This is a genomic window from Acidimicrobiia bacterium, from assembly GCA_041676705.1.
Lineage (GTDB): Bacteria > Actinomycetota > Acidimicrobiia > Acidimicrobiales > SKKL01 > Actinomarinicola.
In genome coordinates, this window is record JBAYRL010000002.1 from 288,358 (window position 1) to 345,641 (window position 57,284).

General features: G+C 55.3%; 62 protein-coding genes and 2 tRNA genes (2 of these 64 only partly in view). 11 read left to right on the top strand and 53 right to left on the bottom strand.

What is annotated here, in order from left to right:
* Window positions 1-235, top strand: partial view of an acyl-CoA dehydrogenase family protein gene (locus tag WC184_04795; protein ID MFA7477196.1) — the 3' portion only. It extends 1,052 nt beyond the left edge of the window; 235 of the gene's 1,287 nt are visible here — the last part of the coding sequence; the start codon falls outside the window, past its left edge; it ends in the stop codon at window positions 233-235.
* A 102-nt stretch (window positions 236-337) separates the two neighbouring features.
* Here WC184_04795 and rlmB read toward each other — a convergent pair whose 3' ends face one another.
* Window positions 338-1,399 (bottom strand): 23S rRNA (guanosine(2251)-2'-O)-methyltransferase RlmB, encoded by a 1,062-nt coding sequence (gene rlmB, locus WC184_04800; protein ID MFA7477197.1) that lies wholly within the window; start codon window positions 1,397-1,399, stop codon window positions 338-340.
* Window positions 1,399-1,887, bottom strand: coding sequence for a 2-C-methyl-D-erythritol 2,4-cyclodiphosphate synthase (gene ispF, locus WC184_04805; GenBank protein ID MFA7477198.1), 489 nt, complete (start codon window positions 1,885-1,887; stop codon window positions 1,399-1,401). Before ispF ends, rlmB begins: the two co-directional genes overlap by 1 nt.
* 68 nt (window positions 1,888-1,955) lie before the next feature.
* Here ispF and WC184_04810 point away from each other — a divergent pair, with 68 nt between their 5' ends.
* On the top strand, window positions 1,956-2,615 hold the full coding sequence (locus WC184_04810; GenBank protein MFA7477199.1) for a Crp/Fnr family transcriptional regulator: 660 nt from the start codon (window positions 1,956-1,958) through the stop codon (window positions 2,613-2,615).
* A gap of 40 nt (window positions 2,616-2,655) precedes the next feature.
* Here WC184_04810 and disA read toward each other — a convergent pair whose 3' ends face one another.
* From disA to WC184_04835, 5 genes are all read right to left on the bottom strand, one after another.
* Entirely contained in the window at window positions 2,656-3,729 is a 1,074-nt protein-coding gene (gene disA / locus WC184_04815; protein MFA7477200.1) for a DNA integrity scanning diadenylate cyclase DisA, read from the bottom strand.
* A 30-nt stretch (window positions 3,730-3,759) separates the two neighbouring features.
* Complete coding sequence (gene radA / locus WC184_04820; protein ID MFA7477201.1) at window positions 3,760-5,109, bottom strand: DNA repair protein RadA; 1,350 nt, start codon at window positions 5,107-5,109, stop codon at window positions 3,760-3,762.
* A gap of 69 nt (window positions 5,110-5,178) precedes the next feature.
* Complete coding sequence (locus WC184_04825) at window positions 5,179-5,451, bottom strand: hypothetical protein (protein MFA7477202.1); 273 nt, start codon at window positions 5,449-5,451, stop codon at window positions 5,179-5,181.
* Window positions 5,452-5,517: 66 nt separating this feature from the next.
* Complete coding sequence (locus WC184_04830; protein MFA7477203.1) at window positions 5,518-6,867, bottom strand: hypothetical protein; 1,350 nt, start codon at window positions 6,865-6,867, stop codon at window positions 5,518-5,520.
* A 38-nt stretch (window positions 6,868-6,905) separates the two neighbouring features.
* Window positions 6,906-9,434 carry an ATP-dependent Clp protease ATP-binding subunit gene (locus WC184_04835; GenBank protein MFA7477204.1) on the bottom strand — a complete coding sequence of 843 codons (2,529 nt, stop codon included), beginning with the start codon at window positions 9,432-9,434 and terminating at the stop codon, window positions 6,906-6,908.
* Window positions 9,435-9,590: 156 nt separating this feature from the next.
* On the opposite strand from WC184_04835, the gene WC184_04840 reads away from it, so the two are divergent.
* Window positions 9,591-10,586, top strand: a complete 996-nt coding sequence (locus WC184_04840; GenBank protein MFA7477205.1) for a polyprenyl synthetase family protein — start codon at window positions 9,591-9,593, stop codon at window positions 10,584-10,586.
* A 151-nt stretch (window positions 10,587-10,737) separates the two neighbouring features.
* Here the strand turns inward: WC184_04840 and lysS are convergent, their stop codons facing one another.
* From lysS to WC184_04945, 21 genes are all read right to left on the bottom strand, one after another.
* On the bottom strand, window positions 10,738-12,195 hold the full coding sequence (gene lysS, locus WC184_04845; GenBank protein ID MFA7477206.1) for a lysine--tRNA ligase: 1,458 nt from the start codon (window positions 12,193-12,195) through the stop codon (window positions 10,738-10,740).
* Entirely contained in the window at window positions 12,196-12,996 is an 801-nt protein-coding gene (locus tag WC184_04850) for a type III pantothenate kinase (GenBank protein MFA7477207.1), read from the bottom strand.
* On the bottom strand, window positions 12,996-13,865 hold the full coding sequence (gene nadC / locus WC184_04855) for a carboxylating nicotinate-nucleotide diphosphorylase (GenBank protein MFA7477208.1): 870 nt from the start codon (window positions 13,863-13,865) through the stop codon (window positions 12,996-12,998). Before nadC ends, WC184_04850 begins: the two co-directional genes overlap by 1 nt.
* Window positions 13,862-15,706: an L-aspartate oxidase gene (gene nadB / locus WC184_04860; protein MFA7477209.1), complete on the bottom strand. Its 1,845-nt coding sequence runs from the start codon at window positions 15,704-15,706 to the stop codon at window positions 13,862-13,864. Before nadB ends, nadC begins: the two co-directional genes overlap by 4 nt.
* Window positions 15,707-16,648 (bottom strand): pantoate--beta-alanine ligase, encoded by a 942-nt coding sequence (gene panC / locus WC184_04865; GenBank protein ID MFA7477210.1) that lies wholly within the window; start codon window positions 16,646-16,648, stop codon window positions 15,707-15,709. It lies immediately after the preceding gene.
* A gap of 2 nt (window positions 16,649-16,650) precedes the next feature.
* Window positions 16,651-17,394, bottom strand: a complete 744-nt coding sequence (locus WC184_04870) for a DUF2520 domain-containing protein (GenBank protein ID MFA7477211.1) — start codon at window positions 17,392-17,394, stop codon at window positions 16,651-16,653.
* 106 nt (window positions 17,395-17,500) lie between these two features.
* Window positions 17,501-18,544, bottom strand: a complete 1,044-nt coding sequence (locus tag WC184_04875; protein MFA7477212.1) for a DNA-3-methyladenine glycosylase — start codon at window positions 18,542-18,544, stop codon at window positions 17,501-17,503.
* Window positions 18,447-18,950 carry a 2-amino-4-hydroxy-6-hydroxymethyldihydropteridine diphosphokinase gene (gene folK, locus WC184_04880; GenBank protein ID MFA7477213.1) on the bottom strand — a complete coding sequence of 168 codons (504 nt, stop codon included), beginning with the start codon at window positions 18,948-18,950 and terminating at the stop codon, window positions 18,447-18,449. The genes WC184_04875 and folK overlap by 98 nt, the downstream gene beginning before the upstream one ends.
* Before the next feature lie 83 nt (window positions 18,951-19,033).
* Complete coding sequence (folB, locus tag WC184_04885) at window positions 19,034-19,402, bottom strand: dihydroneopterin aldolase (GenBank protein ID MFA7477214.1); 369 nt, start codon at window positions 19,400-19,402, stop codon at window positions 19,034-19,036.
* A gap of 15 nt (window positions 19,403-19,417) precedes the next feature.
* Complete coding sequence (locus WC184_04890; GenBank protein ID MFA7477215.1) at window positions 19,418-19,942, bottom strand: hypothetical protein; 525 nt, start codon at window positions 19,940-19,942, stop codon at window positions 19,418-19,420.
* A 42-nt stretch (window positions 19,943-19,984) separates the two neighbouring features.
* Window positions 19,985-20,956, bottom strand: coding sequence for a dihydropteroate synthase (gene folP, locus WC184_04895; GenBank protein MFA7477216.1), 972 nt, complete (start codon window positions 20,954-20,956; stop codon window positions 19,985-19,987).
* Window positions 20,953-21,618 (bottom strand): HAD hydrolase-like protein, encoded by a 666-nt coding sequence (locus WC184_04900; GenBank protein ID MFA7477217.1) that lies wholly within the window; start codon window positions 21,616-21,618, stop codon window positions 20,953-20,955. The genes folP and WC184_04900 overlap by 4 nt, the downstream gene beginning before the upstream one ends.
* Window positions 21,619-21,650: 32 nt before the next feature.
* Window positions 21,651-22,220, bottom strand: coding sequence for a hypoxanthine phosphoribosyltransferase (gene hpt, locus WC184_04905; protein MFA7477218.1), 570 nt, complete (start codon window positions 22,218-22,220; stop codon window positions 21,651-21,653).
* Between the two features lie 18 nt (window positions 22,221-22,238).
* A complete protein-coding gene (tilS, locus tag WC184_04910; GenBank protein ID MFA7477219.1) occupies window positions 22,239-23,159 on the bottom strand; it encodes a tRNA lysidine(34) synthetase TilS in 921 nt (306 codons plus the stop codon).
* Window positions 23,105-24,187, bottom strand: a complete 1,083-nt coding sequence (locus tag WC184_04915) for a zinc-dependent metalloprotease (GenBank protein ID MFA7477220.1) — start codon at window positions 24,185-24,187, stop codon at window positions 23,105-23,107. Before WC184_04915 ends, tilS begins: the two co-directional genes overlap by 55 nt.
* A 4-nt stretch (window positions 24,188-24,191) precedes the next feature.
* Complete coding sequence (locus tag WC184_04920) at window positions 24,192-24,317, bottom strand: hypothetical protein (GenBank protein MFA7477221.1); 126 nt, start codon at window positions 24,315-24,317, stop codon at window positions 24,192-24,194.
* 57 nt (window positions 24,318-24,374) lie between these two features.
* Window positions 24,375-24,620 carry a mycothiol system anti-sigma-R factor gene (rsrA, locus tag WC184_04925; protein MFA7477222.1) on the bottom strand — a complete coding sequence of 82 codons (246 nt, stop codon included), beginning with the start codon at window positions 24,618-24,620 and terminating at the stop codon, window positions 24,375-24,377.
* Window positions 24,617-25,252, bottom strand: a complete 636-nt coding sequence (locus WC184_04930) for a sigma-70 family RNA polymerase sigma factor (protein ID MFA7477223.1) — start codon at window positions 25,250-25,252, stop codon at window positions 24,617-24,619. The genes rsrA and WC184_04930 overlap by 4 nt, the downstream gene beginning before the upstream one ends.
* 159 nt (window positions 25,253-25,411) lie before the next feature.
* On the bottom strand, window positions 25,412-25,864 hold the full coding sequence (locus WC184_04935) for an ASCH domain protein (GenBank protein MFA7477224.1): 453 nt from the start codon (window positions 25,862-25,864) through the stop codon (window positions 25,412-25,414).
* Window positions 25,837-26,874: a GNAT family N-acetyltransferase gene (locus WC184_04940; protein MFA7477225.1), complete on the bottom strand. Its 1,038-nt coding sequence runs from the start codon at window positions 26,872-26,874 to the stop codon at window positions 25,837-25,839. The genes WC184_04935 and WC184_04940 overlap by 28 nt, the downstream gene beginning before the upstream one ends.
* A 391-nt stretch (window positions 26,875-27,265) precedes the next feature.
* Window positions 27,266-27,338: transfer RNA gene (locus tag WC184_04945), tRNA-Thr, on the bottom strand.
* A 115-nt stretch (window positions 27,339-27,453) separates the two neighbouring features.
* On the opposite strand from WC184_04945, the gene WC184_04950 reads away from it, so the two are divergent.
* Together WC184_04950 and WC184_04955 are read left to right on the top strand one after the other, a co-directional pair.
* Window positions 27,454-28,182: a YcnI family protein gene (locus WC184_04950; protein ID MFA7477226.1), complete on the top strand. Its 729-nt coding sequence runs from the start codon at window positions 27,454-27,456 to the stop codon at window positions 28,180-28,182.
* 33 nt (window positions 28,183-28,215) lie between these two features.
* Window positions 28,216-29,979: a copper resistance protein CopC gene (locus tag WC184_04955; protein ID MFA7477227.1), complete on the top strand. Its 1,764-nt coding sequence runs from the start codon at window positions 28,216-28,218 to the stop codon at window positions 29,977-29,979.
* Here the strand turns inward: WC184_04955 and WC184_04960 are convergent.
* Genes WC184_04960 through WC184_04975 form a run of 4 tightly spaced genes read right to left on the bottom strand, consistent with a single transcriptional unit; the run spans window position 29,953 to window position 34,913 of the window.
* A complete protein-coding gene (locus WC184_04960) occupies window positions 29,953-31,110 on the bottom strand; it encodes a hypothetical protein (protein MFA7477228.1) in 1,158 nt (385 codons plus the stop codon). The genes WC184_04955 and WC184_04960 overlap by 27 nt on opposite strands.
* Window positions 31,110-31,718 (bottom strand): dTMP kinase, encoded by a 609-nt coding sequence (tmk, locus tag WC184_04965; GenBank protein MFA7477229.1) that lies wholly within the window; start codon window positions 31,716-31,718, stop codon window positions 31,110-31,112. The genes WC184_04960 and tmk overlap by 1 nt, the downstream gene beginning before the upstream one ends.
* A gap of 12 nt (window positions 31,719-31,730) precedes the next feature.
* Window positions 31,731-34,421, bottom strand: coding sequence for a type I DNA topoisomerase (topA, locus tag WC184_04970; protein MFA7477230.1), 2,691 nt, complete (start codon window positions 34,419-34,421; stop codon window positions 31,731-31,733).
* A 45-nt stretch (window positions 34,422-34,466) separates the two neighbouring features.
* A complete protein-coding gene (locus WC184_04975; protein MFA7477231.1) occupies window positions 34,467-34,913 on the bottom strand; it encodes an ATP-binding protein in 447 nt (148 codons plus the stop codon).
* Window positions 34,914-35,036: 123 nt separating this feature from the next.
* Between WC184_04975 and WC184_04980 the strand changes: the two genes are divergently transcribed.
* A complete protein-coding gene (locus tag WC184_04980; GenBank protein ID MFA7477232.1) occupies window positions 35,037-37,346 on the top strand; it encodes a DEAD/DEAH box helicase in 2,310 nt (769 codons plus the stop codon).
* On the opposite strand, the gene WC184_04985 is transcribed toward WC184_04980, so the two are convergent.
* The 9 genes from WC184_04985 to WC184_05025 form a co-directional block, all read right to left on the bottom strand.
* Window positions 37,302-37,715 (bottom strand): TadE/TadG family type IV pilus assembly protein, encoded by a 414-nt coding sequence (locus tag WC184_04985; GenBank protein MFA7477233.1) that lies wholly within the window; start codon window positions 37,713-37,715, stop codon window positions 37,302-37,304. The genes WC184_04980 and WC184_04985 overlap by 45 nt on opposite strands.
* Window positions 37,716-37,722: 7 nt before the next feature.
* Window positions 37,723-37,986, bottom strand: a complete 264-nt coding sequence (locus WC184_04990) for a DUF4244 domain-containing protein (GenBank protein ID MFA7477234.1) — start codon at window positions 37,984-37,986, stop codon at window positions 37,723-37,725.
* A 93-nt stretch (window positions 37,987-38,079) separates the two neighbouring features.
* Entirely contained in the window at window positions 38,080-38,916 is an 837-nt protein-coding gene (locus WC184_04995) for a type II secretion system F family protein (GenBank protein ID MFA7477235.1), read from the bottom strand.
* Window positions 38,886-39,764: a type II secretion system F family protein gene (locus WC184_05000; GenBank protein ID MFA7477236.1), complete on the bottom strand. Its 879-nt coding sequence runs from the start codon at window positions 39,762-39,764 to the stop codon at window positions 38,886-38,888. Before WC184_05000 ends, WC184_04995 begins: the two co-directional genes overlap by 31 nt.
* Window positions 39,761-40,906 (bottom strand): CpaF family protein, encoded by a 1,146-nt coding sequence (locus tag WC184_05005; protein MFA7477237.1) that lies wholly within the window; start codon window positions 40,904-40,906, stop codon window positions 39,761-39,763. Before WC184_05005 ends, WC184_05000 begins: the two co-directional genes overlap by 4 nt.
* A complete protein-coding gene (locus WC184_05010; GenBank protein ID MFA7477238.1) occupies window positions 40,903-41,556 on the bottom strand; it encodes a cellulose synthase operon protein YhjQ/BcsQ in 654 nt (217 codons plus the stop codon). The genes WC184_05005 and WC184_05010 overlap by 4 nt, the downstream gene beginning before the upstream one ends.
* Before the next feature lie 190 nt (window positions 41,557-41,746).
* Window positions 41,747-42,682 (bottom strand): sigma-70 family RNA polymerase sigma factor, encoded by a 936-nt coding sequence (locus WC184_05015; GenBank protein MFA7477239.1) that lies wholly within the window; start codon window positions 42,680-42,682, stop codon window positions 41,747-41,749.
* Between the two features lie 204 nt (window positions 42,683-42,886).
* Window positions 42,887-43,525 (bottom strand): hypothetical protein, encoded by a 639-nt coding sequence (locus tag WC184_05020; protein MFA7477240.1) that lies wholly within the window; start codon window positions 43,523-43,525, stop codon window positions 42,887-42,889.
* A gap of 52 nt (window positions 43,526-43,577) precedes the next feature.
* Entirely contained in the window at window positions 43,578-45,215 is a 1,638-nt protein-coding gene (locus WC184_05025; protein ID MFA7477241.1) for an NAD+ synthase, read from the bottom strand.
* Window positions 45,216-45,323: 108 nt separating this feature from the next.
* Here WC184_05025 and WC184_05030 point away from each other — a divergent pair, with 108 nt between their 5' ends.
* The gene (locus WC184_05030; GenBank protein ID MFA7477242.1) at window positions 45,324-46,808 is read left to right on the top strand and encodes a sensor domain-containing diguanylate cyclase; all 1,485 of its coding nucleotides are present in this window, start codon (window positions 45,324-45,326) and stop codon (window positions 46,806-46,808) included.
* A gap of 144 nt (window positions 46,809-46,952) precedes the next feature.
* On the opposite strand, the gene WC184_05035 is transcribed toward WC184_05030, so the two are convergent.
* The 5 genes from WC184_05035 to WC184_05055 form a co-directional block, all read right to left on the bottom strand.
* Window positions 46,953-47,153, bottom strand: a complete 201-nt coding sequence (locus tag WC184_05035) for a cold-shock protein (protein MFA7477243.1) — start codon at window positions 47,151-47,153, stop codon at window positions 46,953-46,955.
* Window positions 47,154-47,273: 120 nt separating this feature from the next.
* Window positions 47,274-47,450 (bottom strand): hypothetical protein, encoded by a 177-nt coding sequence (locus tag WC184_05040; GenBank protein MFA7477244.1) that lies wholly within the window; start codon window positions 47,448-47,450, stop codon window positions 47,274-47,276.
* A gap of 71 nt (window positions 47,451-47,521) precedes the next feature.
* A complete protein-coding gene (locus tag WC184_05045) occupies window positions 47,522-47,872 on the bottom strand; it encodes a RidA family protein (protein ID MFA7477245.1) in 351 nt (116 codons plus the stop codon).
* A gap of 69 nt (window positions 47,873-47,941) precedes the next feature.
* Window positions 47,942-48,262: an iron-sulfur cluster insertion protein ErpA gene (gene erpA / locus WC184_05050; GenBank protein ID MFA7477246.1), complete on the bottom strand. Its 321-nt coding sequence runs from the start codon at window positions 48,260-48,262 to the stop codon at window positions 47,942-47,944.
* 57 nt (window positions 48,263-48,319) lie between these two features.
* Window positions 48,320-49,054: a helix-turn-helix domain-containing protein gene (locus WC184_05055; GenBank protein MFA7477247.1), complete on the bottom strand. Its 735-nt coding sequence runs from the start codon at window positions 49,052-49,054 to the stop codon at window positions 48,320-48,322.
* A gap of 41 nt (window positions 49,055-49,095) precedes the next feature.
* Here WC184_05055 and WC184_05060 point away from each other — a divergent pair, with 41 nt between their 5' ends.
* The gene (locus WC184_05060) at window positions 49,096-50,325 is read left to right on the top strand and encodes an Mrp/NBP35 family ATP-binding protein (protein ID MFA7477248.1); all 1,230 of its coding nucleotides are present in this window, start codon (window positions 49,096-49,098) and stop codon (window positions 50,323-50,325) included.
* A gap of 41 nt (window positions 50,326-50,366) precedes the next feature.
* Here the strand turns inward: WC184_05060 and WC184_05065 are convergent, their stop codons facing one another.
* The 5 genes from WC184_05065 to WC184_05085 all read right to left on the bottom strand — a co-directional run bounded on the left by WC184_05065 (window position 50,367) and on the right by WC184_05085 (window position 54,021).
* Window positions 50,367-50,984, bottom strand: coding sequence for a hypothetical protein (locus tag WC184_05065; GenBank protein ID MFA7477249.1), 618 nt, complete (start codon window positions 50,982-50,984; stop codon window positions 50,367-50,369).
* On the bottom strand, window positions 50,981-51,835 hold the full coding sequence (locus WC184_05070) for an NUDIX hydrolase (protein MFA7477250.1): 855 nt from the start codon (window positions 51,833-51,835) through the stop codon (window positions 50,981-50,983). Before WC184_05070 ends, WC184_05065 begins: the two co-directional genes overlap by 4 nt.
* A 119-nt stretch (window positions 51,836-51,954) precedes the next feature.
* Window positions 51,955-52,215 carry a WhiB family transcriptional regulator gene (locus WC184_05075; protein MFA7477251.1) on the bottom strand — a complete coding sequence of 87 codons (261 nt, stop codon included), beginning with the start codon at window positions 52,213-52,215 and terminating at the stop codon, window positions 51,955-51,957.
* Between the two features lie 142 nt (window positions 52,216-52,357).
* Window positions 52,358-53,608, bottom strand: a complete 1,251-nt coding sequence (locus WC184_05080) for an NfeD family protein (GenBank protein ID MFA7477252.1) — start codon at window positions 53,606-53,608, stop codon at window positions 52,358-52,360.
* 59 nt (window positions 53,609-53,667) lie between these two features.
* Window positions 53,668-54,021 (bottom strand): STAS domain-containing protein, encoded by a 354-nt coding sequence (locus WC184_05085; GenBank protein MFA7477253.1) that lies wholly within the window; start codon window positions 54,019-54,021, stop codon window positions 53,668-53,670.
* A gap of 220 nt (window positions 54,022-54,241) precedes the next feature.
* Between WC184_05085 and WC184_05090 the strand changes: the two genes are divergently transcribed.
* The 3 genes from WC184_05090 to WC184_05100 all read left to right on the top strand — a co-directional run bounded on the left by WC184_05090 (window position 54,242) and on the right by WC184_05100 (window position 55,086).
* The gene (locus WC184_05090; GenBank protein ID MFA7477254.1) at window positions 54,242-54,643 is read left to right on the top strand and encodes a response regulator; all 402 of its coding nucleotides are present in this window, start codon (window positions 54,242-54,244) and stop codon (window positions 54,641-54,643) included.
* Window positions 54,644-54,739: 96 nt separating this feature from the next.
* Window positions 54,740-54,813: transfer RNA gene (locus tag WC184_05095), tRNA-Pro, on the top strand.
* A gap of 21 nt (window positions 54,814-54,834) precedes the next feature.
* Window positions 54,835-55,086 carry a MazG nucleotide pyrophosphohydrolase domain-containing protein gene (locus WC184_05100; protein ID MFA7477255.1) on the top strand — a complete coding sequence of 84 codons (252 nt, stop codon included), beginning with the start codon at window positions 54,835-54,837 and terminating at the stop codon, window positions 55,084-55,086.
* A gap of 13 nt (window positions 55,087-55,099) precedes the next feature.
* Here WC184_05100 and WC184_05105 read toward each other — a convergent pair whose 3' ends face one another.
* Window positions 55,100-56,119, bottom strand: coding sequence for an aspartate-semialdehyde dehydrogenase (locus WC184_05105; protein ID MFA7477256.1), 1,020 nt, complete (start codon window positions 56,117-56,119; stop codon window positions 55,100-55,102).
* 35 nt (window positions 56,120-56,154) lie between these two features.
* Window positions 56,155-57,284, bottom strand: the 3' portion of a protein-coding gene (locus WC184_05110; protein MFA7477257.1) for an aspartate kinase. It continues 88 nt past the right edge of the window; the window shows 1,130 of its 1,218 coding nt (coding positions 89-1,218); the start codon falls outside the window, past its right edge; its stop codon occupies window positions 56,155-56,157.

Consider the following 57,284-nt stretch of genomic DNA (forward strand, 5'->3'; position numbering starts at 1 on the left):
GAACAATGCTCCCCAGATGAGCGTGATGGACGGCGTTGACGAAGTCCATAAGGTCACGGTGGCCCGAAACGTGTTGAAAGAGTATCGACCTCACGACGGTTTGTGGCCCACCGAGTACATTCCAGCTAAGCGTGAACGTGCCCGCGAGAAGTATGCAGACTTGTTGGCAGCCGACCCCGAGCTTGCTGAAATACAGCAACGAATGGAACGCCGGGCCGCTTTCTTTAGCCGCTAGTTAAATACCGACCCATCTACCTGCCATTGTGCGGTGTTGATTGGGAGCAGTCTTCGGGGGTAAGCATTAACACCTGGTTGATGCTTACCCCCGATTGGTTTTTCATTCCACCTCAGGGGCGAGGGTTGCGCTGCCAGCCCTGCCTTGACGCTGGCGCGCCACCTCAAAACAGGCCACCGCTCCGGCGGCCGCCACGTTCAACGAGTTCAAGCGGCCACCCATAGGAATAGCTGCTACCGCGTCGCAACGTTCACGCACCAAGCGCCCTAAACCCGCTCCTTCATCACCAAGGATCAAACAAAGCGGCCCTGCCAAATCGAGATCGCTCAGCGAGGCATCCCCGGTTTCATCGAGACCGACCACCAAAACACCCTGGCGTTGCATGTCGGAAATTGCGCTGGCCAAACCGCCTACCAAAGCCATAGGCACAAACTCCACTGCTCCAGCGGCGGCCTTGGTCACCGTTGGGGTGACGTGCACGGAACGATGTCGGGGTAGAACAACTCCGGTGGCACCAGCACACTCAGCACTTCGTAAAACCGCCCCCAGGTTTCCAGGATCTGTTACACCATCAAGAGCCACCAAGAACGGTGTCGTGGCATCGTCAGGTTGAATCAAATCTTCAAGAGACGACTTCGGGAGTGGGTCAGCTTCAGCAAAAACACCTTGCGGTGACTGGGTGTGAGCCAATGCATCAAACTTGGTGCGGCTAACTTCACGGATTGGAACCTTAAGCTCATCAGCCAGGTCGATTATGTCGTCTAGAACATCGGCCTGTTCCATCCCGGCGCTCATCAGCACCTCATGAACTCGCCGCTTGCCGGAAAGCAACAGTTCACGAACTGCCTGTCGGCCTTCAACCCGTTCACCACCAAGGCTGTCGCGCTTGGCCGCTGAACGTTTCGAACCAGCCTGTTTTTGAGACGGACGTCGCGCCGCCATAGCAGAGCCTCGGGTGTAACTTCCCGCCGAAGACGACGGGACACCTTCACGAGTGCGCCCGGCTGAAGCTCGCCCACCACCAGCTCGACTCGCACCACCTCGGCTCGCGCCGGTGGCACCACCACCGCTACCGCGGCCAGGTCTGCCACCTGATAGATTTACGTTGCGTTTACCCCCACGGGCAGCGCCGCCACTTCGACGATTTGGTTTCGCTCCGGCCATTAGTTCTCACTATCCTTTCGGCAAATTAGCGCTACCGCTATTGCCGCGATTCCTTCACCCCGACCAATTGATCCTAAGCGCTCGGCGGTGCTGGCTTTGACCGAAACCGGCGCACCCACCACGGCGCTCATGCGCTGTTGCATTTCCTCACGATGGGGGGCTACCTTCGGCGCTTCTAAAATCAAGGTGGTATCAATGTTTCCTACCATCCAGCCTGCCGAATCTAACCGCGCCACAACCTCGTCAAGCAACTCCATGCTACTGGCACCAGCATAAGTGGAATCCGTGTCGGGAAATAGGTCGCCGATATCACCAAGACCCGCGGCACCAACCAGAGCATCCATACAGGCATGCACAACAACGTCAGCGTCACTGTGGCCCACTAAGCCCGGAGTATCGGGAAAAGGCACACCACCCAAAATCAGCTTACGGTTCGGGTCATTACTCACGGCGTGGATATCAAACCCTTGCCCAACTCGGATGTTCACACCACAAGCGTGGCATGTTTAAGCTCGTGAGTCCGACCTCCGGTGCGCGAATCTGTAGAATCAGAGCCATGACCGATGTCTCTTTTCTTGCCGCGGTGGAACTCTTTGAACGTTTTACTGATGATGAGCTCAACCAGGTTTGGGAACATGCCACAGTGCGACAGATGAGACGAGGTGACACTCTCTTTGGTGAAGGAGACGCTTCGAACGAGCTTTTCGTGGTCACGCAAGGCCGTATCGCCATGGCCATGCGCTCGATCGACGGTCGAGAATCGATGATGGCGCTCATGGAAGCTGGCGACCTTTTCGGTGAAATGCCGCTCTTCGACGGCAAGGGCCGTTCCACCGAGGCTCGGGCTCTTGAAGCCTCTGAAGTCATCATCATTCCCTACAGCGTGCTCCGCGAAATCTACGATGCTCGGCCGGAACTGTTGTGGAGTGTTACCCAGATGCTTGTGGGTAGGCTCCGCGGCGTTGATGGCGCTTTAGCCGATTCAGTGTTTCTCGACGTGACCGGTCGTACTGCCAAACGGCTGTTAGAACTAGCCGGCGGTGAAGACGAATTTTCGTTACCGATCACTCAAGAAGAACTGGCTGGCATGGTGGGCGCTTCACGAGAGCGGGTCAACAAGGCCATCGCCTCGTTTATTCGTCTCGGCTGGATAGAACAACGGGAACGCCGTTATCGAATTACTGATCGCGAGCAGCTAAGCCGTCGGGCCGTTTAGCTCTATTGGTTGGGGATTGGTTGGAGCCTCGGTTTTGGCCCTACAAGAACCGATCGACAATCGAGACTTCGCCCAGCCGAGTTAAGCCTTCTTTAATGGCCTTAGCCCGCGAGGTGCCCACGCCTTCAACTTGTTCCAAATCGGTAGCAGCGGAACGCATGATTTTCGGCAAGCTGCCGAAATGCTCCACGATATTTTCTACGACAAAACTGGGGATCCGCGGAATCTGGCTTAACAACCGATAACCGCGCGGCGTGATGCTGCGGTCAAAATCTAAGGAACCACCCGGTATCCGCAAGGTGTTGGCAATGGCCTTTAGGTCGAGAAGCTCTTCGTTACTGAACTCGGCCAACTCGTTCATAACATGGTCGATGGTCCATTGGGGCAGCTCGTGCAGATAATCTTGAACCACCCGGCGACCATCTTCATAGACGTGTCCTAGCAGCTCATCTAGTTGCAGTAGGACAAGGCGGCCGTCTTCACCAAGTTCAATGATGGTAATTTCGATTTCTTCAGCGATACGCCGCACCATCTCGGTTCGCTGTAGCACTGCGGCTACATCACGAAGAGTTACCAGATCTTCAACTTCTAATGCCGAGAGTGAGGAAGTAACGGCATCGAGGCGGGAACGATAGCGCTCAAGGGTTTGCAGGGCTTGGTTAGCGCGGTTTAGTAACCGTGCTGTGGGTTCTAAGGGGTGCTTTTCATCGCCTACATAAACCGCAATAACGGCCATGTCTTCAGACACCGAGATGACCGGTACGTTGATGGAACGTGCTACTCGTTCTGCGGTGCGATGTCGGGTTCCAGTTTCTGAGGTTGGCACATTGGGGTCGGGAACCAAATGCACGTTCGCCCGAGCAATTCGTGATGAGTCGGGGGCCACGATAATGGCACCATCCATCTTGGCAAGCTCGGATAAACGCTGGGGGCTAAAAGCAGCATCGAGTAGAAACCCGCCCGAACAAATGTCGAGAACATCGGGATCGTCGCCAACGACGATGAGAGCACCTTTACCGGCTTGGAGGATGCGATCTAGACCTTCTCGGAGGGGTCGCCCAGGGGCCACTGCACGTAGGGCGTCGAGGGTTGCGGGGCTTGGCCGAGCGATCACAATTCTACTTTAGCGGCACTAGCTGCTTGCTCACGCGAACGAGAGGGCTTTAAGCCCATCACACAGCGTTGCGACCCGAATTAGCCGCACTCCGGGCGGCCCGTCGGGGGTTGATTTAGGCACCAGCGCCCGGCTAAAGCCAAGCCGGGCCGCTTCTGCGAGGCGGCGCGAGGTTTGCGACACCTGGCGAATTTCACCGGCCAAGCCTACCTCGCCAATGGCCACCAAATTGGCTGGCAAGGGAGCATCGAGACGAGCGGAGGCCAAAGTAAGTGCTAAGGCCAAATCGGCTGCCGGTTCAGTTAGTTTCACACCACCAACCGCCAGCGCGTACACGTCTTGATCAGAAAAATCGAGTTTGATACGTTGCTGCAACACCGCCAACAAAAACGCCATGCGACCGTGATCAAGGCCTTGAGCGGAACGACGAGGAGACCCACCATGACCTGCGCTCACCAGGGCCTGTATTTCAACCAGTAGCGGGCGATGCCCTTCGATGGTTGGCATGACCACCGAGCCCGAAGCCGTTATGTCACGATCAGCTAGAAACAGGCGGCTTGGATCGGGGACACTGTGAAGACCGGTCTCACCCATTTCGAATAGCCCCAGTTCATCGGTAGAACCAAAGCGATGTTTCACCGCTCGCAGCAGCCGCAGCGCATGATGACGTTCACCTTCGAAAGCCACGACCGTATCAACCACGTGTTCCAACACCCTAGGTCCGGCAATAGAGCCTTCCTTGGTGACATGGCCCACTAGTACCACAGCGGTACCCGTTGTTTTGGCGTGTTGCACTAGCGCCGCGGCACATTCACGCACCTGGGTTAGAGAACCCGGTGAGGATGCCGACTCTTCCGTGGACATGGTTTGGATGGAGTCGATAACCACCACATCGGGATCAAGCGCCAGCATATGTTTTATTACGGTTGCTAGGTTGGTTTCGGCGACGAACCACAATTTGGGAAACAAGGCACCGAGGCGTTTGGCCCGCAAACGAACTTGTTCTGCCGATTCTTCGCCCGAGACATACAGCACAGTGCGATCTTGTTCGGCTAACGAAGCCAAGGCCTGGAGCAACAAGGTAGATTTTCCGATGCCTGGCTCGCCCGCAACCAAGCTCACCGAACCTGGAATTAGGCCTCCGCCCAACACCCGATCAAGCTCGGCAATGCCGGTGGCATAAGGCTGCCAATCCGCCAAATCGATCTCGCTAATTGGCACCGGCGGCATGCCCAAAGTTTCAGCGGCCACCAAACGCCGCTCGGCCAACACCTCTTCTACCAGGGTGTTCCATTCATCGCAGCTACCGCATCGTCCAGCCCACTGAGGCGCCTCAGCACCACAGTTCTGACACACGAATACGGTTCTACTTTTGGCCATAGCTAAACCATAAGGTCAAGCAGTGACACTTTAGGAAACGGGATGCAGATTGCAAGCAGAATCGGTGCGTTATGCCACCTTGGATGGGGTGATCTCCACCGTTTCAAACGGGTCAGCAGCGTCAATAGCCACCACCCATGAATTCGCATTGCGGTACATCACGGTGGCACCCAACAAACTTTGGGCGGGCGCACTTGGTCCACTTAGCGCTATGGCCTCGCCGTCGGAGGTGGCCAAGCGAAGTGTGGAAGTGCCTCGGGCCTCGACGGTAGCGGCGCGGTATGGACGGCCGTGACGTTTTGAAGCCGGTTGACGGGGCGTGCGGAAGAAGGGCAAAGACATGTCGGTCTCCTTGCCACCCGCTCCGCCGAACACTATAGGCCAAGCTTGGAACGAAAGAAAGTAGCTCTAACCAGCAAGTAAACCGCCAAAGCCGCTAATCATGCTGTGTCGAGGCGACGACGGCACGGCACCAGCTGGGTCAAATAGGACGGTGGGGTATCCTTGCCCGAGAGCCAGGTCTAAGAGGCCTTCGTTGGCACTGATAAACAAACAGTCGGTCGGCGCCACCCGAATCTCTTCGGCCAACTGCTGCCACGTGACGTCGGAGTAGGTGCCAAGAGCGGCGTCTTCGGTTGGAATCCACACATCAACGCCAACGCCAGAAGCACTGCTCGCCAGAAGGCCAGCCGCCGGGCCGCTGAGCGCCTCACCAACATAGGCCACCCTAAAACCGGCATGTTGTACCCGCTCAATAAATTCGGTGGTCTCTGCCAACATTTCCGAATCAAAGATCAGGGCCTCTCCACCCAGGATCACCACCTGCAACCCGCTCTTGCGAACCGGTCGCTCAGATGAAGATACCTCAGCCTCGCCATCTGAAACCGAGGTTTTTTCGGTACGCCTAGCTCGAAGGGCTAGCACCACTTTGGCTACCACTAACACCACAAACAGCAAAGCGAACACTACCGCCGCCGCCGCTAGCAGCAACGGCTTGGCGTGCCACACCTGAGCTGTGGTTAGAACGCCTAGGGGTGTCTCAGCGGCCAGGTTTGTGCTCCAGCCAGGGGCATCAGTAGCACGAGCGCCGGGCAAATCAACATGCAGGTTAAGAGTGACGAACGAACCAACCGGAGCTCCAAGCGAGGCTTCAAGAGCTTCTAAATCGGTTCCATACGGAAGCCCACCCAAAGCTTCAGTGACATCACTCTCAGCTAGACCCAACACACCCATCGACCCGTCTAGCACGCCTTCCAAGCGATAACGGCTACGAGCGAAAGACTCGTGCTGGCTAAGCCCCAAACGGGCATAGGGACCGTCTGGCCCACTAACCTCGGCGAGGACATCACCCAGTTCTTTGGCCGAGGCAAACTCTTTTGAGGCATTAAGGGTGACTGAGGAAGATTCGTCTACATTCGGGCCACTCACCAGCCAGCCAGCGTCACTCAAGTCATCGAGACGCAAGTCTTGTTCCGCTTCGAGCGCCTCCCAGGCCTCAGCATCAAAACTGGCCACCACCTGCACTGTGCCGCCACCAGATTCTTCGACTTTGATCGAAACCGTGGTTTCAACACGACAAGCGCTTAACAAGACCGCCAACAGCACAACGAGCAAGAGGCGTTTTAGATGGTTCATACGGTGAGACCCAAAGGTGGTTAGGAGGAGCGGTGCGAGCACCAAATAATTAGCTGGGAAAGAACACGACCAATAATAGGTGGCCCAATATGAATGTGGCCCCACCTCGCGGTAGGGCCACATCGTTGTACTGCAATTTATAAAGCTAAAGCTGAATGTATTTAGTCGGCAGGACCAGCTTCGGCCAGTTCAACTGGCGGCGGAGTAAAGCCTTCAACCGAACGGAACACAATCGACTCTTGAGCGTCGGGGTCATCGGGGTTAGGTCCAACATCCACAATGATGGTTTCACCGGGATGGAACTCTTTCCACAACAACCGTTCTGACATTGGGTCTTCAATCAAGCGTTGGATTGCTCGACGCAACGGACGTGCACCAAGGGTTGGATCGTAACCGACTTGCGCCAAGTGGAACTTGGCGGCCTGGGTAAGTTCGATACCGATACCTTGAGCTTCGAGCTGCACCTGCAAGCGCTTGATCATCAGATCAACGATGTTGGTGACTTCTTCACGAGAGAGTTCGTGGAACACGATCGTCTCGTCGATTCGGTTCAAGAACTCGGGACGGAAATGGCTCTTCAGAGCCTCGTGCACCTGTTCCTTCATCCGCTCGTAGGTAACCGCTTCGGTGTCTCTCGAGAAACCAAGGGTTCCCTTGCGGAGATCTTGAGTACCCAGGTTCGAAGTCATGATCAGCACCGTGTTGCGGAAGTCGACCGCCCTACCTTGTGAATCGGTGAGGCGACCTTCTTCAAGAATCTGCAACAAGATGTTGAAGACATCGGGGTGGGCTTTTTCGATCTCGTCGAAGAGCACCACAGAGAACGGCTTACGCCGAACCGCTTCGGTTAGCTGGCCACCCTCGTCGTAGCCCACATACCCCGGAGGTGAACCTACCAGGCGGCTGACGGTGTGCTTCTCCATGTATTCCGACATGTCGAGGCTGATGAGGGCTTGTTCATCACCAAAGAGATATTCGGTGAGCGTTTTAGCCAACTCGGTTTTACCAACACCCGAAGGACCCAAGAAGATGAACGAACCCGAAGGCCGTTTAGGATCTTTCAAGCCAGCACGGGTTCGGCGAATAGCCTGTGACACTGCTTTAATCGCGTCATCTTGGCCGATGACTCGTTTGTGCAGCTCGTCTTCCATCCGCAGAAGCTTGGCGGTTTCTTCTTCGGTGAGCTTGTAAACAGGAATACCGGTCCAAAGCGAAAGCACTTCGGCTACGGCTTCTTCGTCTACCTCGTCGAACATGTCTACGCCAGAAGCTTTGATCTCAGCTTCTTTGGTTTCTTTTTGGGCTAGCAAAGCCTTTTCTTCGTCGCGTAGACGACCAGCGGTTTCGAAATCTTGCGATTCGACCGCTTCTTTCTTCTTGCGAACGACGTCGGCCAAAGCGTTCTCAACGTCTTTAAAGTCGTCGGGGATGCCCATTCGGCGAATGCGCAAACGAGAACCGGCCTCATCGATCAAGTCGATGGCCTTGTCGGGCAGGTGACGATCGGAGATGTAACGATCGGCCAGGTTGGCGGCTGCCACCAGGGCTTCATCGGTGATGGTCACCTTATGGTGCTCTTCATAAGCGCCACGTAGGCCCTTAAGAATTTCGATGGTGTGAGCCACTTCTGGCTCGTCTACCTTCACCGGCTGGAAACGCCGTTCTAGCGCCGCGTCTTTCTCGACGTACTTACGGTATTCCTCGAGTGTGGTAGCACCGATGGTTTGCAGTTCACCACGAGCCAACATGGGCTTTAGGATGCTAGCGGCATCGATCGCGCCTTCAGCGGCACCCGCACCTACCAAGGTGTGGATTTCATCGATAAACAAGATGATGTCACCGCGGGTTTTGATTTCTTTCAAAACCTTCTTCAAACGCTCTTCAAAATCGCCTCGATACCGAGAACCCGCCACCAACGCACCCAGATCTAGGGTGTAAAGCTGCTTATTGTGGAGTGTTTCTGGAACATCGTCGCGGGCGATTGCTTGGGCTAGGCCTTCAACGATCGCAGTTTTACCAACACCAGGCTCACCGATTAGAACCGGATTGTTCTTGGTACGGCGCGACAGTACCTGCATAACCCGTTCGGTTTCGCGCGACCGGCCAATGACAGGGTCGAGCTTTTTGTCTCGTGCCATTTGGGTGAGGTTGCGACCGAATTGGTCGAGCACAAGAGAACCAGATGCCCCTGACTCTGAGGAGGCCCCAGTAGTTGCACCTGCTTTTTCGCCGCTCGGCTGACCACCTGGACCGCTATAACCGGAAAGCAGCTGGATGACTTGCTGGCGAACCCGTGACAAATCGGCACCCAACTTCACCAGAACCTGTGCCGCTACGCCCTCGCCCTCACGGATGAGGCCCAGCAAAATATGCTCAGTGCCAATGTAGTTGTGGCCAAGTTGCAGGGCTTCACGCAGCGAAAGCTCGAGCACCTTCTTGGCGCGGGGAGTAAACGGGATGTGGCCAGACGGTGAGGCACCGCCCTGACCGATAATTTCTTCAACTTGACTACGAACGGCTTCTAAACTGATACCTAAAGACTCGAGAGCCTTAGCTGCGGCCCCTTCACCTTCATGGATCAGCCCCAGAAGAATGTGTTCGGTCCCGATGTAATTATGGTTTAACAGGCGCGCTTCTTCTTGCGCCAGCACCACAACTCGACGAGCCCGATCGGTAAATCTTTCAAACAAAGGAACACTCCCTCCCACAAGTGGGGAATTAGTTCTCTTAGTGTATCGCTAGGCGCTGCGTTCGCACGCGTTTGGAGGTAGCTCTTAGCTCGGGTGCAATTATTGCTAGGCGAAGGCTAAGGTATCGCGCCCAATAAAGTGTTAGCCTCAGCCAGCGTGTCCGCCGTGCCGTTGCATGACCAAGAATTATTAGCCGCCGACCGTGTTCGGGTAGAGGAAGCTCTGCTGCGTGCTGTACGCACCGACGACGCTTTCTTGACCGAAATGGCCAGCCATCTCATTACCGCCGGGGGCAAACGTGTACGCCCTCTTTTTTCGGTAGCGTGTGCCGCTGTTACATCCGAGTTGGGCGATGCCACCCACGAAGCCGTAATGGGCGGTGTCTCGGTGGAGCTAGTTCATATCGGTTCGCTCTATCACGACGACGTGATGGATGAGGCTGTTATCCGCAGAACGGTACCCAGCGTTAATGCTAAATGGGGCAACCTAAAGGCCATTTTGGCTGGCGATTTTCTGTTGGCTAGGGCCTCTGAGATTGCCGCCTCGCTTGGGGTGGAAGTGGCCGGACTGCTAGCGGCCACCATTGCCCGGCTGTGCGAAGGTCAGGTGCGCGAGCTGCAGGCGATGTTCAGCCCCGATCGCACCGAAGCCGAGTACCGCGAATCAATTGCCGGGAAGACAGCCTCTTTGTTCTCAGCTGCCTGCCGTATTGGCGGCTTGGTAGCCAACCTAGAACGTGACCAAATCGAGGCGGTTACCGCGTTCGGGTTGCATTACGGAATGGCATTCCAAATTGTGGACGACATTTTGGATCTCACCGCCACCGAAGAAATTCTTGGTAAGCCCGCTGGCAACGACCTCGTAGAAGGCGTTTACACTTTGCCGGTCATCCATGCGCTGGCTAAGCCGAACCAAGAAAAACTGCGTGACATTTTAGGTGAACCGTTAAACGAAGCCGAGATCGACTCGGTGCGTCTATTGGTTCGTGAAGCTGGCGGCGTGGAATCAGCTTTTGCCGCCGCCCGAGCAGAAGTCGATGCCGCTGCCAAAGCTTTGGAGCCCTTTGCTGGTTCGGGTTCAGCCATTGCCCTAATTTCAGCGGCCGAACACTTATTAGAGTCGGTCAGCACGATCGCCAAGATTGATCGTTAGCAAGGCTCTGAAATACACCGCTACCTGGCGAACCACAGTTAAATACGGCTTGGCCCAGCGTATGAAAGGCGTATGAAACCAGCCTTGAGGTCTGGCTGTGCGCGCTGGTAACAACCGTTAGGTGGCTAGTCGGTTTACACCAGCTGAGTTTCTAGGTTTGTTCGGGCCTCAGAGTAGGAAACAGCACCACATCACGAATTGAGGGTGCGTTGGCCAACAGCATAACCAACCGGTCAATACCAATACCCAAACCACCCGTTGGAGGTAAGCCATATTCCAACGCTCTCAGATAGTCTTCATCGACCACCATGGCTTCCTCATCGCCAGCCTCTTTGGCCTCGGCCTGGGCCTCCATCCGCTGACGCTGATCGACTGGGTCAGTCAGTTCGGAAAACGCGTTTGCCAATTCGCGGCCGGCCACTACGGCTTCAAACCGTTCGGTATAACCCGGGCGATCTCGGTGCGTTCGAGCCAAGGGCGAGACCTCTTGGGGATAGTCAGTGACAAACACTGGATTCCAAACGTTGGGCTCTACGGTCTTTTCGTAGATTTCCTGGATTAGCTTCCCTGGACCATCGATTTTGTTCCATGGAATCTGGTATCGATCACAGACGCCTTGGAGTTCACTGAGCGGAGTTTGTATCGACACTTCAAGATCAGTGGCTTCGGCAATTAGTTCTTCCATAGTGGCTCGTCGCCAAGGCACCGACAGGTCGAGTTCACGCTCTCCATAGGAAATGGTGGTGCTGCCTCGAAGCTCGGTCGCCAAGTAAGCCACTAGCTCTTCGGTAAGAGCCATCATGTCGTTGTAATCGGCATAAGCCTGGTACAGCTCGAGCATGGTGAACTCGGGGTTGTGCCGGGTGGAGATACCTTCGTTACGAAAAACTCGACCAATCTCAAAAACCCGATCGAAACCGGCCACCACCAGGCGCTTCAAATACAGCTCGGGAGCAATGCGCAGATACAAATCTAGATCAAGCGCGTTGTGATGGGTGGTAAAGGGTGTGGCCGTAGCACCACCGGGAATGGGATGCAGCACCGGAGTTTCGACTTCTAAGAAACCACGATCTTCCAGAAACCGTCGGACTAACGAAACTGCTTTGGAACGCGTTAGGAACGTTTGGCGGGCTTCTTCAGTCACCCAAAGGTCTACGTAACGCTGGCGGTATCGGGTATCAACGTTTGTGATCCCGTGCCACTTATCGGGGAACGACCGATGCGCTTCCGCCAATCGCACCCATGAGGAAACTTTGACAGAAAGTTCCCCGCGGCGGGTGGTCATTACCTCACCGGTAATACCTAACCAATCACCTAAAGCCAGTCGGGTGAAAGCGTCAAAGTTTGGTGTGGCCGCCTGGGGGGCGAAGAGCTGGATCCGACCGGATTGATCGGCCAAGGTGCCAAAGGCCAACTTGCCTTGCACTCGTCGTAACATCAATCGACCCGCAATCGAGACCTGATGACCGGTTTCGCTTCCGGCTTCCAGGTTTGCGAAACGGCTAACCACCGCTTCAATCGAGGTCGATACTTCGAAGGTGTAAGGCTGTTGCAGTTCAGGAATATTCACATTTCGGTCCGCAGCAGGTTCAACGGTTTCTTCAGTCATTTAACGTGTGTTCTTGGCATGAACCAGGCGCAATCCGTGCAGCGTTATCCAAGGTTCGTTCAGTTCAATAGTGGCAGAGTATGGCGAGATCAGCGGACCTAAACCGCCGGTTGCGACGACCTTACATTTTCCAATTTCATCTTCGATGCGATTTACCAAGCCATCCACCATGCCCGCAAAGCCATATATGGCACCCGATTGCAGGGCTTCGGTAGTGGTTTTACCGATAACGCTTCGAGGCTCTACTAGCTCCACCGCCCGTAACGCCGCAGTGCGAGCAAAGAGAGCATCAAGTGAAATGTTAACGCCGGGGGCGATTACGCCACCTAGATATTCACCGTTAACCGAAATCACATCGCAGGTGGTGGCGGTTCCGAAATCGACAACGATTGTCGGCCCGCCGTACAGGTGCCAAGCGGCGATGGCATTGGCGATGCGGTCACCGCCCACTTCACGGGGATTGTCAGTAAGTACTGGTATTCCAGTTCGAACTCCGGGCTCCATCACCACCGGGGCAATAGTGAAATGACGTGCCGCCATCTCACGCAGTGAAGCGGTTACCCGAGGCACGCCCGAGGAAATGGCAATACCGCGAATCTCGTCGATCAAGTGGCGACGATGTAGTCCTAAAAACCCGCCAATCACCACCGCTAACTCATCAGAGGTGCGGTTCCGATCGGTAGTAATTCGCCAATTGTTCAACAAACCTTCACCAGCGGTGGTGGCATCTTCGGGCACCACCGAAGCGTCGTAAAGGCCAATCACGGTGTTCGAGTTGCCAACATCGACGGTCAGTAACATCAATCAACCTCGCTGTTGAGCGGCACAATATCTAATCCAATGTCGAGTACTGGCGCAGAGTGGGTTATGGCACCTACAGAAATGCAGTCTGCCCCTACTTCGCTGTAAGCACCAATGGTGTCTAGGTTCACCATGCCGCTAATTTCGATCAGACAATGGGGGTTAATTTGGCGGACAGCCTGCACTACTTGACGGGCTTCTTCCGCTTCGAAGTTGTCTAGCAACACAGCACTGGCACCAGCCGTGGTTGCTTCGATGGCTTGTTCCAGCCGATCGCACTCCACTTGCACAGTCTTGCCTGGCCACGCTGCTTTCGCCCGCCGAACGCCTTCAGTTATGCCAACGCCTACCAGGTGGTTGTCTTTAAGCATTACCCATTCTGAAAGATTGCCCCGATGGTTGACGCAACCACCGGCCCGCACAGCCGCTTTTTCAAGCGTTCGCAGACCAGGCGTTGTCTTGCGGGTATCCCAAACGGCTGTAGCCGGGTTGGCGGCTGCCCGGTAGCGGCCAGCCATCGTGGCTACGCCCGAAAGGTGTCCTAGAAAGTTGAGGGCGGTTCGTTCGGCGCTCAGCATTGATGACAGCGGTCCGCGAACTTCTCCCAGATTTGATCCTGGTTCAACCAAGCTCCCGTCGGGGGTATGCCAGACCAAGCTAAGGTTCGCGTCGACCTGACGGAAGGTCTCGGCCACGCATGACGCTCCGGCGATGTAGCCGTGTTGACGAGAAACAAAATACCCTGTGGCTTCAATCGTCGGGTCAAGCAGCATCGAAGTCACATCACCAATCGGGGTGAGATCTTCAGCTAAGGCTTGACGCACACGGTCACGCACTTCACCAATCGGAGGCTCAAACATAGGGTTCATTGGGTATCCAGCCTGCCTTGTGCAACCGGAGCGGGCCGAATTGAGCGCTGCAATATGCCAACATCACCAATAACTAAACGCTCTTGCCACTGTGTTGAGACGCTTGGAAAGTCGGTTCGTAGATGGCAGCCCCGAGATTCGCGACGAGCGGCTGCCGCTACGGCCAAAGCACTACCAGCCTCAAACAAGTTCAATAGCTCGATGTGGTGGGGAGTGAGTCTAGCTTCTCTAGGAAATTGTCCTGCTAGCTGGTTCACCCCAGAAATCACCTCAGCCAACGAAGCTGTATTGCGGGCCACCCCCGCTCCTTTGGTCATAAGGTTAGAGAATCGATGTCGAATCGAGGCCAACTCGTCTTGCTGCTCCGACGAGAGGTCGCCAACGCTCATGACATTGTTATGAACGACATCGACATCTTCTTGGCCGATGGGCGCCGCGGTGACCACAGGCTTCGCCAATGCGCTACGGGTGGCTACCACCCGAGTTGGGAATAGCTCTTCAGCTACGCCTAGCCATCGTGCCGCGACCCCAACGGTTGCGGTTGGGTCACCAAGTGGTGCCTTCGAACTGTCGTGTCGCACGGCTGCTGCCAATGAACGCATAGCGCCGGTGGCTTCAGGACCATCTTCACCACGGGCAATCGCTTCCACCGCCCGATGGCCAAAGACCATACCTTCCAACAGCGAATTGGAAGCCAAGCGGTTGGCGCCATGTACCCCGCTGGCAGCTGTTTCACCAGCCGCCCAAAGCCCACGAAGTGTGGTGGCACCATTTAGGTCAGTCACAATTCCACCGCAATGGTAATGAGCGGCCGGCGCGATAGGCAGTAGGTCTTTGGTGGGGTCAAGACCCACGTCGGCTAACGAGCGGTAGATGGATGGGAAGCGCGCCTCGAAGTTTTCTAGATGGCGGGCATCCAACAGGCAGTGGTCGACGCCTAAAGCCAACATTCGCTCGAGCATGGCGCGCGACACCTGGTCGCGCGGCAAAAGTTCATCTACAAAGCGCTCACCGTTGGTGTCTTTGATTAATGCGCCGTGCCCTCGCAAGGCTTCCGATAACAGCGGCCTTGGCATCGACGGATGATGCAGTGCGCTGGGGTGGAACTGCATAAATTCAACATCGGCCACCGCAACCCCTGCCCGCAACGCCATTGCGATGCCATCACCGGTGGCTTCAGCCGGGTTGGTGGTAACGGCAAAGAGCTGACCTGATCCGCCGGTAGCAATAAGTACATGACGTGCTCGTATCGCCATCACATCGGCGTTCGCTGGAGCGGTATGGCCGGGTTCCAGCGCGTTAGCACTAGCGGTAAGGGCACGCACGCCCACGCAGCGGTCGTCTTCAACAATCAGATCGACCACGAAGGTGTGCTCGTGAATCCGGGTGGCGGTGGCTCGCACGGCTTCCGCCAATGAGCGCTCAACTTCAGCACCGGTGGCGGCCCCGCCAGCATGGAAAATACGGGCCAGGGAATGGCCACCTTCACGTGCCAGCAAATATTCGCCATCTTCACCACGATCGAATATCGCACCGGCATTAATCAGCTCGGCGACGCGCCGTGGGCCATCTTCAACCAACACTCGTACCGCTTCCACGTCACACAATCCCGCTCCGGCGGCCAAAGTGTCGGCCAGGTGCAAATCGGTGGAATCAGCTTCGGTCGACATGACCGCAGCCACCCCGCCCTGAGCCCAACGGGTGTTGCTCTGGGTGATCTCGCCTTTGGTCAGCACCCCAACTGAAAGGTTGTGCACTTGTGCGGCGGCTAAGGCCGCGCTGAGACCCGCTACGCCACTACCAATGATCAACAAATCGAGCTCAGGTTTTGGTGAACTCACCTAGTTACCACCGCTGCTAAAACTGCTGGGTGGCGATCCATCGGTCTTTAGGGAATCAGCGGTGTAGAGATGAGGTTCTGATAGTGGAACCGCGGCCGAAATATTGTCTAGCAAACGAGGTTTACCCACCTGCGCGGCGATCAACAATCGAACGTTTTGGCCGCCATATGGGCTTAAGTCATGCACGGCTTCCAAGGTGTCGGGATCGGCCACCTGGGCATAGTCCAAGCTTGCTACGGGCTCCTTGGCCACCACGTCGGACATTAGCTGGCGGATAGCGTTGCCGTTGCGTTCACCAGACGCAATGGCTTTGGCACCCGTGTCGAGGGCCCGCTTAAGAACCGTTGCACTCTGTCGCTCAATCTCACTGAGATAGGCATTTCGACTGGAAAGTGCCAAACCGTCGGGTTCACGAATCGTTTCACAGCCGACAACTTCCACTGGAAACGAGAGGTCACTAACCATCCGCTTGACTACCGCTAGCTGCTGGAAATCCTTCTCGCCGAAATAAGCCCTAGTGGCACCAACAATGTTCAGAATCTTGGCGACCACCGTGGCCACGCCAGAAAAATGGGTCGGTCTGGTCGCGCCTTCCATTTCTTCTGACACCCCCGAAACGCTAACCGTGGTGACCACCGCTTGGGGATACATTTCGGTGACCTCAGGTACAAACAGGAAATCAACCCCGGCCCCAACTGCGAGCTGGCGGTCACGCTCAAGGTCTCTTGGATAACTGCTAAGATCTTCGCTGGGACCAAATTGCAGCGGGTTGACAAAAATGGTGGCCACCACCACATCACATTCCGAACGTGCTCGTGCCATTAACGAGATGTGTCCCTCATGCAAATAGCCCATGGTTGGCACCAAGCCAATGGTGGCACCACTGGCCCGCCTGGAATCGAGAACTTTGCGCAAGGCCGCAATCTGGGTGATTTCTTCCATCATCAGGCCTCAAGACCGGGTGTTGCGTGTCCAGCCAGCTTTTGGGCGGCTTCCGATAAAGCTAGATACAAGGGCCGTTCAGCTTCTGGCATGGCTGCTAGATGGCGGGCAATAGTTGCCATATCACCCCGGGCCGCGGGACCGGTTAAGGCAGCTTTCGGACCAATTTGTTCCACGTTGTCTACGCTCATTCGCACCAATTCAAGATAGGCCTCAAGGGGCACTCCAGCCTGTTCTCCCAGCCGTTCAACCTGGGCCAATAGCGCCACCAGGTGGTTTGAAGCAACCGCTGCGGCGGCGTGATACACCGCACGGTTTTCATCAGCCACCGGAATAGGTTGGCCATGCAACGTTTGCACCACCTCTTCTATCAGGCGAGTTGCTCCGGGGGTGTTGGCAGCTATTGAGTACCAAGCACCCAAAAGACGTTGGGCACCGACCTCGGCGTTGGGAATAGTGACTAGAGGATGCAAGACAGCTTTGTGGGCATGAGCACCTAAAACGTCAAGACCTAAAGATCCGGCCAGATGTGCCACTACCGTTCCCGGAGCAGGCAAAATAGCGTTAGCGACATTGGCGATAGCGTCATCGGGGGTAGCGATTACTAACAGGTCAGGGCCAATCGCCATATGGGTCAGCTCGTCGTCACGGCCCACAAAATCTTCAAGCTCCCAGCCTGCTGCCACCAGTGCAATTGCTAGCGCTCGACCCGCACGTCCCGGACCGATGATGCGCACGTTTGGCACGTTAACCTCCACTTTGGCCTTGGCAATGCCACATATGTTGAGGTTAATCGCGCCGTATCTCAACCGACCCAATAACGAGGAAGGATAGAGCTAAAACGGTAGTTAGTTAAGGCTGTGAATTGTGATGCCAAAGCAACATGGCCGCCAATGAACGCCACGGGCGCCAAGCTTCGGAACGCGCTTCGAGCTGGCGCGTGTTTGGCACATTCGACACGCCGTCATCCCCGGTAGTGGCCAAGGCCTTTCGTAAGCCGAGATCAGCAGCCGGGAAAGCATCGTGATGACCAAGGCGCATGGCAATGTAGTGCGCTGTCCACGGGCCCAAACCCTTGATGGCACAAATTGAGCTGATTAGCTCATCAAGCGGCACCGCTTTGTCGAGCACAACTTGGCCTTCCGCCACGGCGTTGGCAAAGCCTCGGATGGCGTTGACGCGTGCCTGGGGCATACCGATGGCATCTAAGTTCGCTTCGGCAACGGTGGCTGGCGTGGGAAACAGATATTGCGGACAGTCGGCCCCCAGCGTGTCGACGCAATCGCCGACTCTGTCCATCCGAGTACCAAGTCGTTCTACAAAACGCGCTGCAATGGTGCTGGCCCCCGCCACACTGACTTGTTGACCCATAATCGTGCGGACTCCGGTCTCGAAGGGATCCCAGGTTCCGGCCACCCTCAAACCTGAATGCACAGCTACGATCGGTGCCAAAAATTGATCGCTACCGAGCAGCTGATGGGCCTCTACTATCGGTTGGTCTAAGCCAAAGATGGCCCGAACCCGCGCCTCAATAGCTTCGCTCGGTTGGCTTTGGTTGAAACTACTGCTCCACTCCAGGCGACCATCAGACAACGCTTGAATCTCAATGATGCCCATTTGGCCATCAACTCGAACGCTGCGCCGGTAGGTACTGTTCTCCAAGTCGACCTGTTCAACTCCACCGATGGCGCGTCGGGAAAAATATTTGAACATGGTGACCATGTTCAAGGGTCCTTCATAGGGCAATGGCTGGGGCTGCCCTATGTGGGGTTCGCGACCAGAATTACCCTTGGCTTGGCTATTGCGAGTTACCGGGTTCTGGTTCTGGTTCTGGTTCTGGTGAGGCATGGTTGAACAAGTCTCCGTGTGGCACCACCTCGTCGTCAGGATCAACATCCCAAGCAAGATCTGCCAAGTCTGGGGCTAACTCTAAGAGCGGCACCTGAACAAACCTCCGCAGCAACATACGCGGATGCGGTACCACTAAATCGATCTCGTTTACCTCAACCCCATCAATCCAAAGCACATCCACGTCTAAGGTGCGAGGACCAAAGCGCTCCTTGCGCACCCGCTGCGCCGCTTCTTCTAGCAAGCCACACAGGCCAAGGAGTTCACGAGGCGACCAGTTCGTCTCTAACTGAACCACCAAATTGAGATAGGCCCCTTGGTTTTCAGGGCCACCAACCGGTTCTGTTTCATAAACCCTCGATACCGCCGTCAGCTCGTCGATGGATTGAACAGCCTGGCGTAGATAAGCCTGACGATCACCTAAGTTGGAACCTAGACCCAAAAATGCTCGCACCAATCCCCCAACATTTGTTGTTGTCTCAGCTAAAGAAGCTGCTTAACCAGCATTTTTCGAGGCTAGCTGGCGTGTGGGTATAACTAACTTCGTGTTCGTGTAATGCGCACCGATGAAGTCTCGAGAGCAAAGGGCACCGGGGGACGAAGCTTCTTCACCGTCACCGTGACCGTGCTAACCCTTTGGTCTTCAAGGACCCTCTCGGTAATTACTTCAGCCATTCGTTCAATCAGCACAAAACGGTGGCGGGTAATGATTCCCACTACGGCTTCACCCAAAGTGCCGTAGTCGATGGTGTCTTCCAAACGATCACTGGCACCGGCGGCCGGTAGATCGGCTTCGACCACCAAATCGACCTCGAATGGTTGAGGACGCTCTTGCTCTTCTGGCAAGGCCCCACAAAAACCCACAGCCCGAAGGCCACTAAGTATTATTTGGTCGGAAGCGCTCACGAATGGTTAGCGCAGCTACTGAGGCTGCGGTGCCGGGATTTCGAGGCCATCGGCGGAAGACACAATTTCTCGCCCATAGGGGCCAAGTTTGCGCGACACCAGTTGCTCGACTGCCGTGATGGTCGAAGGGCCATCGGGTAGCAGCCCGCACCACAGCAAATATCCGGCCACGATGCCACAAACCTTGTCACCCAGGTCTTCTGAGTGCACCAAAACTTTGCCAGCACCGGAAAGAAAATTGTGAAGCTGCGGGTACAGCGCCCTCATGATTTTGGCCGGATCATCGGTGTTGTGCATGGGGCAGTGCGCCCAGTGCAAGCCCAGCTCTTCGTAGTTGTGCAGGTTATGTGACCCAGGTATGAGCGACACTACCTTGGTGAAGCCCTGCTCACGTAGCCAAATAATTTCTTCCTGGCGACGTACCTTGCGGTGGTCAGTTCCGTAACCACCAGGGCGTTCCGCCACCGCCAACTTGTTTTTGATGATCCACGAAAAATGACGCGGGGCGATTCCTTGTGCCCACTTGCCTTTAGCAGCCATAACTCAAACCTACTCCGTCACTCTCAGGTTTTTCTCTTCGAGTTAGTGCTCGTTGATAGACCCTGCAACTACTGACACCGCCTCAACGCTAGCGCTTACATCGTGCACTCGTACCATTGAAGCTCCAGATGCCAGAGCCCAGGTTACGGTGGCGATCGAGCCTTCTAGCCTTTCAGCAACGTTCACCAAATCAACCGGTAAATCATCATTACCGACCGAAGAAACCCTATCGTCTAAATTGCCAGACACACCCGCAGTTTTGGTGCTTTCAGGGCGAGCGGCGCGGGCTCTGGCCGCACCGGCCGCGTCTGATTCCGCTAACAGCTGACCCAAGAAGCGTTTTCGGCTGGTACCAACCAGAACTGGCCAGCCAAGGCTGCATAAGGCATCAAGGTTGGCCAATAGCTTCACGTTTTGTAAACCGGTCTTGGCAAAACCGATACCTGGGTCCACCCAAATTTCCTCAACGCCTAAACGCTCAGCTTCTTCAGCTTTCAACCGCAAAAATTCACAGACTTCACCAACCACGTCTTCGTAATCGACCAGGCTCTGCATGGTGGCTGGTGTGCCACGGCTGTGCATGGCTACCCAGCCGACCCCCAGTCGGGCGGCTACGGGCGCCAGCGATGCTGAAACGTCGTTAATCAAGGTGGCGCCGGCGGCCACGGCCGCTTCGGCAACCGTTGGTTTAACGGTGTCAATAGAAACCCGGATATGAGGTGCCAACGCCGCCACCACCGGGATAGCTCGGGCCAGTTCGGTGGCCTCATCAATTGGAGAAGCCCCCGGACGGGTAGATTCAGCACCCACGTCGATAATTTGAGCACCTTCATCGATCAGATCGCGCCCATGCGCGATCGCCGCGTTCACATCTAGAAACTGGCCACCGTCCGAGAACGAATCGGGGGTCACATTCACAACGCCCATAACCAGTGGTGGCTGCGGGGCAGGCTTAAAGGCCACCGGGTTGGTTCGGCCATTAAAGCCGGGGTTAAGCGGGTTGGGGCTGCTCATGATTTGGGGTTCGTAACCCCAAAAATATCCAGAAGCTCTTCCGGTTTCGCCACAATGTGATGAGCACCGGCACCGCTTAGCTCGGCTTCGTCACCAAAACCCCATTCCACACCAACGCCAGTCAAACTATGGGCGTGGGCGGCCTTCATATCGTGGTAGCGGTCGCCAATCATGGCCGAGCCGTGGCGGCTAAACGGTTCTACCTGCTGCACCGCTCGCGCCAAGGTTTCAACCTTGCCTTCTTCATCGTCTTGCAACGGACCAAACACCGCTTCGAAAAACACGTTGTAACCCAGTGCTTCTAAAATGGGTGGCACTAAAGCTTGGGTTTTTGAGGTACAGATTACTAAGCGCTCCACCTCCGCTAAGGCCTCAAGCGTTTCGCGCATTCCCGGGTAAGAAATGGCTTGCTCCACTGAAATAACGCTGTAGAAAGACCGATACTGCTCGATCATCTCCTCGATGGTTTCTTGGTCACGTCCGTATTCACGCGCTAGAGCGGTAAAACTGACCCGAATCGGGGGCCCGATATACCGCGGCAGCTCAGCGTCGGTGACCTCGGGTAAACCAAGGGGCACAAAGGTGGCGTTCAGCGACTCGCGGATAGGCAGCGTTGAATCGACCAGACAACCGTCAAGATCGAAGAAAAGTATGCGTGTCATAGGTTTTTCCGCTTCGATCACCTAGTAAACACCTATGAGATTGCGCCGGTAGCTTCGCCCTGGTCAGGGCCCAAATAGGTTGCAATGTAGGGAAGGTTTCGGAAACGCTCGTCAACATCAAGGCCGTAGCCGATTACGAACTCATCAGAAACCTTAAAACCGACGAAACGTAGGTCGAGAGCTTGAATATCGGCGGTTTCTCGCACCAACAGCGAACAGACTTCCAAGCTGGCGGGGTTACGCGCCATTAGGTTCTTGCGAAGGTAGCCAAGTGTCAACCCGCTGTCGATAATGTCTTCCACCAAAATCACATGACGACCAGTGAGGTCTTGGTCGAGATCTTTAACGATGCGGACCACGCCACTGGAACGCGTGGAACTGCCGTAGGAAGACACCGCCATGAAGTCGAAGTCGACCGGTAGTTTAATGGCTCGGGCCAAGTCGCCCATGAACACAAAAGCGCCCTTTAGGACTCCAACTAGCAATGGTGCCTCGTTGGGGTAAGCAGCCGTAATTTCTGCCCCCAGTTCAGAGATTCGCGCGGCTAAACGTTCGGCGGAGACAAGAGTTTCGCCAATTTCTGGCCCAAAGTCAGCTGACACGGTAGCCCACCCTAGCCTTTAGCCTTGGGGCCCGACTAGGTGAAGACGTTGACGATGCCGAACCACTCGCCATCCCCCCACTATTTCGGTGCCCTTCACCTCGCCGTTCGCCACCGACAAAATGCGTTCGACCGTTGCCTGGGAAGGCGGGTGAGCCAAATGAGCGGTGGCAATGACCCAACGCCTAACAGCGATTCGAGCCAAAGCTTTCGGCGCTGCCGATAGGGCTTTAGCATCGGTTGGGTCAATCTCACTGGCGGCTTGGGCCAGATATTCACTCACCTCACGCAAAAGCGCGCTTTGGCGAGCCATGATCGGTACCACGTCACGTTCGGCGATGTCATTTAGCAACGGCAAAACCTCGTGTCGAACTCGATTCCGCCGAAATAGCCCGGTGGCGTTAGTAGGGTCATTTACCACCTCAATACCGAGAGTTTCACATAGCTGTTCGGTCTGGTAGCGGCGCAAAGCCAAGATTGGCCGACGCTCAGGCGCAATTCCGGCCAATCCATCAACGCCAGCACCACGCATCAGGTTCAACAGCATTGTTTCGGCTTGGTCATCAGCGGTATGGCCCGTCAGTACATCTTCGGGAAGCACCGCGTAGCGTGCCATGCGAGCCCGGGCTTCCAAGTTTGGGCCCTCAGGAACATCTACTCGTAACGCACTAAATTGCGCGCCGAAGCGTTCAGCCACCGTAGCCACCATCTGGGCTTCTAAGTGCGAACCCTTCCGCAAAGCGTGGTCAACATGGTAGGCGTGAGCACTACAGCCTGCCGCCACGGCCAGCACCAACAGTGTCATCGAGTCGGCACCGCCCGAGACCGCCAGGTTCACTTCCGTTCCGGTAGGCGGGAAGGTGCAGTTTGGTAATAGCTGCTGAACTAAACCGAGATGCTCTGGGGCAATAACCCGCTGGGGGAAACCCGGTCGATCCATAGATGGGGCTCGCGTATTTCGCCGATGGTGGGTAGGTTGGCTGAAGTTTGCCAAACCCGATTGAACAGATTGTGGCCGCCACTCGCTTCGACTGCTTCGATGAACGCTTCGCCTTGTTGATACTGATTCATCTTGGCTTCAAGGCCAATTAACCGCTGCATCCAAGCTCCGGCACCACCTCGTGATCGACGGGCGTGCAACACGGCGCCAAAGCGCCCGGCGCTTGGTATTAGCGAGGTGCCTGCTCGGTCCATTGTCACGTCGCCATGGCCTTCTAACAGGCTCATCAGCCCAGCAATTTCATCTAGAACATTACGTTGCTGCTTGCTAGCGATCAGGTGAGGTAGACCACCTTCTGCCAACGGGTTCTTCCGGTTCTGTAGGTCGTCGACCACGCGCTTTAGAGCTTCGATGAACCTTTTGGGATCAGGCTCTACCGAATCAATAACCTGGCGCACCAGCGAGAGGAAATGAGGCCGCATCCACTCCACCCCGGTGAACTGGGCCCGATGCGTCACCTCGTGTAATGCAATCCATAGACGAAACTCGCGAGGCGGAAAAGCGCATTTCTTTTCTAGCGCCAACACGTTGGGACCGACGTAGTAGACCATGTCTTGATCTTCGGGATCCTCGTCTTCCACCACCAATAGGTCGTACTGCCCTAAGACCCGCGTCGACATCCAGCCAAGTAGAAAACCTACTTCTAAAGCAGTGAAGCGTTTAGCTATCGGGGCCAGTGGACCACTTGCCAAACCAGGGTCAAGCTTGTCAGTTAGGGGCCGCAATAGCCGCTGGAACGAGCGAATGTTGGCATTCACCCAGTCGGGTCGATCTACCACTTGTGCCCGCGCTTCGCCGCTTAGCGCACGAAGGCCCGTAGTCTGCGCCACCAGCTCTTCCGCTTGAGCCGTGAACTCGCTGAAATCAGAGGGCAAGGACTGATAGTGGTACGAACGCGCGAAAGGGTCGTTGCCAGCTACCTTGTTGGCAACTTTGGCAGCCAGCGCCCAGTCGACCAGATTACTCACTGAATTATTTTGGGTAACGGGGGCGACTTACCTTGGTGAGGTAACCAGCAATGGTCGCGATGACCAAAAGGATTGCTGGAATAAAGATGGCCACACCGATCCAGTAATGCCACACGACTGCGAGACTCATAGTTCTAAGTGTATGGGCAAAGACGAGTCGAACTCATATTGCAGGGCCGAAAGAGCCTCACTGATTATCGACGGGCTCGATTCCAATAGAGCGCGCGATTCGGTCGCGAAGCGCTTCAGGGACCTCTTGATGACAGCATTTCGCCACCACTCGGCGCAGGTCAGCCTCAAAATCAAACCGGTCTAGGCATGGCCCACAGTCGTCGAGATGTTCGGTGATAGCAACTCGCTTTTCGGGCGTTAGTTCACCGTCTAGAAACGTATAAAGATGAGCAATCGAGTCGGTGCAGTTGGTCTCGGTCATCGTGGTACTCCTGAAGAACAGCTGGCATCGTCACCAGTTGTGGAAGCATCAGCCGCGGATTCTTCGGTCGGGGCTTCGGTAAGTCCTCGGGCCAATGCAAAATCGTACAACCGCTTCTGCAGCCCTTTTCTTCCCCGGTGCAGGCGACTCATCACCGTGCCAGTGGGAATATCAAGCATTTCAGCGATCTCTTTGTACGAAAAACCTTCGACATCGGCGAGCAGGACCGGGATACGAAAATTCTCGGGCAACGCCTCAAGTGCCTCACGAACTTCCGATTCCGTGACGAGGTCCATGAGCTCATCTTCGGCGCTTCGACCGTGCCGGGCGGCTTCAAGCCCGCCGATGAGCTGATACAGCATGTAGTCTTCACCTTCATCAAGGGTTTGTTCATCGGGCCGATTCGAACGAGCGCGATAAATATTGATGTAGGTGTTGGTAAGAATGCGGTAGAGCCAAGCACGTAGGTTGGTGCCCTCTTCGAAACCACCAAAACCCCGGTAGGCCTTCAGATAGGTTTCTTGCACCAAATCTTCGGCGTCAGAGGGGTTGCGAGTCATCCGCAAGGCAGCGCTATATAGCGCCCCCATGTACTCCATAGCTTGCGCCGCGAAGGTTGCTTGGTCTGCCACGTGGCCAGCCTAGCGAATTGGCTCTTCGGTGCCCGTTCTACAACCGACAATTAGAGCGTCGAGTTTGGCTGCGTAGTCTTGTTTTCAGCAGCTTCACCATATGTAAACGAGCCAGTGGTGACTCGAATAATAGGTCGGTGGGGTCCACGGTGTTGTTGATCAGGGCGAAACCGGTAGAAGTTCACTGTCATCGGAAGCGAAGACCCAACTGATTACATCTGCGTCGAGATATTGAAAACTCTGCGGGGCCCGCCGCACGCCAGGAATCTCGTCGAGTGAAATTGCTGGATCAAGTCGACGCACGTCACCCACCTTGATGGCGAATGCTGTTGCTGCCCCTGCAAAATAATCTTGAAACTCCTTACGGCTAATTCCCGTGACGGCTCCGTGGCTATCCCAGAGCTTTGTTTTACTGTTCGCCTCAATACCTTCGATTTGAAACCAGCCGACAACGGCCTTTATCGGAGTAGTGGCATAAATCAGAACGTGCGTCACGTCGCTTGCAAGAGTTCGCCGGCGGAGTTCGACGAGCTTCTTGCCCTTCAAGATCGCTTCGGCGTGACGAGGGTGGATTGAAAGTAAGGCTACACGTCCAGGCGCTCGGTTAGCCATTGCAGTCCTTCCGGGTTGATGCCGATAGTCGTCTGTGGGGCACTGTTAATCAGCTTAGCTGCGATCAGCTCGGCCAGAGGGATAGGCGGATCGACAAAACGGTCCTGTCTGAAGAGGAACACCAGGACCGGACCATGACGGACCATGGCATCTACTTCCTCGGACGAATAGACGGTGCGACTTCCAACAAACTTGATGTAACGTCGCTCACCTTCGTAGTCATCGTGATGCTGAAACCCAAACAACTCAAGTAGAGCTATCAGCTCTTCTTGCTTTGGAAAGACTGTGAGCCAAAGGACGTCAAACTTTCGAGCTGTTGACACAAATAGAATTTTTAGGAGTAACTCTCCGTACCGGCTTCCCTTAAATTCCTCGGCCACCTTAAACGTCGAGACCTTTGCCGGTCTTTGTCCTATCCCAATTTCGGCATCAAGCCCCTTAAAGATACAAAGCCCTGCGATCTTTTTGTCTGGACCATCTATGACGAAGGCTTCCCGTCCCTCGCGGGAGATATTCCTATACCAGGCCTCAAAGTCTCGGTAATCAGATTTCAGGGAATCAAAGAAGGGGTCGCCAAGGTCGAGTGCATGAAGCGGACGCTGATCGACACTCGGAACAAACCCCGCGGTTTCCGAATCGATTCGCTGCAGAGTTGCAACAGCATCCTCAATGAAGTGAACCCTGTCTTCGACACCCAGCCGACGAGCTTTTCGGTGAATAGCACTGTCCTGGGTCACTAGCCAATGTACAGCATCACCGACGACGCACGCGAGAAGCTCATGGTCAAACCAATCGTGGCTGCCCTCTGGCGGTGACCCCAGTGTTTCGATGATCAGGTCTTGTATCGGTGGGGGTCGGTCGAGCGTCGCGTAACGTTTACGGAGCATCTTGCGGAGCTCTCGCCGCTCATCATCCGAGTCATTAGCGATCTCATCCGATACTGAGGGGTGAACAAGTAACTGATGACGGCCTGAGGCTTGACGAGCCAGTGCAAGGCTTGACCTGGTCATAATTTCAACTTCGCGAGAACGGGTTGGCTCACTGCTGATCAGAACATTCGTATCAGTTAAGATACGTATATGTTCCCCCGCCCCTTTACATTAGATATGCGCCCCCATAGTACTCAAACATCACATATGGGCAATATTGAGTCACCACGTCAAAAGGTCAGAACGTGAGAATTAGGGCTACCGCCAGACATCCAATCGACGCGACCAACAGACTCACGTTCAGAGGTATAGTCAACGTGAATGTTAGAATGGCTCTAAAATGGTCGGCGGGACTTACGTCCACTGTCTACCCGGAGAGGGCCGCTCTAAGAGCCGTTCTCTCCTGTTGCGCCGAAGGCCCTCTAGCAGCACGAAACTGCGAAAGCTACGCAATCGACGACCGCATAGTTAGAGCCCGAGAGGAGAATCGAACTCCTGACCTTCTCATTACGAGTGAGATGCTCTGCCGACTGAGCTACCCGGGCACGGCCCAAGATTGTACTTCAAACCCTCCCGAACATACACTTTTCAAACAGATGGGAATCATTCCCATTTTTCAAATCCCTACCACCACTGACCCCCGGGAAGAGGTTCATGCTCATGCGCAGTTTTAAACCAATTTTGCGTGCTGCGGTAGCCAGCGGCGCCTTAGGAGCAGCGCTGTTGTTAGGTGTGGCACCAGCCAATGCCCACGTTACTGTTTCACCCGATTCCGCCGCTGCGGAAGGCTATACCGTGCTAACCCTCACCGTACCGCATGGTTGCGGGGGCGAAGCGACCAACGAGATCGAAGTCAAGCTGCCGGAAACCTTCCAATCAGTCACGCCTCAAGCGGTACCAGGCTGGGAAGTTACGCGGACCATGGCTGAGCTCGATGAGCCCTATGAACTGCACGGATCAACGGTCACCGAGTACACCGACACCCTTCGTTGGAGCACCACCTCATCACCTTTGGCCGCCGATGAGTATCTAACTTTTGGAATTAGTGCCAAAATGCCCGCCGAAACTGCGGATCGGGTGTTGATTCCCGTGGTACAACGCTGTGTGGATGGCTCCGAAGAAGCCTGGATTAACACCGACCCGGCTTCCGACCTGCCAGCGCCAGCCATTGCCATTACTGCCTCGGCGGGTGATGCTCACGGAGATAGCCAAGGCGACTCTGCTGCTAGCGATGATCAAGACACGGCGGCTGCGCCCAGTGCACAAGGAACCGCCAGCGCAACCGAAAGCAGCGACAGCAGCAATAACACTTTGGCCATTGTGGCACTAGTTGCTGGCCTGGCAGGCTTGGGGCTAGGCGGCTACTCGCTCGTTGCAAAGAAACGCTAGTTTCGAGGTTTGAAGCTACCTCGGATTAGGTGAATGGCACATACAAAACCGGTATTTCGGATGCTCAAACGCGCTGGAGCTTTATGCCTCTTGCTGTCTGTGGTCTTAGGGGCAGCAGCATCTCCGGCCTCGGCACATGCGGTGTTAATAGATACCGTCCCTGCCGGTGGAGCCCTCCTAAGTGCGGTGCCCAATGAGGTTTCAATCACCTTTAATGAAACTGTCTTGGCCGACGACACTGCCATTGTGGTGGTCGGCCAAGACGGCAAAGCGGTCAACGAACCAGCTGCTGCCAACGGTGCCACCGTTACGGCGCAACTAAAAGGCGACCTGTCGGGCTGGTACGCCGTTTCTTGGCACGTAGTTTCCGCCGATGGCCACCCTATTTCAGGTGCCTACACCTTCCGAGTGGGTGTTGGGCCAAACGCTGTGCCTCAAGGCCTGATCGACCAAGCAAAAGCTGGTTTAACACCCGATGCCAGCGCTCGCTATGGCTGGGCAGCCAGTCAGTTCCTCTCGTCGCTAAGCATCGTTGTACTTGCGGGCACCATATTTATGTTGGCGGTTATCGGCACCAATTCCCTCCGCAACCTCACCATATTGGCCTTGATAGTCGGGGTAATAGCCGCTTTCACTTCAATCTTGGCGGCCGGTTTTAACGGGCCCCAGGTCGCGCCCAACATCGACCTGTTCAATGGTCCAGCATCACCGGTCTATCTTTTCCGTGGCGCAGCAGCGGGTTTAGCCACCTTGCTAATAGCGCTAGGAGCAAGTCGTTCTTTCGAAAATGCCACGCCGAGCAAGGCCCCCACATTGCAGACCGCCACAACTTCGCCGTTGGCTAACGACACTCCAATACCCGGCGAAAGCGAGGGCGACCTCCACAACACCAACGACATCGAAGGAAGCCGCAATAGGCAAGAAGCGCCCGAGCCCATCAACCCCAAGAACGGGGTTCTAGGTTTAGTTGCATTGGCCGTGGCTCTAGTCGGAGTCGGGGTGTCTATTCGTTCGGGCCACGCCTTCTCTAAGGGCGGAATTGCCTATGTAGCAGTCACAATCCACTTAGTTTTTGCTGCCTGCTGGTTAGGTGCCATTCCGGCCTTAGCCCTAAGCATTCGACAAACCAATGAGTCGGCCCGAGTGGCTTTCGCCCGATTTTCACGCCAAGCAGCCGGTCTCGTCGCGGTGGTTTTCGTTTCAGGGGCAGTTGGAACTCTGGCACTTTCAGGTGGCATATCAAACATTGCTCGAACCTGGGGCCTGCTGATGGTGGCCAAGGTTGCACTCGTATTTGTGGCCGTGGTTATTGGTGCGTGGAACCGTTGGAATGTACTCCCGTTTTGGCAGTCGCTCCATAAGTCACAAATTTTGGCACCCACCATTTTGGAAAGCACGGTTCTGGTTTTGGTGGTGGCCCTTAGCATCTCAATCTTGCACAATGGACCACCCAGCCAGGTTGTAATAGACAGCGGACCAGTGACGATCGTAGAGACCATTGACGATCTAAACATTCAAATGGTTATCGACCCTGGCAAACCGGGCACCAACGACCTTCATCTTTATGTCACCGATCTAGAAGGCAAGGCGGTGCCGGTGGAAGACGCCACTATCACCTACTCCTCCCCCGACTTAGGCATCGGCAACATCACCCCAACACTCTCAAATCTAGGGTTCGGCCATTTCTCAGCCCGGGTGAGCGACTTGGGGGTAGCGGGTAAATGGGACGTTAACGTGCTCGTTCGGCCCGATACCTTCAGCCAGGTGGAACTAAACGAAACCGTGGAAATTCGGTAAGCGCCACAACAAGGCCTGTAACAGCAAAGCCTCATTGGGATTTCGAATCAGGGCTTCGCCAGCTTCACGTATTGCCACCAAAGCCTCAATGGCTCCTTGTGCTCGGGTTGGGTTCTCAAGTTGTAGGCGGTACTGCTGCGACAAGGTAGCCAGAAACAAACGGAGCTCGTCGCTGCGGAGACGACGTAACTCTCGGCGTTGACGAGCCTCTAAATCTTTCTTGCCAGTAGCGCTTCGTCCATAGGCCGACTCGGTTTCTGCTAGCTCTTTGGTCTCAGCCTCATGTGCTTCGACCAGCGGTGCGGTGGCGTCATCCAATTGAGCCCGAATCTCGGCGGCTATTTCAGCCGCCGTAGAGCCGGTACCATCCAAACGCTCTGGAATAGCTGACCAGGCTTCTAGGCGTACACCGATTCGAGGATCGCTGACCAACAAGCGTGCACGGCGAAGGTCACCCAGCGACGACTCGGCCGCGGTCTGGGCACGGCTGGCATCAACGCCTTCGACCTGTAATTGGTCAGCAATGATCTCGGCTGGTACCCGACGAAACGGTACCGTCACGCATCGAGAAGCAATTGTCACTAACTCGGGTGTCACTTCATCAGCCAGAACGATAAAAACCACATGTGGCGGTGGTTCTTCAATGGTTTTCAACAGAACTGGGGCCGCATCGCCCACCAGATGAAAGTCCATCAAGACATACACGCTGTAGGCGGCTTCCACGCTGGCCAGGGCCGCCCGTTGCGAAACCCAACGAGCCGAGCCTTCTTCTGGATGATCGGCGTTTCCAACCGGTATCGAGGCACCTTTGCGTTCCACCACCGTGAAATCGGGGTGAGCTTGGCGGCTGACCAACTGTACGTGACGGCGAGCTTTCTCTTCATCCAAAGCAGCTCCGGCGAAAAGAGTGGCGGCGAAAGCTTGTGCTGCTTGGAGACGCCCGCTACCGCTTGGACCCGTAAACAAATAGGCGTGCACCGGTTCCGCGGCGGCACCTCGCAACATCGCCACGGCCTCGCTCTGACCTATCACGTTGTGCCACAACTCATCGGCCAAGGTATGAAAACCTGCCGAGGCACTGGCTGGTGATCCAATCGTTTCGACGGCACTTGGTGGGCCTTGCGATACCACTAGAGGCTTAGCCTTTCGCTCACACCCTGCCAAACTCTAGCTGCCACGTCTTGTGGTGAACCTAAACCAGAAACCCGCAACCAGCGCTCGGGTTCAGCCGAAGCCAGCTGAGCAAAACCCTCTGCGACGCGTTCATGGAACTGAGTGCCAGCCGCCTCTAGACGGTCGGGTTGGCCCATACGAGCCCGTGAAACCTCGGGTGGAACTTCTATCAACACATTAAGGTCGGGCCAAATCTCATCTACTGCGAACGCTGAAAGAGCTCGTACTTGGGCTAGTTCCAAGCCACGTCCAAAGGCTTGGTAAGCAAATGATGAACCGGCAAATCGGTCGGTCACCACGTGACGGCCCAACGCCAAAGCCGGTTTAATTACCTCTGAAATTAACTGGGCCCGCGCCGCCGCAAAAAGCAATGCCTCAGCGCGATCAGACATTTGAACTTGGGCTGGGTCCAACAATATTGCGCGGATCGACTCCCCTAAGCCAGTACCGCCCGGCTCGCGAGTCAACACGGCCTCAAGTCGCGTGGCCAAGAGTGCGGCTTGCGTTGACTTTCCAGCCGCTTCACCGCCTTCAAAGGCAATAAAAACACCTTTGGCGTTTGACATTTTAAGTGAAGATCACTCTTTAGGGGCCTTCGATGACGTCTTCTTAGCGGCTGGTTTCTTAGCAGTCGCCTTCTTGGTAGTCGTCTTCTTGGCAGCAGGCTTCTTCTTTGCGGCCGGCTTCTTCTTAGCCGGTCCAGCTTCACGGCGAATTTGTAGCAGTTCGATCGCCCGCTCATCGGTCAAATCTTCTACCGTGTCGCCTTTGCGAAGAGAGGCGTTGGTTTCACCATCAGTCACATAAGGGCCAAAGCGTCCGTCTTTAACCACCATGGGTTTTCCACTCACCGGGTCGGTGCCAAGCTCACGCAGCGGTCCGGCGGCCGACTGACCGCGTCGACGTTTTGGTTCCGCCAAAATGGCCAAACATTCTTCCAGGGTGATGGTTAAGAGCTGACCTTCGCTTTCCAGGCTGCGGCTATCGCTACCCTTCTTCAGGTAAGGCCCGTAACGGCCATTTTGTACCGTGATCGCCACTCCATCGGCAGGGTCTTCGCCCACCACCCGGGGCAAGCTCAACAACGCAAGGGCGTCTTCCAAAGTGACCGTGTCAAGACGCATGTCTTTAAACAAAGACGCTGTTTTGGGTTTGGTCTTCTTACCCTCTTCAATTTCACCCAGCTGCACATAAGGCCCAAATCGACCTGCTTTGGCAACCACCATCAAACCGGTTTCTGGGTCGACACCGAGCTCACGATCACCTGAGGGCGCCGCCAACATCTCTTCAGCGCGCTCCATGGTTAATTCATCTGGCGCTACTTCATCGGGAATACCTGCGGTGTCTTCACCCCGTTGCAGGTAAGGACCATATCGGCCCACCCGAACGACCACAGTTTCACCGTTAGAGTCGGCGCCTAGGGGAATACTGTTGATTTCGCGAGCATCGATTTCAGCTAGACGATCAGACACCATCTCTCGTAGGCCCGCCGTACTGTTTTCTTCCACCCCGAAGTAGAAACGACCCAACCAGGGCGCAGCATCCATGGAGCCCGCCGCTATATCGTCGAGTTCGCTCTCCATCCGAGCCGTGAATGCGTAATCAACCAAGTTCGGGAAATGCTGTTCCAACAGGTTAACCACAGAAAACGCTGTGAAAGACGGTACCAGAGCTGAACCCTTCTTCCATACATAGCCACGGTCGGTGATGGTGCCCATGATGGTGGCGTAGGTGGAAGGCCGACCGACTCCAAGCTCTTCTAATCGTTTGATCAGCGACGCTTCGCTGTAACGAGCAGGTGGCTTGGTCTCGTGGCCATCGGCATGCAGTTCGGAATTACGAAGCGAATCGCCTTCCGCCAAAGCCGGTAAACGCTTTTCTTGGGCGTCGTCGCTTTCCTCGTCGGTATCTTCAATGTAAATCCGACGGAATCCTTCGTGGGTGATTACGGTACCGCTAGCCGAAAATTCGGTTTCTTGGCCGTCGTTGGTGGCCGCGCCCAGACGAACCACCACTGTTTGACCAACAGCGTCGGTCATCTGCGAAGCAATGGTCCGGTTCCAAATCATTTCATAGATTCGACCCTCGGCCGGGCCAACTAAGCGCGCCACTTCGTTCGGGTCGCGGAAAGAATCACCCGCGGGCCGAATAGCCTCGTGTGCTTCTTGAGCATTCTTTACTTTGCTGGCGTATACCCGTGGGGCGTCGGGTAGAAACTCCTTGCCATAGCGCTTAGTCACCTCGGCTCGCGCCGCCGAGACCGCCGTTTGAGACAGCGTGGTGCTATCGGTTCGCATGTAGGTGATGTAACCCTGTTCGTAGAGGGTTTGGGCGGCACGCATCGCTTGCGCTGAGGACATGCGAAGCTTACGACCGGCTTCTTGTTGCAAGGTTGAGGTCATAAAGGGCGCTGCCGGACGTCGACGATAGGGTCGACTTTCTACTCCCAGCACCGAAAATGCGGCTTCGTTCAGACCTTCAACGAGTCGGTTTGCTTCGTCCTCGCTTATCACCACTACTTCGGCCGTGGCTTCACCTAATGACGAGAAATCGCGGCCTGTGGCTACGCGGCGACCATTGAGGTTCACCAGGGTTGCTTCGAAGCTTAATTTGTCGTCGATGGCATCAGGAAGAGGACTGAACGTGCCTTTTAGGTTCCAATAGGAAGCCGCCACGAAGGCCATGCGCTCCCGTTCACGTTCCACCACGATTCTGGTGGCCACACTTTGCACCCGGCCCGCCGAGAGCGAGGGCATTACTTTCTTCCACAACACCGGCGACACTTCATAACCGTATAAACGGTCGAGCAGTCGACGACCTTCTTGAGCGTCCACCAGTTTGGTGTCGAGTTCTCGAGGGGCTTCAATGGCACGCTTAATGGCATCGGGGGTGATCTCGTTGAACACCATCCGCTTCACCGCGACTTTAGGGTTGAGCACCTCTAATAGGTGCCAAGCAATAGCTTCGCCTTCGCGGTCCTCATCTGTTGCTAAATAGAGTTCGGTGGCGTCTTTGAGCTTTGCTTTCAGCCGTTTGACAACGTCTTTCTTGCCGGGAGGAACAATATATAGCGGCTTAAAATCATTGTCGACGTCGATACCGAGGCGCGCCCAGCTTTCACCCTTGTGGGCGCTAGGCACCTCGTCGGCGTTCTTCGGAAGGTCACGAATATGGCCGACCGAAGAGTCGACGACATAATCGTCACCCAAATAGCCAGCAATGGTGCGTGCTTTAGCGGGAGATTCGACAATAACTAGAGGCTTGCTCACAACGCTAGGTAAGAACTAAATGGGCCCGCCTGTCAACATCGGGCGCTATTCGGGCCCAGAAACAGCGTTCACCGGTCGGCTAACCACAAGCCGTACTGTGGTCCCACTAGGCGACACCGTGAACTCGGTTTCATCAACCAGGACCCTCATAAGAGGAATGCCCAAACCTCGCTCATAACTAAGTCGATTCGGTGATGTAGCGTCGGGGGCCGGGTCGGTTTCTCCCAGGTCGAAGCCACTGCCTTGGTCGATTATCTCCACTTCGATGCGATCTTCACCCAAGTCACTTTTAATAACCACCCGTTCGTTCACACCCGAAATTCGGTGGGCTTCAATGGCGTTGGTGCACGCTTCCGAAACTGCGATTCGAAGATCTTCGATCCGCTCATCAGAAAAAGTGGGTTCAATTGTGGCCGCCCCGGTTATCACCAGCCGCGCTAAAGACAGAAATTCTGGTTTCGCTGGAATCTCGAGTTCGACACTTCTGCTCATAAAGGCGCTGTATCTGGAGTTGGCGGGCGTGTGGGCAGGTGGTTCGTATGGTACCTTACCGCGGCCCAGCTAGTTGATTGTGCCCGACTAAAGCCGAAGCTCGGCTCTAAGCTTAATAGTCGAATGAGTGTTTCAGTTGAGAGCTTTTTAGATTCATGGCTGCCGCGGCTGTCTAGCTCTGGAAACACTATTTACACTCATCTTGAAGCGGCCAGACCCAGCCGCCTAGCGACCCTGAAATCACCATTACCCAGCCAAATTGCTCACCTGGTGCCCGAAAGTGGCCTGTGGTCGCACCAAGTGGAAGCAATCGAAGCCATTGCGGGTGGAGCGAACGTGGCCATCGCCACCGGAACCGCCTCGGGAAAGTCGCTTTGTTATCAGCTGCCAATTGCTTGGGAAATTGCAGGGGATGGTCTACCGGCGACAGCTCTGGCCTTGTTTCCCACCAAAGCACTTAGCCACGATCAGCTGCGGGCACTGCGCACCTTAGAAGTACCGTCATTGGTAGCAGCTACCTACGATGGCGATTCAACCATGGTTGAACGGCGCTGGGTTCAACGCCACGCCAACGTCGTCTTAACCAACCCCGACATGTTAAATCGGGGTATTTTGCCGTACCACAAACGCTGGGCCACCTTCTTCAAACGCTTGCGGTTTGTGGTGATAGACGAGCTGCATGTGCTGCGGGGAACTTTCGGCACCCACACCGCACACTTATTGCGACGCTTGCGGCGAATCTGTGAACTCTATGGTGGCAACCCCACTTTTATTTTCACCTCGGCCACTCTGGCTGGGGTGAGTGAACACGCCGAAGCCCTGTGCGGATTACCGGTTCTCACCGTGGAGGATGACGGTTCACCCCGCGGTGAACGCACCACAGTATTGTTGGATACGTCGGGGGCGGAACCGAACGGAACCATCAGGAGCCCGGGGTTTTATAACACTGCTTCTTTGGTGGCCGAGTTGGTGTCGGCCGGACTCAAAACTGTTGCTTTTAGTCGTAGTCGGGTGGGCACCGAAGTACTGGCTCAACAAACGCGACGACTGCTAAACGCCGACCTGCAGGAACTGGTGGGCACCTATCGAGGCGGCTATTTGCCGAGCGAAAGACGTGAGATTGAGGCTCGGCTGGAAGAGGGGTCTTTACGTGGGGTAGTAGCAACCTCAGCCCTTGAGCTAGGTGTCGACATTGCCGGACTAGATGCCTGTGTGGTGGATGGATTTCCCGGCACCGTGGCTTCTCTTCGCCAACAAATCGGTCGGGCTGGACGCCACGCTCAAAGCTCGCTGGCGATAATTGTTGCTGGCAATGATCAACTTGATCGGTGGTTCACTAGTCATCCATCCGAGCTCTTCGAACGGCCAGCCGAGCGGGTTGTTATTAACCCTGGCAATCTCACCATTGCTAATTCCCACATCGGCGCCGCGGCTTTTGAACATCCGCTGCGCTGGGAAGACGAATATTTTTGGGGTGACACGCTTGAAGCCAGCGTGCACCAGTTAACCATGGCGGGAAACCTACGGGTTCAACGAACACCCACTGACGAACATGCTCTCGGTACGCCCCAGGCTCGCTGGAGTGGCCGCCATTTCCCGGCCCGAGATATTTCCATGCGTTCAACGTCTAACGCTGAGATACGCATCGTTTCCGAAGAAGGGACATTGGTAGGCACAGTCGAAGAATCGGCGGCCCCACGTTCGGTGCATGATGGTGCCATTTACATACACCAGGGCCAAACCTACCGGGTGATTGAACTTGATTTAGAGAATCGTCTAGCCACGGTAAGAGCGGACATTGGTGACACCTACACGCAACCTCGTTCGGTTAGTGATGTGGCCATAGTTAAAGTTGACCAGAGCCAATGTTTGGGCCAAGTAAAGCTTTCTTTAGGCGATGTGAGAGTTCGTTCACAGGTAGTTGGCTACACCCGCAAAGACACAGCCAGCCATTTGCAGCTGTCTCATGAGCCTCTTGAATTGCCCGAATCGGTGCTTGAGACCCGAGGGTTTTGGTATGAAATCCCAACGGCTCTGCTGAGCGAATGTGGCCTTGATGCTGGCGCAGTTCCGGGAACATTGCACGCGTTGGAACACGCCGCCATCTCTTTGCTGCCGCTATTCACCGTGTGTGATCGTTCTGATGTGGGAGGGCTGTCGACCCCGCTACATGGAGACACCATGGCCCCCACCATTGTTATTTATGATGGTTATGCCGGTGGCGCTGGAGTTTCAGAGTTGGGCTATGAGATTGCGCACCAACACTTGCCCGCCACTTTGGAGCTGTTGGAAAACTGTTCTTGCGTCGATGGTTGTCCTTCGTGTGTGCAATCGCCCAAGTGTGGCAATGGCAACGCCCCGCTGGAAAAAGGCGGGGCGATTGCACTGTTACGGGCGATTGTGCTCGATTTGCATGGTGGCCGAAGCACTTAACTCACGGTCTTTGACCAAAGCACCAATTATTGGTAAATCGGCAGCGAATTGGTAGCGCACCTTTACCACCACTCGATCACCTTGGATGACAGAGTCGACTTTGGTGCGCTCGACCTCAAGGGGTGTGCCACCCCACACCGCGACTTCCGCGGCACCCGAGCGAGCATCGACAGCTGCGGCACGAGCACCTTCACGCGCTGCATGCACAACCAAGAGCTGAGAGTGAACCACCAGCCCAACCTGGATAAGCGCCAGAAACATTAGGCACACAATTGGCAAGACTAAGGCCAGCTCAACCGCTGCCTGACCTCGATCGTTACAGGGGTTTTTACCCTTTGGTGTTTGACGCCACCAGCCTTGGCTCGGCATTAGACCCTCAGCTGAAGCGGGACAGAACTGAATCGAGCACCGTGTCGAGTAGCTTGCCGATCTTGTTGGTCTTTGATGTCCAGGCCACTAGCAATAAAGCAACACCGGCAGCACCCAGAATTACCAGCGCGTATTCGGCTGTACTTTGACCGCGGTCATTACGTTCTAGCCGACCAAGAGTGACCATGGCCGCGCTTTGCATTGCTACCAGTGCCCTTAAGCCAAGCCCGTATTTTGTGGTGGTGGATGAATTGACTGTCTGAAACGACATTTTGTTACCTCCAAGGAGGCCAGTTATGGGGGAAGCGCAAAGCTATGGGTGTGCGCGAAGCGTTCTGATGGCTTCAGATTCGGTACTAGGCGCTTAGAACGACAAGCCTTTCAACCCTGTAACTAAGAGCGGCACCACGCTAAGGAGGCCAAACGCAGGTAGCACACAAACCACCAGCGGAAACAACAACTTCACCGGCAGTTTGCGCGCCCGTTCTTCACCGTCACGGCGGCGCTCAAGACGAACTTGGCCACTGAGGCGCTCGAGACTTGCCATGACCGAGGTACCTTCTCGGAGTGCCCCGGCCAGCGTGGCCATTAGAGGGCGGACTTCCTCGCCCAGGTCGTCGGCCAACGCAACTAAGCGGTCCGGCAGAGAATCTCCCAATGTTACGCTTTGGGTCACTTTGCCCAGTGCCGTGGCAATGGCACCGTTGCCCCGCCGGGCCGCCACGTCGATAGCCATGGGCACATTCATACCCGCCGAAACCGCAAGTACTAAGAGGTCGACCACCTCGGGCAACTCGGAAACAAGCGCCTGCTTGGCGGCCTCCTTCTGCCTCAGCTTCCGACGAAAACCACGGATGAAGTACGCCGCTAATACAAGCGCTGCCAAGAGCGGTTCGATAAGCACCAGGACCAGAGACAGCACCGTGAGACTGCCCACGCGAAGGTCGGCGTCGACATCGGGCTGACGTTTCACCACAGAGCGCAATACGCCACCGAGACGCTGCAGCGGCGCCTTCACGAGCTGAGCTTGTATGTAGTTAGGTTTCAATGTGTCAGCGTCTAGTAAAGCCTGGAAGCGACTAGGTGGCCGGTAAGACGATGACGCGCCGACCAGCCATACCACGGCACCAGAAGCAAAGAGCGGTAATAGCGATACCAACACACGGGCCATCATGAGGTTTTCACTAACTGTGCCATCCACCAGGCACCAACCGAGTCAAGTGCTAACCCAGCCGCCATAACCGCCAGACCTAACGGGGTTCGAAATAGAAATTCGGCCACGCGGTTATCAGCCGAGATGGAAAACAAGGCGAAGCCGATTGGTGCCAACACCAGCACCGCTGCTGAATAGCGCGCCTGGCTGGCTAGAGCATGAGACTCGCGGGCTAGCGCAGCGTTATCTCTTAGGGTGGCAGCCACTCCTTCCATGGCACGCGCTGGGGCAGCACCGGTCTCGGCCCCTACCAATAAAGCCGCGGCCGCCATACGAAAAGGAGGCAGTGGATTGCTCTGCACCAGTTCATCTAAACCCGCCGCCAAACTCTGGCCTTGTTCAACCCGCTCCGCGACCGCGCTGAACAGCACTCCGGCGCGACAAGATGGATGTTGACCAAGGCTTGCCATGGCCGCCACGATGGACGAGCCAGCCCGGCACGAGCGCGCCATTAGCTCTAGCGCTTCTGGCACCTCGGCCGCCAGGTTTCGCCCTCGGCGATCGCTCGCCGCAGACAATCCTAAGAAACCAGCCCCAACCATGCCACCGGTTGCCATGGCGGCCAATGGCAACCCACCCAAGAAGAACGCCACTAGGCCCACTAGCGCCGCTACCGCCAACGACACCCGCCACCAAAGCACGGCCGGTGCCAGATCAGCGCTATGAGCTCGCTGTTCAAACCACGCCGGCACCCACTGTGTTGTGGCGGCGCGACTTGAAGATGAGCCTGCCAAACGTTGACGTACCACCTTGGTTGATGGCGACCAGATCGATTTCAAAATCGCCAAAACGGCTACCAAGATCAACACCCGATACCAGAACGTCGGTACCATCATTGGGCCCCTCCACCGAAGCGTGACAAACGTGATGGCGATTGAAAAACTTGAAGGCCGTTAGAAAGGTTGGAGCAGCGCAGTCCGTGCTCGGAGGAAACGGCCAGCTCGGGTTCTGCAATCGACACAATCCGTCGCCCTCCGTGAGCGCTTCGAGCTACTTGCACTACCAAGTCGATGGCCGCCACCAGCTGCTCTCGTAACGCCGATAGCGGCACATCGAGGCCCGCTAGCAATGCCAGCGTTTCTATGCGCCGCAGCGCATCTTCGGGGCTGTTGGCGTGGCAGGTCGATAACGAGCCGTCGTGGCCCGTGTTCATGGCTTGGAGCATGTCGAGAGCTTCACCGCCGCGCACTTCACCAACCACAATTCGATCAGGACGCATCCGCAAGGCGTTTCGTACTAAATCACGTATTCCTACCGTGCCAAGCCCGTCGGCGTTGGCTGGCCTCGACTCAAGCCGCACCACATGCTCACCCGGCAGGCGTAACTCGGCTGCATCTTCAATGGTGACAACCCGCTCGCTGGTTGGAATAGTGGCCCCTAGGGCGTTTAAGAGAGTTGTTTTTCCAGCGCCTGTTCCACCTGAAACCAAAACGTTACGGCGTTCAGCTACCGCCACCGCCAACAGTTCTGCGACCTCGGGAGAACAAAATGCCTCAAGCGGTACGGTTTTGGCACGAAACCTACGAATGGTGAGACAGGGACCATCAATAGCAATGGGTCGCACAACCGCGTTCACCCTCGAACCGTCGGCTAAGCGGGCATCGACCATGGGTGACGAACGGTCGATACGGAGACCTAAGGGGCTCACAATTCGGTCGATCAAACGCAAAACTGAATCTTCCTCAAGGACAACGGTGCTTCGCTCAAGAGCACCAAAGCGCTCTAGCCAAACCTCGCCACCCCCATTTACCATTACCTCGGTAATCGTCGGATCGTTCAAGAACTCATCTAGAGGACCCAACCCTTGAACACGAGCCACAATGGCCTCAACCAGCGTGGCCTCCTCCTTGGCACCCACCAAAGGTGCTTCCAATCGGACCAGCCGCTTAGCCTCCTTAGCTAGTTGGCCAGCCTCTATTGGTAGTTGGGGCCGGTCGAGAAGCTGCCGATGGATACGTTCGACCAATGGTGAATTCATCGGACCACCCGCCAGAGGTCTTTTAGCGGTCGGGGGAAGCGCGAAACCATGAGGCCAGCATCAATACATCTAGCCACGGCCAGGTCGTGGGGAACTGTGGCCGCAACTTCAACCCCAATCGCATGTTCAACATCGGCCGCTTGGAGCGCTCGTCCAGACTGCGAAATAAACACCACTCGTTGTGGGCGTAGAGGTGCCAATCGGGCTTTTTGAATTGCCAAATAGCAGGGGTTAACCACCATGATCGAACGCTGCGCCACCGCCGCCAGCCGTGAGGGCCACGACTGATGGTCAAGCACGCCGCAGTCAATTACTACTTCACGATCGTCAAGGTTAAAGAGGGCCGCCAAAAGATCTACCCGAGCCTTTTGCACCTCGGAACCGCTACCCAATGGCAACAAATCAAGGTGGCTAGAAACAGAGACGCCCAACCGACCCAAAGCATCGGCTGGCAAATCAGCGGTTGAACTTAACCAGTCGGTCACCCCAGGCCCGCTAGTTTCTACCAGTCCTAAGAGTGCGGGCAGATCACCGGCAGCATCAACCAGCAACACACCCTGTGAAGAATTCCTGGCTAAACCTATAGCGCAGGCGGCGGCCACCGTACTGGTGCCAACACCACCTTTTGGTCCCCAAAACGCAAAAACCATTTACTTCCCCATGCGGACACTAAGAAACCTAAGGGGAAGAAAATGGTTGTTGAGTTAATTTAGATGCTTTTCGCCCCAACAACAAGGGGCGTGAGGCGCTTAAACTTCTTTTAGCTTCTTAGAAGCGAAGATAGCCAAAGCAACGACAGCAGCAAGCAAGAGTAGTTTTTTCATCAAAAGAGCCTATCTGTTAAACCGCGAGCAGATCGCGCGCCCCGGTGTCGGAAGAAGGATGGCGAAGCTTCGACATCGCCCTGGCCTCAATTTGGCGGATACGTTCCCGAGTCAGATTGAAGTGCTCGCCAACTTCTTCCAAAGTGCGAGGCTCACCACGATCTAGACCAAAACGAAGCTTTAGGATTTCACGTTCCCGCTCATCGAGCGGTGCTAACAGACGTGAAATTTCCTCGGGCAGTAGTGACGTGGCCGCCATTTCAAAGGGCGATTCCGCTGAACGGTCTTCTACGACATCGCCAAGCTCGGCGTCACCGTCTTCACGCAGCGGTTCTGAAAGCGACAAGGGCTCAGCGGCGAAACGCAGGGCTTCGGTGACCTTGTCTTCGGGCATTTCTACTTCGGCTGAAAGTTCGGCCAAGGTTGCTGGGCGACCCATCTTCAATTCGAGCTGAGCTCGTGCCTTTTGCAGCCTGGCCAAAGTATCGCCAGCGTGGACAGGAAGACGGATAGTACGGCCAGTGTTGGCAATACCGCGAGTAATGGCCTGGCGAATCCACCAGGTGGCATAAGTTGAGAACTTGAACCCTTTACGCCAGTCGAACTTTTCGACAGCATGCATCAGACCCAAGTTGCCCTCTTGGATTAGATCTAGCAGGGGCAGCCCTGAGGCTTGATATTTCTTGGCGATTGAGACCACCAAGCGTAAGTTAGATTGAACGAAAGTTGATTCGGCTCGTTCTCCGTTGCGGATAGCCCGCTTTAGTTCCCGCCGACGAGTGGGGGTGAGACTGCCGCCTGCTTCGAGTTCTTCTCGTGCTGCGGTGCCCGCTTCAATAGCCTGGGCCAGCCTGACCTCATCGTCTTTGGTGAGCAAAGGGTATTGCCCGATATCGGTGAGATAGAGGCGGACCAAGTCCTCCTCATCACGCTCGATTCGCTCTTTTGCCACTTTGACACCTTCTCCTGGCTGAATGCTCGAACCGACTACCGATTACCCACTCACCTGGCATTGGCGGAGCAGGTGAACTTTGGGGTGGGTAGATAGGCGGCCCTTAAAACGTATAAGGGGTAACGATACCGGCCTAATTCAGGCACGCAACTGTTCTTGGGTACAAAGTCACAAAGTTGAAACGTGATTCTAGTTCAAAAATAGCTAAAAAGATAGCCCTTGGCTAGGCACCAGACCACCAGCGTCAAGAAGAATTGTCTCGACTTCGAGCTGCTTATCGGCCATTAGGGCCAGCTCATCACGGTTTACCACCAAGCGTTGTAAGGCGGCTTCACCTTCTTGCCAATCTTCAATCTTGTCTCGAAGAATCAACTTTAACGAGCGTTCGATAGCGGCTTCACTTACTGGTGAAACTGAGCGCAGATAGCTCTGATATGAAGTTATCTGGTAGGGCAGCAGGACCCGATACAGACCAACCAGCTTGAGAGCACTGGTCGATACGGACTCTAAGGTGTCGGCCAAGACTTCGACCAAGGTTTCGTGTGCCTGGCCGGGCGCCAAGGCCTGTTTCGTGGGGTTGTAGGCGGGGGTTTCAGGAATGTGATTGTGCCAAAGTTCGGCGTGCCACCCATAGTGAAGTGAATGGCGATTCAACATCAGCTTTAGGTCACCTTCGGCCACCTTAAGAACGGCTGAACCAAACAGCTCGAAGGCCCGCGACTCATACCACTTATAGATGCTGGCACGTAGCGCTACCTCGCTTAAAGGCAACGAACGCGACTCTCGGGCCCAGTTTGAGGCTTCTAAACCAAGTGGGTTGTGGCTCTTTGGTTCATCGGTCATGTGTTGTTCTTACCAACTCTTTGCAATCAGCGTCATTGCAGCTAGGAACTTGCTAGCCCTCATGATTATGAGTCATGGGCACGTTACGGCCAACCCCAAACGGGCGCCTGGACACTTTAAGACCAGGTGGACCTTGACGCCGTTTAAACTCGGCACGGTCAATCATGGCTGCCACCCGCCGAACCGTGCTCTCGTCATAGCCCTTGGCCACAATTTCGTCCACAGAGTGATCGTGCACCACTAACTCTTCAACCATTGGGTCAAGCAATTCATAGGGCGGTAATGATTGCTCGTCACTCTGGCCAGGTCGCAGCTCAGCTGATGGAGCTTTCCGCAGAATGCTTTCGGGGATGTTGGCCTGACCGTGAATCTCGTTGTGGTGCCTGGCTAGGGCGTAGACCCCCAGCTTAGGGACATCAGCCAGAATTGCTAAGCCTCCAACAGCGTCGCCGTACATGGTGCTGTAGCCCACTGCCAACTCAGTTTTGTTGCTCCCTGTTAGGGCCAGCCAACCAAACTTATTCGACAACGCCATTACCACAATTCCACGAATTCGAGCTTGCAAATTCTCTTCGGTGGCATCAAAAGCCAGACCTGAGAAATGTGGTTCCAACAACTCAAGGTACGCGGCGTGGACTGGCTCGATTTCGATGACACGATATTCAATACCTAGGTTCTCGGCCAGAGCCACAGCATCGGTAACCGAGTGTTCGCTGGAATAACGAGACGGCAACATAACTCCGTGTACAGCGTCGGCACCTAGGGCGTCGCGAGCAATGGCCGCTACAACCGCTGAATCAACTCCACCCGAAAGCGACACCAGCGCTTGGGTGAAGCCATTGCGGTTTAGATACTCTCGGGTGCCAAGCAACAAAGCTTCATAAATTGCTTCAGTCTGCGACAAAGGCGCTTCTAGCCGACCTGGCAGAAGTTTGGGTTCACCATCCTCGTAATTAATTTGCAGACTCACGACATCAGCCTGAAAGCTTCTGGCCCTCACTACGACCTCGCCTAGGTGGTCGGTAGCCAAGCTGCCCCCGCTAAATACCAGCTCATCATGAGCACCAATAGCGTTTAACCAGGCCAACGCCACCTGGTGAGTATTGCTAAAAGCGGCCGCCAGCGATTCAGTATCGCTTTGTTGGTCTCCGTAGAACGACGCTGGCTCAAGATTCAAAACCAGGTCGAGGCTGTGGGCGCCAAGGTCTTCCACCAACTGGTAGGCGTGGTTTATTCCCCAACTGATCGCCAGGTTTAACGGCCCCAGCTGAAAGAGCGAATCGACTGGGGCGTTGTCGCACACCTGGAAATACCGATCTTCGATAAAACCGTCGTCAATGCTGGTATGGGGTTTACGAATAGACTTTTGGATTTTGCCATCCACACAGTAGGCCATGGCATTAAACAAAGCCCCGGTGTTGGAATCTAATTCGACGTAGCCCGCCAAAATTGCGATGCCTTGGGCGCGCTCAGCCAATTGCTCAATGCACGCCAGGTTGGCGGCCACAAAACTTTCACGTAAAAGCAGGTCACCTGGAGGGTAACCAATGGTAGCCAAGGCCGGAAATACAATAAGGTCGGCTTGGGCCACCTTGGCCTCGTCTATTTGGTCGCCCATAATCGCTAGGTTGGCCCCAAAAGAGCCAATACCAAGATCTACCTGAGCCAAAGCAACACGTATAACTGCCACATCACAATCCTAATGACATACTTATGTGGCAGGATTTGTTAGTGCCAAATTAGACGGTGTGTCAGAGCAGCCGATACACCGAGCGCGTGCGAAGAGAGCAACTTGTAAATGGCCGATCCGACCGGAGCAGACAACCAGCTTTATTTTGGGCCCACACCAAAGCACATCGACGGCCAAGCCCCGATTCTGGATTCCACCGTAAATGTCGAAGCATCACTGGTGGTGGACGATCAGAGTCCGTTTGTCATTAGCGACAGTTTCTTGGCCGACATCGTCCGTTCAAGTGTTAACCCCTACTTGGTATTAGACGTCAACGGTCGTATCCGCTTCCTCACCGACACCATTGTAGAAATCACCGGTTACACCGCCGAAGAGTGTTTAGGTCGTGATGCCCTCGATTTCGTAGTTCCCAAAGACCACGAGATGGTGGCTACAGCCATTGGCCAACAACTTGCACAGCGTGCCGCCGATAAAAGCTGGACCGGACCCGCCATACCGGTACATCTGATCGCCAAGGATGGCAGCATTAAAGCCTGTCAGATGCTTGGCGTGGGCACCCCCTCCGCCAACTTTCAGGCTGTCATAGTGCGTATCACACACGCCGAATCGGCCAGTAAGCTCGACGCGGCGATCGCCGCTATGGCCACCTCGGAAGATTTGGCTGATACTTTACGGCTGCTTACCGATGTTCTCTATAGCCAGTTGGCCGGCACCTCAAGTTGTGTATTTCTAAGTTGGGACGGCCACGGTTTCGACAGCGTCATTCCGCTCAACGACCAGTTGCCAAGAGCACTTCTGGATGAAGGTGCCCAAAACCCTTCATTACCGTGGCGAGAATGCATTCGTTCAGCTACTTTCCAATACGCGACCCTTAACAACTTGCCGGAGGAAATGGCAGAAGTCGCCCAACAAGCGGGCTATTTGGCTAGCTGGTCATTTCCCATTCCTTTGGTGGGAAGGCCAAGCGTGTTAACACTTTGGCGGCCCTATCTGGGCAGTCCCAGCACCCATCAACTTCATGCCGTCAACCGAGTGTTGCGGTTGATGTCAGTTGCTTGGGAATCTCACCAAGCTCGCGAGTCGCTTCGCAGGCAGGCCTACACCGATACCCTGACCGGGCTTGCCAACCGTCGCGGGCTAACCGAACATTTCGATTCGCTTGCTCCGAGCGATATACCAAACGAGCCGATCGGGTTCTTGTACTGTGACATCGACAACTTCAAGCTAATCAACGACAGCTTCGGCCATGTCGTTGGTGATGAAGTACTTCGTATTGTTGCTAACCGCTTGACTGCAGAAGTGCGATCCAGTGATCTGGTGGCTCGCATTGGCGGCGACGAGTTCGCCATGGTCTGCCGCGGTGCCGATTTGTCCCAGATGCAACAACTGGCCGAGCGAGTGGTCCAAACCTTTGCCAGCCAGCTTCATGTGGACGGCCACAACATTGAGGTCACCTTGAGTATGGGGGTAACCGCCACTGTTTTCCGCAATGTCCGGGTCAACTCGGAAGCGTTTATCCGAAGCGCTGACCAAGCGCTCCTATCGGCTAAGGCCGCTGGCAAAGGGGGGTGGCGCACCGCCACTTATCCTTAAGGACTAACAGGTCGTTACGGGCTAACAGCCACAACAGCTGTGATGCCAGCGATGGTTTTGTCGCCAGTGTTGGTTTTGTCGCCAGAAAAACCAAACGCCGCCCCTGGCAAACCAAGTGCGGCGTGGACTAGATGAAATAAATTTTTAGATCAGACGCACGTCTTGGGCTTGATCGCCCTTTGGACCTGACGTTACTTCGAATTCTACCGCTTGACCTTCTTCAAGGGAGCGGTAACCCGCACCTGAAATTGCCGAGAAGTGTACGAAAACGTCAGAGGCTCCGTCACGGGATATGAACCCGAAGCCCTTTTCTGCGTTAAACCATTTTACGGTACCGGTAGCCACACCGATTCCCCTTCCTAATTTTGCTGGGATCGGCGAACGCCTCCACCCAATTACTTAAGCGCCGCTAGGGTAGCCGAAACTGAAGATCCGTAGCTGAAATAGTGCTTAAATCTACGTATTTTAAATGTTGGTCTCGATAAGCTCGCTACCCTCATGCCGTGCTAAAGCGTCGTCGCGCAGGAACCATCCAAGCACTAAGGCCGCGGCAGCTCCGCCCCAGATCACTCCGAGGGGAATACCAACGACTAGAACAAGGACGATGATTGCGACACCCAACATTGCTACATAATGCCCCATTTGACGGCTTTCACCAAACGGAATGGCATAGTCGGGCGTTTATTCTTGGCTAAAGGAAAGGTTGAAGTGCCCTAAGAGCCGGTGTAGGCCCACGCTTCGATTTCAATTAAGGCCTCAATGGGTAGCGCCGCCACACCAACCGCTGACCGAGCCGGGCGGTGCTCACCAAAGAACTCCATATAGATTTCGTTCATGATTGGATAGTCGCTCATGTGACGCAAAAAGACGGTGGTCTTTACCACGTCTTCTTTCGTTGCACCTACGCTCTTGAGCTGGGTTTCCAGATTGGCAAGGGCTTGGCGCAACTGGCCAGCGGTGCCACCATCAACCAACTTGCCATCGGCGATGCCGACTTGCCCGGAAACAGAGAGCCAATCACCAGCTCGCACTACCGGGGTATAAGGACCTACAGGCTTAGCCACCGCTTTTCCTTCACAAGACGCGGGAACGACCGGAGGAAACTCCGGCCGCTCCGATGAACTTATAGGGCTTTAACTAAAAGAAGAGCCGCAACCGCAGGAGCGAGAAGCGTTGGGGTTGTTGATGGCGAAACCGGCGTCGGTGAGGCCATCTTTGTAGTCGAGCGTAGCACCCACCAACATCGAGGCGCTTGAAGGGTCGGAGATGACCTTCACACCTGAATAGTCGGTAGCCAAATCAGTGTCGGCAACATCGCTATCAAAGAACATTTCGTAGCTAAAGCCCGAGCAGCCACCCGGACGTACTGCTACACGCAGAGCCAGTGAGGCATCGCCTTCGGCTTCTATAAGTTGTTTCACTTTAACAGCGGCTGAATCTGTGAGCGTGATCACCCTATGATCCTCCTCCAGGGGTTCTTCCTACGGGAATGCTACAAGCAAACCACACAATTACCGCACCGAAATCTCTACTTGACATGGATCGCGGTCGACCAGAGTATGAAATGCCAAGAGTGGTGGTGCCTCGATTCCAGCCAAGAAACCTTCCACCATGCCTCGATGCAAGGCACAAACCACGGTCGGGTTCGTCTTAGCTAGATCGGCAAAAGGACAGTGTGAAAACGCAATTGCCGCAACATCGGTTTTCGTGTCTGCGTCTTGTTCAATGGCGATTTCAGGGTCGAAACCCATGCTGTCGAGGTCGGTCATCATAGCTTCAATTACCGGTGCACCCGACGGCCACGGCCGAGCATTTAAGGTGCCCTGTTCACGTCCAGCTTCCAAGGCGAATTCTGATTCAAGGCCGGAAAGTTCAGCCAAACGCAACAACATACGGGCGATGATGGGATACGGCGACGGTTCAAGGCCAAGCGATGGCGCGTCGATTGCCAAACCATATAAATGCTGCGGCCGCCCTACCCCACCTGCGGTGCTGCTGCGGACATCTAGCAACCCTACTTCTCGCATTCGCTCCAGATGCGGACGAACCGTATTGACATGGAGGTTCAAACTTTCCGCAATCTCATTGGTTGACAGAGGTCGATTAGATCGTGCCAGCTCAAGATAAATCGCGTATCGGGTGTTATCGCCTAGGGCTTTTAGGATGTCAAGGCGCGGCGAATGAGCAACCGCACGTAGGCCCTCAGGCGGTGTCGGCTCGGGTTCAATATTCTCCGAGTCCAGCATGAAGAGTGAGTTTACACGGGGAAACCCGGTAAATTACCTATATGGCCATTAATTCGGAAGTAGAAAGCGCTCGCTCAGATCACGCTGCTCCCCCTAGCCCAGATGACGTTATGGCCATCTTGCGTGGGGTCATCGACCCTGAACTAGGTAGTGACATTGTTGATTTGGGAATGGCCCGGAAGGTCTTATCGCACCCGAACGGCATCGTTGAAATAACGGTGGCCCTCACCACCCCGGGCTGTCCGCTGCGCGCTCAGATTCAACGCGACATAAAAGCCCGAGTGGAGTCACTACCGGGTGTAGAAAAGGTGAAAATCCACTGGGACACGCTAAACGCTGAAGAAAAAGCGGTCACCATGAGCCGCGCCCGCCAATTAGCTCAATCCAACGCGCCCGACACCATGATCCCGGCCACTACCAAAGTGGTAGGCGTAGCTTCGGGCAAGGGTGGCGTTGGTAAATCTTCGGTCACGGTCAACATCGCAGTCGCAATTGCTTCTATGGGTTACCGCGTTGGTGTGATGGACGCCGATATTTGGGGATTTTCGGTGCCCCGGATGTTGGGGGTTTCAGGGCGGCTTGAAGGAGTGAAAGACCAGGTGGTTGAACCCGGTGCACGCCCTAAAATAGCGCCGATCACTTTGCCGATGGGTGAAGGTTCCCTAGAGGTGGTCTCAATGGGGCTTATGGTCGATGACGAAGAGATAGCCCTCATGTGGCGGGGGCTAATGCTGAACCGGGCAGTGCAGCATTTCTTGGAAGATGTCCAGTGGCACTCCAAGCTTGATTACCTATTTATCGATATGCCCCCAGGCACTGGTGATGTCGCCATGGGCCTGGCACGTATGCTGCCCCGGGTTGAGTTGCTGGTGGTAACAACGCCTTCACTTACCGCTCAAAAGGTGGCGATTCGAGCAGCCAACATGGCCCGACGTAGCCACATTCGGGTAGCTGGGGTCATCGAGAACATGAGCTACTTCGTATGCGACCACGGCGATCAATACCCACTCTTTGGGGAAGGGGGCGGCGAATTACTCGCTCACGATGCCGGTGTGCCCTTGTTAGGTAAAATTCCACTTGAACCACAGGTCGCTACCGGTGGCGATCATGGAAACCCAGTTGCTCTTGGCGTTGGTCCGGCGGCTGAGGCCTTTCGAGCTCTTGCCGAGCGGTTGGTGACTGAGACCGTTCCGCCCATAGAAATGAGTGGCTGCAGCGCTCGCTTGCTTGACTCGGTTAACGCGGCTTTAGATGCACTAGATTTTGATTAGGCGCGGTGAGCGTTGAATCGCCCATGTTGAATTGCAGCTAGTTAAAGACTGAATTGCTCTAGGTAGACCTTCGGGGTTTCGATCATCTGACCCCGAAGTGGGGCGATACCTCGAAGGCGTTTTCTACGCAGTTCGGCTACGGCTTGGTAAAAGTCGTTAGACACTTCGATTGGTTGCGGGCTCAGAATGTCGAGATAATCACCGGAGAACACCACTCGTTCTTCCTCGAGGAAAAAACAAACCCGGGGCACCGCGAGACCAGGTGCTTCCAGCACCGAAAGTTTGAATTCGGTGCCCAAAATGGCTTCGCCAACTTCGAGAGACTGACTGTGTTTGAGGCCTCGGCCCACGCCGTCCACGTTTAGGACAGCAGCCCCGGTCATTTTGGAAAGGGTGTTAGCACCCGAGGCGTCATTGGCACCAGTGGTCACAATCCATCGAATCCGATCGCCTCCACACCCCGCGATGGCATCGAGGTGTTCGCCATCGGATGGTCCTGGGTCGACGACTACGATCTCATCGATACCCACCAAATAGGTATTGGCACCAGCTTCACCATCTACTTTGGCTGCAATACGGCGCACCAATGGGCTCAGTGCTCGTGCCACACCGGGCACTATCGGTGGTGGCCCTTCGACTTCAGTTGCTTCGTTACTCATTTGCCTACGCCACTTTGTAATGGTGTCTCATCGGGTGTTTCGGCGTCGCTGTAACCACGATCTCCAGGTAGCAAAATGCGCACTCCGCCATCTTCTTGCACTAAGCGAGGCAAGATTGCCGGAATGCTACCCATGGCAGCGGCGGCGCTCATTAGCTCATCAGCAGAATCGAATCGGGCTACGGCTTCAAGGTTTCGCACCGTTGGTTGAATCATTTCTAACTCGCCAGCTTCAGCACGGTCTAAGGCATCTTGCGGCTGAATCCACAGGCTGGCGACGGTTTCGTATTCATCGTGGGTGCCAATTTGGCCTTCGGGAGCACGAGCCACAAAGAAGCGGGTATCGAAACGCCGTGGGGGGCCAACCGGCGTGATCCAATGTGAAAAATAATGAATTTCGTCGCAAGCCAGGCTTAACTCTTCTGCTTTGCAGACATCTACTAAGCGAGTGGCCCCGCTATCAACTGCTAGGCGGTATTGACTGAATTTGGACACCATGTTCGGCTCTTCCAAACGCAAAGTTTGGTTTGTGCCGTTGTTGGCCAATAACAGACCCGCTTCTTCAAAACACTCTCGGATGGCGGCTACCCAAAAGGCCAGACCTCCGGTTTCAATGCCCAACCGGGCAGAAGCCATTTCGTCGGATAGGCCCGTAACCACGGTTTCCAGATCGGGGTCGTAGCGGTCAGCGTCGTCTACAGCGCCGCCGGGGAACACAAAAGCACCACCCACAAATATGCTCTTGGGGTTACGGCGCAGCATAAATACTTCAAGCCCACTAGCTCCGTCACGAACAAGCATCACCGTGGCAGCGTCGCGAACCGGAACTTGAGTTGGATCAGAGGTACTCATACACCTAGCTCTCCGCGCCGGGAGCGCAAACCTGGCGGTGGCTACTCCCTCTGGTTAACACAACAACCTACAGATTGTTGCTCTCATCCTATCGGGCTTGGCTACAACTGCGGTTCTATCTAGCTGGCCTGGGAATACAGCAGTTGCCGTTCATTCTCACTAAGACCACCCCAAATGCCATGCGGATCGCGTATGGCCAGTGCATAGTCGAGACAGGCTTGGCGTACCGAACACTCGGAACAGATTTTTTTGGCTCTTCGTTCCCGCTCTAACTTGTCACGTTTTCGCTCAAATTGTGACGGTGGGTAGAACACCACCTTTTGTGGCCCCCTACAAGCCGCACGAACCTGCCAAAGATTTTCGCTTGCCTGCACACTCACATCAAACCCTCCTTGCCATAGACCCTAGAGGCAAGATTGACGTGGGACAAGGGTCACATTTACAAAACCATAAGATTTCTTCTAGTGGCGTAAGTTCACATATATTTACTTATAAAAAGGGCTGCTACGGCCGATAAATTCGCTATCGACGCGCCGGTTCGACCTCAAGCCAGGTGCCATCAATCGCCACTACAACCACCAAATCGCCATCGGACAACGCCCCACTTCGACTGCGCGCACGCCACTGCGCACCCCTCACGATGACGAGACCGGTGGGGTCGAGTTGGCCGCTAGCAATCGCTGCTTCTCCTACTAGCCAGCCGCGGTCAATGCTCGGCGTTGAGAAACGAGTGCGAACCATGGTTGGCATTCCGAAGAAGAACAGCAGCGCCACTGAGACAATGGCACCACCAAGGGTGATCCACGACACTGAAACCCCGTCGTAGAACCACACCGTGCCAATCCCGAATAGCACCAAGCCAGCCCCAGTAGCACCCCGGGGTACCCCTATTTGCACGTCGGACGATAAGACGACAAAGGCCAGCAAAATGGCGGCGACGGCCCACCAACGCACCGGCAAAACCCACAGTCCGTACGAGGCCAAGAGCACTGAAGCCGCCCCAACCATGCCCGCGATACCAATGGCTGCGGTGAAGAATTCAAACACAATTAGCGCCAAACCAATGCCCAAAAGCAAGTAGGTAACTGGGGGGCTGGCCACCGTGTGTAACAACTGGTCAATTAGTTGAAGTTCACTGAACCTGACTGCGGTGCGTGGTTCCAAGACCGTGCGACCGTCTTGTTCAATTTCTTGAGTTTCGAAACCCGGTAAAGTGACCGCAAAGTCACCCAAGGTCGGCGCTTCAGCTGCGGCAATACCGTATTCAAGGACCCGCTCAGAACCAATCATCGAAGATTCCAAGGTGGCGGCGTGTTCTCCAAAAAGAACACCAAATTCATCTTCCGGTAAAACCTGTGGGCCCGTTTCACCAATCCGAGAGCCGATAGGAACTCCAACCGAGTCGACGACCCCCAGCAACTGAGCGCTCAAACCTTTGGCTTCCGAACCAGAGGGCCCAACCCAAATACCTACCGGCACTGTTGAGGTTTGAATTCTCCGAGCCAAAGCCACGAATTCACTGTTTGAGATCACCGAGCCCGACGAGTTCAAGTTGATCACCAAGTAGCGCGCCGAGGAAGCTTCAGAATCAGCGATCGAAGTCTCAATAAAATTCGCCAATATCGGGTCTAAGAGACCCGAAACCTCGATTATGTTGATGAACCCAGGGCCCTCAGATTCATCGGGGGTATTAGTTTGCGCGGCGGCCGGTCCCGCAAACAACGCCAACAAAACGACCCCAATAAGGGCTAAACCGCTGGTTATTCTGGCCAACAAACACTCCCTAACGCGAGGCTGAACCCCCAATTTTGCCCAAATAAGGCACCTAGGGGTTAATCGGCGGCGTTGGCGTCGCCACTCAGAGCAGTAAGCGCTTCGTCAACCGTTTCGGTAACAGGCACTATCCGATCGAAACCAGTGGTATGCAACAAACGGGTGAGCGTGGGTCGATTACAGGCCACCGCCACCTCGCCACCGGCTTCGCGGGTACGGCGAATGCCGCCAATCAAGGCACCTAGACCAGCGGAATCCATAAAGGGAACTTCCGACAAATCAATAAGCAACCGGCTGGCATCAACCACCGACACCAGTGCTTCACGAAAAGTTTCAACCGTGTAGGCGTCTAGCTCGCCTCGGGGCCTGCAAACAATATGGCTAGCTGCGTCTTCGATTTGGATATCGAACACTCGATGTTCTCCCTCGTCGCCGAGCTAGGAAGCTCGTCGGTATTTACGACTGGCTAAATGCTACCAGCCCGCCAAAGTTATTTCGTAGCTACCAACACCTTGCCAACCTAGCCTCAACCGGTTCCAAGACCTACCGCCACTAGGCCACTTCGGTGGCGGCACAAGGCTTTATCAGTGGGCAAAGGTGGAGTTTAGGAACCCGCTTTACTAGCCTAATTGTGTGCCTAAAGTCCTTCTTGCAACCGACGCCGACTGGATCCACCACGATATTGATTCAGCCTTGGCGGGTGGCGACACTACGGTCATGCGTGTGCGCCGTGGTGCCGATGTCGTCGAAGCAGTCAATCAGGTAAAGCCCGACGTGGTTCTGCTTGACATGCAAATTGGCAACATGGGAGGCGTTGCCACCTGTTACACCCTGCGCAATGAGGCTGGCGCAGGTCGAATCGATGACGTGAAGGTCATCATCTTGGCCGACCGTCCCGACGACCGGTGGCTCATTCAAGGCAGCGGAGCCGACGGCTGGTTGATAAAGCCGATCAACCGCCTTCGTCTGCGCAAAGCCATCCAAACCGTTCTCTCAGGTGCCATCTTCGACGAAGAGGTTCACCCGGTTAGCTAGTGCCACAAAGGCTGCGCTGGCCTGGTGTCCGCAGCCTCCTTGGCGAAGCGAAGCCTTCGTCGGGTAACGTAGTCAGTCCACCGATTTATCGGTTTTCGGGTAGTGGCGCAGCTTGGTAGCGCGCCTCGTTCGGGACGAGGAGGTCGTGGGTTCAAATCCCGCCTACCCGACTTTTTTCTTCAACAAACAGTATGGAAATCAACGAATTCCAAAACTTGATGGAAGAACTTTATGGCGAGGCTGACCGCGCTCGAGGTCTGCCTTCCACGGTTGCTTGGCTAGCTGAAGAAGTAGGCGAATTAGCTCAAGCCGCCCGCAAAGGCACCCCCGAAGAGCAACTGCACGAGCTTGGCGACGTGTTGGCTTGGCTGGCCTCTTTAGCAAACCAACTTGGCTTGTCGTTGGAAGAGGCCGCCGAGCGCTATCGAATTAACCCGCCATAGATAAGTTTTCGGTCTAGCCAGCGGCCAGCAATTCAAGAATTTGAACCGCGTTTAAGGCCGCACCTTTGCGAAGGTTGTCGCTCGAAACGAACAGCGCCAAACCATTCTCGAACACTTCATCGCTGCGAATACGACCCACCAAGCTGACATCGTCGCCAGTGGCGGCCAGAGGCGTCGGCACATCAACCAAACGCACTCCCGGGGCTTGTCCAAGAATTTCCTTAGCTTGCTCAGGAGTTATGGGGCGTTCAAAATCGGCGCTAACGGCCAGTGAATGGCCGGTGTAGACCGGGACTCGAACGCAGGTTCCAGTAACCCGAAGACCCGGAATATCGAGAATTTTACGGCTTTCGTTCCGCAGCTTTTGCTCTTCGTCAGTTTCACCAAGCCCATCGTCAACAAACGAGCCGGCCTGGGGCAACACGTTAAATGCGATGGGACCAGGGAACACATTAAACTGGGGATAGTGCAAGGCCTCACCGTTGAAGGCCAACTGGGCTGAATCGCCGGCTAACTTTTGCACCTGCTCGGCTAATTCACTCACTCCAGAAAGACCAGCCCCTGAAACCGCTTGATAGGTGCTAACCACCATGGCCCGTAAACCGGCCTCTCGATGCAGGGCCTTCATGGCGGGCATAGCCGCCATAGTGGTGCAGTTAGGGTTAGCAATAATGCCTTTTGGCCGATTGGTAATCGCCTCGGGGTTTACCTCCGAGACCACCAGCGGCACTTCGGGGTCCATCCGAAAAGCTGAAGAGTTGTCGATTACCACCACTCCTTGACCCGCTACTTTTTCAGCAATGGCGCGTGAGGTTGTGGCTCCGGCCGAGAACATTGCGGCGTCAAGACCAGTGAAATCGGCGGTGGTGGCGTTTTCGACGGTGACCTCTTGTCCGTCGAACTTTATGGTTTGCCCGGCTGAGCGCTCGGAAGCAAAGAAACGAATTTCTTCGTAAGGAAATTCTCTTTCAACAAGAAGTTTACGCATGACGCTACCGACTTGGCCGGTAGCTCCGACAAGGCCAATTTTCATAGTTTCAAGGCTATAGGCCTACGGCGGGGGAAGCACTAGCCGCCGAGCTCAAAAGCTTCGTGCAAAACACTGACTGCGTCTTCCAGCCGGTCTTGACGCACGACGCAGCTGATTCTGATGGCCGAGGTAGAAATCATTTCAATGTTGATGTTGTTGGCGGCCAACGTTTCAAAGACCTTGGCGGCCACACCTGGATTCGACTTCATTCCAGCGCCTATTACGCTGACCCGACCCACATTGTCATCCACGATGATCTCGTGCTTGCCGCCGAATTCGCCGAGCAGCGGCTCGAGAACTTCTAACGATCGGGACACATCATCAAAAGGTTGGGTGAAGGAAATGTCAGTGACCCCATCCGCGCTCACGTTCTGCACGATCACGTCAACGTTCACGTCAATTTCTGCCAAGGCTCTGAAAAGTCGGGCCGCGATCCCCGGTTCGTCGGGTACCCCAGTGACCGTTATTTTGGCTTCTGATGCGTCGTGAGTTACCGCAGAAATAATGGCGTCTTCCATTTGGGGGTCCTCCTCAACGACCCAAGTACCCGGTTCCCAGGTGAATGCAGAACGAACGTGGAGTTTGACCCCGTGATTTCGCGCGTACTCAACGGAACGCATCGCAGGTTTAGGACAGCCTGAAGCCGTCATTTCAAGCAGTTCGTCGAATGAAACCTTGTCCATTCGTTTGGCCGATGGCACCACTCGCGGATCAGCGTTAAATACTCCCGAAACGTCGGTATAAAGTTCGCACGAATCGGCACCTAGGGCGGCCGCTAAAGCAACGGCTGTGGTGTCAGAGCCACCACGACCCAAGAACGTCACGTCTCGATCCGTTGAAACACCTTGCGAACCACCCACCACTGGCACCGCGCCACCATCGAGCGAGGCGCGAATACGATCCGGTCGCAGTTCTAAAATCTTGGCGTTGCTATGGGTGGTATCGGTGATAAAGCCAGCTTGGCTACCGGTGAACGATTCGGCCTTAACACCCATGTCGGCTAGCGCCATGCAAACCAAAGCGGTGGCCTTTCGCTCACCACTAGTAATCAGCATGTCCATCTCACGGCCAGGACGAGTCTTTGAAACATCGGCCGCAAGGCGTAACAATTCGTCGGTTTCTTTGCCCATAGCACTTACCACCAGCACCACCTGATCACCGTGTCGCA

Excerpts from the sequence above, each read along its gene's own strand:
- WC184_04955 (MFA7477227.1), top strand. The coding sequence starts at position 28,216 with ATGGCACATACAAAACCGGTATTTCGGATGCTCAAACGCGCTGGAGCT.
- WC184_05105 (MFA7477256.1), bottom strand. The coding sequence starts at position 56,119 with ATGAAAATTGGCCTTGTCGGAGCTACCGGCCAAGTCGGTAGCGTCATG.
- WC184_05005 (MFA7477237.1), bottom strand. The coding sequence starts at position 40,906 with ATGAATTCACCATTGGTCGAACGTATCCATCGGCAGCTTCTCGACCGG.
- rsrA (MFA7477222.1), bottom strand. The coding sequence starts at position 24,620 with ATGACCGAGACCAACTGCACCGACTCGATTGCTCATCTTTATACGTTT.
- WC184_04875 (MFA7477212.1), bottom strand. The coding sequence starts at position 18,544 with ATGTTGATCCTGACGACGAGGTGGTGCCACACGGAGACTTGTTCAACC.
- WC184_05010 (MFA7477238.1), bottom strand. The coding sequence starts at position 41,556 with ATGGTTTTTGCGTTTTGGGGACCAAAAGGTGGTGTTGGCACCAGTACG.
- WC184_05065 (MFA7477249.1), bottom strand. The coding sequence starts at position 50,984 with ATGAGTAACGAAGCAACTGAAGTCGAAGGGCCACCACCGATAGTGCCC.
- WC184_05070 (MFA7477250.1), bottom strand. The coding sequence starts at position 51,835 with ATGAGTACCTCTGATCCAACTCAAGTTCCGGTTCGCGACGCTGCCACG.
- radA (MFA7477201.1), bottom strand. The coding sequence starts at position 5,109 with ATGGCCAAAAGTAGAACCGTATTCGTGTGTCAGAACTGTGGTGCTGAG.
- WC184_04900 (MFA7477217.1), bottom strand. The coding sequence starts at position 21,618 with ATGACACGCATACTTTTCTTCGATCTTGACGGTTGTCTGGTCGATTCA.
- nadC (MFA7477208.1), bottom strand. The coding sequence starts at position 13,865 with ATGAACCCTATGTTTGAGCCTCCGATTGGTGAAGTGCGTGACCGTGTG.
- WC184_05100 (MFA7477255.1), top strand. The coding sequence starts at position 54,835 with ATGGAAATCAACGAATTCCAAAACTTGATGGAAGAACTTTATGGCGAG.
- WC184_04990 (MFA7477234.1), bottom strand. The coding sequence starts at position 37,986 with ATGTCGTTTCAGACAGTCAATTCATCCACCACCACAAAATACGGGCTT.
- tilS (MFA7477219.1), bottom strand. The coding sequence starts at position 23,159 with ATGGATCGACCGGGTTTCCCCCAGCGGGTTATTGCCCCAGAGCATCTC.
- WC184_04935 (MFA7477224.1), bottom strand. The coding sequence starts at position 25,864 with ATGGCTAACCGAGCGCCTGGACGTGTAGCCTTACTTTCAATCCACCCT.
- WC184_04980 (MFA7477232.1), top strand. The coding sequence starts at position 35,037 with ATGAGTGTTTCAGTTGAGAGCTTTTTAGATTCATGGCTGCCGCGGCTG.
- WC184_04850 (MFA7477207.1), bottom strand. The coding sequence starts at position 12,996 with ATGTTACTGACCGTCGATGTTGGCAACTCGAACACCGTGATTGGCCTT.
- WC184_05040 (MFA7477244.1), bottom strand. The coding sequence starts at position 47,450 with ATGGGGCATTATGTAGCAATGTTGGGTGTCGCAATCATCGTCCTTGTT.
- WC184_05030 (MFA7477242.1), top strand. The coding sequence starts at position 45,324 with ATGGCCGATCCGACCGGAGCAGACAACCAGCTTTATTTTGGGCCCACA.
- WC184_04920 (MFA7477221.1), bottom strand. The coding sequence starts at position 24,317 with ATGAGTCTCGCAGTCGTGTGGCATTACTGGATCGGTGTGGCCATCTTT.
- WC184_04810 (MFA7477199.1), top strand. The coding sequence starts at position 1,956 with ATGACCGATGTCTCTTTTCTTGCCGCGGTGGAACTCTTTGAACGTTTT.
- WC184_04975 (MFA7477231.1), bottom strand. The coding sequence starts at position 34,913 with ATGAGCAGAAGTGTCGAACTCGAGATTCCAGCGAAACCAGAATTTCTG.
- rlmB (MFA7477197.1), bottom strand. The coding sequence starts at position 1,399 with ATGGCCGGAGCGAAACCAAATCGTCGAAGTGGCGGCGCTGCCCGTGGG.
- WC184_04890 (MFA7477215.1), bottom strand. The coding sequence starts at position 19,942 with ATGGCTGCTAAAGGCAAGTGGGCACAAGGAATCGCCCCGCGTCATTTT.
- WC184_04985 (MFA7477233.1), bottom strand. The coding sequence starts at position 37,715 with ATGCCGAGCCAAGGCTGGTGGCGTCAAACACCAAAGGGTAAAAACCCC.
- WC184_04940 (MFA7477225.1), bottom strand. The coding sequence starts at position 26,874 with ATGACCAGGTCAAGCCTTGCACTGGCTCGTCAAGCCTCAGGCCGTCAT.
- WC184_05060 (MFA7477248.1), top strand. The coding sequence starts at position 49,096 with ATGGCCATTAATTCGGAAGTAGAAAGCGCTCGCTCAGATCACGCTGCT.
- lysS (MFA7477206.1), bottom strand. The coding sequence starts at position 12,195 with ATGACTGAAGAAACCGTTGAACCTGCTGCGGACCGAAATGTGAATATT.
- WC184_05055 (MFA7477247.1), bottom strand. The coding sequence starts at position 49,054 with ATGCTGGACTCGGAGAATATTGAACCCGAGCCGACACCGCCTGAGGGC.
- WC184_04950 (MFA7477226.1), top strand. The coding sequence starts at position 27,454 with ATGCGCAGTTTTAAACCAATTTTGCGTGCTGCGGTAGCCAGCGGCGCC.
- WC184_05000 (MFA7477236.1), bottom strand. The coding sequence starts at position 39,764 with ATGATGGTACCGACGTTCTGGTATCGGGTGTTGATCTTGGTAGCCGTT.
- WC184_05020 (MFA7477240.1), bottom strand. The coding sequence starts at position 43,525 with ATGACCGATGAACCAAAGAGCCACAACCCACTTGGTTTAGAAGCCTCA.
- WC184_04825 (MFA7477202.1), bottom strand. The coding sequence starts at position 5,451 with ATGTCTTTGCCCTTCTTCCGCACGCCCCGTCAACCGGCTTCAAAACGT.
- folP (MFA7477216.1), bottom strand. The coding sequence starts at position 20,956 with ATGAGCAGCCCCAACCCGCTTAACCCCGGCTTTAATGGCCGAACCAAC.
- tmk (MFA7477229.1), bottom strand. The coding sequence starts at position 31,718 with ATGTCAAACGCCAAAGGTGTTTTTATTGCCTTTGAAGGCGGTGAAGCG.
- WC184_04830 (MFA7477203.1), bottom strand. The coding sequence starts at position 6,867 with ATGTGGCCCTACCGCGAGGTGGGGCCACATTCATATTGGGCCACCTAT.
- panC (MFA7477210.1), bottom strand. The coding sequence starts at position 16,648 with ATGGAAGAAATCACCCAGATTGCGGCCTTGCGCAAAGTTCTCGATTCC.